Source organism: Alkalibacillus flavidus (assembly GCF_040545925.1).
GTDB classification, from domain to species: domain Bacteria; phylum Bacillota; class Bacilli; order Bacillales; family Alkalibacillaceae; genus Alkalibacillus; species Alkalibacillus flavidus.
Genome location: NZ_JBEPMX010000011.1, coordinates 1 through 56,253 on the forward strand (window position 1 = coordinate 1; position 56,253 = coordinate 56,253).

A 56,253-nucleotide genomic window follows, 5' to 3' on the forward strand; every position below is an offset into this window, starting at 1 on the left:
CATGTATTAGGCACGCCGCCAGCGTTCGTCCTGAGCCAGGATCAAACTCTCCATAAAGTGTTTGATTTGGCTTATTGTTTCTTTTCGTCTCCGCTCTCTCCTCATTTCATAAAAATAAGAAGAAAACCGAATTGACGACAGGCTATTTTGTTTAGTTTTCAAGGTTCGAAATCATTTGTCGTTTTTGCGCGACAAGAATTAATATAGCATAACTCAAAAATGACTGTCAACAACTTAATTTAAAATTGTTTTCTCTTTGTTTAAGAGTCGATGTGATGTCTTGTCTTTCGACGACAAAAATAAATATACCACATGGATTATTCGACATCAATAGGTTTTTTAAATTTATTTTACATCGAATAAATTTTTATGCGGAATGTACTTCAAACAGTCTTTTTGTCCGGCAAACCGTTTATAAATATTAAACAATAACCGGTAACGTTCTTTAATGGCTTGTTGGACGTGTGAGTCTAAATCATGGTAGTTAAAATCATATAATAATTCGTCCATTTCTCGCTTCAATAAATACTCGAGCTCTTTTTGCTCAGCACCATTCACTAAAAACCCTAACATTCACTCACATCCATTCTTCTAATCAGTCAACTTCATTTTACCCGCAATGATTGGGAATATGTATAATCACCATTCTAAAACTATGCTCGATATCATATATATATTTCAGAATTCCTTATTTCGTTGACTCACCAAAGCTGAACTTCCATCACTAAATTCCACACTAAAGGGTGATAGTTATGATCAAGACGATTAATTGGACAAGCTGGAAAAAATGGGTCGCTGCCCTAATCATGCTTGCCATTACTTTTATGAGTTGGCACTATACGGCAAATCACACATTAAGCTTCAGCCATACACGCGACACTATTCCGTCTAGTGCCATCACCAACAGTCAACAAGAAGAAAAAGAGATTGCCCTAACGTTCAATGTATCATGGGGTGATGATGTAATTATCGATATTTTAAATGTCTTGCAAGAGGAGAAGGTGCAAGCTACATTCTTTATTAACGGTGAGTGGGCACTTAGGCAAGACGATTTAGCACAACTCATTGTCGATGAGCAACATGAAGTTGGATTGCTTGGTCATGCCCTTGATCAATACCACGACCAACCTGATAAGACCATTATCGAAGATCTTGAGAAAGGGGAAATGGTGATAAATAACTTAGACTATGAACCATTGCGTTTTGTCAGACCACCGGAACATGAATATCATCAACATGTGAATGACGTCGTGCAATCAGAGGGGTTTCAAATGATCTTTTGGCGTGTTTTTGCTCACGTTCAAGCTGACAGCGAAGTAGATACTGTTGTCGACCAACTCCATTCAGACGTTGACCCAGGAGATATTTTATTATTTTTTGCCCAAGATAATCTCACACAAACACCTGACATTTTAAAACAATTTATTCGAGACAAAAAAAGAGAGGGGTACGACTTTTTGACAGTCACAGAACTCTTATCGCCTGCTGACGTCAAATGGACCCCTCTCAATTGATTATGTTGTTTTTGCTTCTTTTTTATCTTCTGGATTCGTAAAGCCAACGATACGATGGAGCTTTAATAATTGGTACGTATTACATGCTAATAACGGGACAACCATTAACACGATCCAGTCGGTGTCACCTGTACGAAGCGACGGAATCCACTCGAGTGTCGTCACCACAATCATAAAAAACAAAGCCGGTAAGAAAGCGCGTGGATGCGTTTCTTTTGCTTTAATTTTCGCAATAGCATAAGCAAAAATCGCTAATAGTATCGGCGCAACAAGGTAAGGCCAAAATCCGTCAGGCCCTGCATCTTGATGATAACGTAAATAGACGAGCTCAAATAACGTAAAGAAAATCATGATCACTTGAGCATGTTTCCAAAAGTAACCGAAAAAACCTTTACCGAATTGGTGTAATGTTAAGTATGCGAAAAAACCCATTTGCGCAATAACACTATAAACTAGCCCATAACCTGTATACCAAAGAACCACACCTAAAAGCTCCCAAGCGTTAAACGGGTCTAAGTAAGGTTCATAAGCTTGCGTGAAAACAAAAAAGCTTGTCACAACAGTAGCGAGCGCTCCGATTGCTAATAATGTTATGAAAAATTTAAACCATACGCGAATTGTCACGATTGTTCCTCCTATTACAATATATCCAGTCCATACGCCATTTTACCATGCTTTGGCTAATTTTGCTTTCTTAAAATATGTATATTTTTTCACATCATTCTCATATTAAAACTACAACTTACGCAGCTAGAGGTGCATCGATGATGAAAAAACTAATGATAAGCCTAGTCATGATCCTTTTTATCATGGCGGGATGCAATCAAACCAGTAGCGACCAATCCTCACCTGATTATGAAGCAACGAAAAAAATGGTGACCGACATTTTAAAAACGGACGATGGTAAGAAAGCACTTCAAGAAGCATTAAAGGATGAAGCGTTAAAACAAGAGATCGTCATGCAAACGGATACAGTTAACAAAGCGGTTGAAACGATGTTTTCAGGCGATAAAGGAAAAAAGTTTTGGACAGAATTATTCAATGACCCGTCATTTGTGCAAACATACGCTAAAGCCACTCGCGAAAAAGATGAACAATTGATTAAAGGTTTGATGTCTGACTCGAGTTATCAAGATAAAATGATTTCGCTTTTCCAAAACGAAGAAGCGAGACAACTCATATTACAAATTTTAAAGAGCCAAGACTTTAAAGGTCATTTAGAAAAAACAATTCAAGAAACGATCAATAGTCCTGTATTCAAAGCGAAAATAACCGAGTCATTAATCAAAGCAGCCGAAGAAATGGAAAGCCAACAAGGTGGCTCGTTCAATGAAGGACAGGTTAATCAACAAAACAGTGGCGAAAGTAGTAATGAGGGCGAATCTGGCGGAAGTGGCGAATCTGGCGATGGCGGATGATCATAAAAAAATAAGAGGTGCAGGCAATCGCCTACACCTCTTATTTTTTTTACGCACGCTTCGTCACTTGGTTTGCAATCGATAAGAAAATCTTACCTGTCGGGTGATCTTCTTGATAAACCCCAGGTGCAAACATATCTTCTTCATCGTACGGCTGTTGTAACGGTAATCGGCCGAGCACATCTGTGTTCAACACTTCTGCTAATTTGTCGCCGCCACCTTCGCCGAAGACGTATTCTTTTTGACCTGTTAATTGGCTTTCGAAATACGCCATGTTTTCCACAATACCGATTAATTCATGGTCTGCTTTTAGAGCCATTTGCCCAGCACGTGCTGCGACGAATGCTGCTGTTGGGTGTGGTGTTGAGACGATTAGCTGTTTAGACGATGGCAGTAACTCTTGAACGTCAAGTGCAACGTCACCTGTTCCTGGTGGTAAGTCCAATAGTAGGTAATCTAAATCGCCCCACTCTACTTCTTTAAAGAAGCTCGTTAACATCTTACCTAGCATAGGACCACGCCAAATGATCGGTGAGTTGTCTTCAACAAAGAAGCCCATTGAAATCAGTTGAACACCGAAACGTTCAACTGGGATGATTTTTTCACCACGAACTTGTGGACGGTTTTCAACACCCATCATATCTGGAACGCTGAAACCGTAAATGTCTGCATCAACAATTCCGACTTTATAACCTAGGCGTTGTAATGCGATCGCTAAGTTGACGGTAACCGTTGATTTACCGACACCACCTTTACCACTTGCAACTGAGATAAACGTCGTTCCTGTTTGGCCGATAAGATTTGCTTCTTGCTCTTCATTCGCTTCAGCCATATAAGCATCGCGTTTTTCTTCTGGTAATTCCGTGAAACGCAGACCAACTGTTGAAGCGCCTTCTTTCTTCAACATACCGACGATTTCTTGTTGTAATTGCAATTGTTCACCTGAGTTCGGATCAGCTAATGCTACCTTCACACTCACGTGACCTTTGTCCTCTTTAATCTTCACGCTCTCGATGGCATCGGTCTCCTCGAACGTTTTATGTATATGGGGATCCTGTATCGGTTTTAATAACTCTATGACACGTTCTTCTGTAATCACGTCTGACACCTTCCTTTTAATTGTGGTCAAATTTATGCCAAAGCTAGTATAACATAATTTAGGGCGACACTCAGTTATTTCGATTAATCGATTTTACGAGGCTTCGTTTGCTGCAACGTACTCGATAATTCCTTCATATATAGAAGACGCTAAACGGCGTTGATAATCCTTTGTCGTTAATAACGCTCGTTCCTCACTGTTAGACAAAAACCCCATCTCCACTAATGCGCCCGTCGTTTCGGCATGTTTCAAAATATACACCCGATCAATCGCTAATGCTTGACGTGGCGTTTCGACCGAGTCCCTTAAACGTTCTTGAATCGCTTCAGCTAACTGTTTATTATCGTCACCCTCTGGATAATAAAACGTCTGCGCGCCTTGCCAGCTTTCATTCGTCACGGAATTTAAATGAACACTAACGACCAGATCCGCTTCAACATCTTTAATCATTTTCACGCGCTCACGAATATCATGCGCCTTGCGTTTAGAGTAACCCTTCATATCGTCTGGCGCTAAATCATAATCCCCTTCGCGCGTTAAATGCACCATGGCACCCGCTTCTTGTAAATAATCGCGTAACAATAAAGCTGTATTTAACGTGACCATCTTTTCTTTGTCATCGCTATAATCTGCCCCGCCATCAACCCCACCATGACCCGGATCAATCACGATCACTTGTCCAGCTAGAGGGGTAACCGTACTAGCCGCTTCCCCTTCATCGTAAAACACAATAAAGCCATATATAAGAACAGCTAAGCAAATTAATAAACTACTGCTTAACACGACTCGTTTTATCATAAAACAAACCTCCTCACCTCACTATACGGGCGAGAAGGCTTGTTTATGATTAATCATGAGCATGTTCCTGTCTTAACGAATACCAATCAGCCATGCGATCAGCATCCGCTTCATTCACTTCACGCAATATGACGTGACGCCCTGCAAAATGATTGAGTAATGATGCTTTTACCGTTGCTAAACCGTGCTTTCGATGAAGTATTGATTGGCGCTTCTCGAATGCCTGTACACGATTATGTTTCATCATGACCGTATCTTTACTAAACTCACGATACGTTAACGTTAAATGCTGGTCATCCATCGCATAACCTGCTGTTTGACGTCTTAACCACGCGAGGCCGAGCGCCAACACGATTAACACAACCGGAACATACCAAACAAACGGAAGCCATATGAGGATAGCTATTAACGCAATGACAGGGAAAAACACGGTACGGAAACCGTAATAATAAATCGTCCGTTTCGGCACACGTTCAAAAGCTGTCGGAAAAGCTTGATACTCTGGCAACATCTTTTGTAAAAAGGTTGCGACTTCATCCTGTTTGATAATCGGGAATAAAAAGGTGCGCGCGTTCACATTTTCCCCTTCTAACCCACCGCCTGCTATCTCAACATATAATGTCCCAAAGCCAAACGGTTGGCGAATCGGTGTCTCTTTGAACCCAATCGCCTGAATTCGTTTAAGCGGCACAGTCATTTGCTTTTTCTCTAACAAGCCACGTGTCATGAATAATTCCGTATCATAGCGCGTGATTTGGAATCGACCATACTTAATAATCGTACCTAAAATACCTAACACCCATAATAGGATAAACATGACTAACGCTAAGAAAATCAACACTTCAACTGCTGATGACACCATCCAAGTCATTGCTTGGTCATAAGCCGCTTCAGGAATAAATCGTTCTAATTCGGAAAATCCGACAGCTAACAACCCGAGAATGACACCGACACTACCAGACGTCGATCCTGCGATAATGAGTCGCCCCAGCGTAATTTGTTCTTGCGGGTAATCTGGTTCTTCTGCTTCATCATCCGACGATTCCACATGAGCCCGCGACTTCAACTCATCCCGAATAGCCTGTCCTTCTGCAAACGTCACCGCACTGAGCGATGCTTCTGTCTCAGTACCACTTCCGGCCGTCTCGATCTTTACTTTTGTTAATTTTAGCATACGATGAATGACGCCTTGAGTTAGATCAATTGACTGAATACGGTGTTTTGAGATATAACGATGCTTTCGGATGAACACCCCTTGTTCAATCCGAAGTTCATCGTCATAAATGTAATACCGAAAACGCGCCCACTCCACAATGCTAATCCCAATTAAGAGCACAATTAACACAAATAAGCCAAGTGCAACATAAATAAACATATCTTGGCCGAATGCAGCAATAACACCAGCACTAATGACATAGATTAAGTTTTTCAGTATTCGAATGACGCTAAAAATCACGGCAGCTGGATGGAGACGTTTTGGTTCAGACATCATCTTCATCCACCCTCGCTAATTCAGAGATTTGATCCCGTAAAGCCGCCGCCTCTTCTTGGGGTAACGCCGGGATTTCATGAACCGTTGCGGCTGTTGAAACTGTTAAATTCGATAAGCCGAACCGCTTTAGAATCGGGCCTTGCTTTGTATCAACATGCTGCACACGAATCATCGGTACTAATGTGCGCGAGACGATCAAAATGCCATGTTGCACATAAATCTCTTGGTCAAACACTTCATACCGCCACCGTCGCCAACGGACAATCGGAATGACAAACACAATCACATACGAGAGCACCGCCCAAACAACTAAGGCTGTTACCGAAATCCATAACGGCCAATTAAAGAAATGACCGACAATAAAACTAGCAATCACCAGTAATAGAACAATCGCCATGACGATCGCATCCGCCATTCGCCATGCTTTAACGGCATCTTCAGCAATCCAATGCTGCGGTGGTTGTCGCATCGAGAAACCTCCTCTATTATGCTTTATTCATGAATCACGTACGTATCACCAATCATGTCGTGAATGCCTTGTTTTTCCGGGTTAAAGGCAACGACGATGTACAATAAATTCGTAAACCCTAACACTCGGTAAAAGAAACGACCCACAACCTCACGAAAGACGAGATCACTCCAACTTAACGGTTCACGGTCTTGACGAATGACTCGCAAACCGAAAATACGCTTGCCTAACGTTTGATTAAACCATTTCGTCATGAAAACAAAATAAGCATACAAAACAATTGTCGTTAAGATAGCAGCAACAGTCCAAAAACCAATCTCAACATTATCGCCACCCGTGACGATGCGATACGGCATCAAGATAACTCCATTAATCGCAAAGACGACAATTAAATCGACGACATAAGCCCAAAAGCGCATCCAAAAACCAGCATAACGAACATCTTCATGTTGAGCATGTTCATCCGCTTCATAAACGTTCGATTCATACGTTTCAGTCATCGACGTCACCTCCTATTCTGTGTATAAATACATCGCACGTGGCGAATTCGATTCACGAATCATTTCTTCTAATTGCGCAAAACGTAATTGATCGCCAAATAAATTCGCAGCCGCTCCATTTACAAACGAGCTGAATCCTGCGTTCGCATTTAACTCCACAACTCGTGCGTTCTGCAGATCCTGATCTTCTTTCAATTGGGCAATGGCATCATCTAATGACCCTAACGAATCTACCAATCCGTTTTCAGCTGCCTGTGAGCCTGTATAAACGCGACCGTCACCAAGCTCACGGACGGTTGACTCGTCCATATCTCGACCTTCAACAATGACGTCAACGAAATCGTTATACATATCGTCGACCATCGTTTGTAAAATCTCTTCCTCATCTTCTGTCATCGGACGATAAGATGACATGATATCTTTATATTCACCGCTTGTAATTGTATTGAACTCCACACCTAAATCGTCGGCTAATTGAGCAAAATTAATCGACTCCATAATAACGCCAATCGAACCTGTTAATGTGGCAGGGTGAGCAAAAATCTTATCAGCTGGCGCAGAAATGTAATATCCCCCTGATGCTGCCGTATTGCCCATCGAAACATAGACAGTTTTATCGGCTTCTCGAATCTCAACTATACGGTCATGAATTTGCGCACTTTCGACAACACCACCACCTGGCGTGTTGACATTCAAGACGAGCGCTTTATATTGGTCACTTTCTTTAACATGGTCAAGCATTCCCAATAATTGGTCATGATTATATGTACCAGCACTTAATACGCCACCTGTGACACCTGACTGAATGACTCCTTCAACATTAATCACCGCGACGCTTTCATTCAAACTACCTTCTTCGACGACTTCTTCAGAATACTCGCTATCCGTTTGGAACATCTCAGTAAAATCAGTCGTCGCAACGGTTGTCGTAATTTGTGCGACGGTTGATAAGACGAGAAGCCCAACCGCTATAGCTAATGCAATCCAACGCTTTTGATTCATAGCTTATTCCTCCTTAAATTGATTCAATTTCGACAATAACGGTTTCATTATATCATGCTTGATGATTTTTCCAACATGGTTATGTTGAAATAATTGATAAATATAAAAAAAGCGGGGTTATATAAAAACCCCGCTTCTCACTAGCTATGCTGCAGCAATGCCTTGTCGATCTTGTGGACGTCGTGTTTGGACGTACCACACAAGTGCAATCATCACGACACCGGCAATATCGATATACGGATTCGGCGTAATTAGCATTAAACCAGCTGTAATTAATAGTAGTCGTTCCCAAACACGACTATCACGTTGGAAATAACCCATCACTGAACTACTCACACCCATCATACCAATTAACGCTGTCACGACAGCTAATATTAGCGCAAACACCGAATGATCGCCTGCTTGAACTAATATCGGATTGTACACAAAGATGTACGGTATAATGAATGCGGCTATCGCCAGTTTAACGGCGGTTAACCCACTCTTAAACGGATTCGATTTGGCTATACCTGACCCGGCGTATGCCGCTAAGCATACAGGCGGTGTAATATCAGCCACAATACCGAAATAGAAAACAAATAAATGGGCTGCTAACACCTCGACACCAAACCCATTAATTAAGGCTGGTGCAGCAATCGTCGCAGTTACGACGTAGTTCGCTGTTGTCGGTAAGCCCATACCTAAAATGATACACGCAAGCATTGTGAATATTAAAGCAAGCAATTGAATATCATTCGATAATGTAATGATGGCTGCTGCCACTTTACCACCTAAGCCAGTCATACCGACGACACCTGCGATAATACCAGCCGTACCAACTGCCGCAATAACAGGTAACGCTGTGCGAGCACCTTGTTCTAACACAAAGAAGATCTTCTTAATCGACATGCGTGTTTCTTTACTAATCATACTAACGACAAAGGCTGTTAGAATACCGATCAAGGCCGCACGTTGCGGTGTATAACCGATAAACAACGTCGTTACAATCGTGATTAACGGCAGTAGCATGTACCCTTTTATCTTTAGCAAGTTCCAAGCACTCGGTAAACTTTCTTTAGGCGCTCCAAAAATACCTGCTTTTTTCGCTTCATAATGTGCCCCCATAAAGATACCCGAAAAATAAAGCATCGCTGGGATGAGAGCGGCAAGCATAATCGTGCCATAATCTGTCCCCGTATATTCAATCATAATGAAGGCCGCTGCCCCCATAATTGGCGGCATGAGCTGACCACCTGTAGAAGCTGATGCTTCGGCTGCTGCCGCAAATTCTGGCCGGAACTTCGCCTTTTTCATCATCGGAATTGTAAACGACCCTGATGACACCGTATTGGCAATGGAACTACCTGATACCATACCTTGAAGCGCACTGGCCGATACAGCTGCTTTGGCCGTACCACCTGTGAAACGACCGGTCAAAGCAAAGGCTAAATCGTTAAAGAATTGCCCAATCCCAGAATGAACTAAAATCACACCAAATAATAGGAATAAGAAAATAAAACGCGAGGACACTTGTACTGGAATACCGAATACCGCATTTTCTCGGTACCACAAGTCAGTCATCACTTTCTCAAACGAAAAGCCTGTATGAGACAATACTTGTGTCGGGATTAAATTACCGTATAACGCATACAGTATGACCGCTCCTGCGACGATCACGATTGGCAGTCCTACCGCACGTCTTGTTGCTTCAAGTAACAGAAGCACACCAATAACCGATACGATAACATCTAACGTCTCATAACCATGTATTCGCGCATCTAAAATCTTATCGAAAAAAATAATCTTATAGTAACCAACAAAAATAGCTGTGAACGCCAAGATGACGTCATACCACGGAACACCACGGTCATGTAGTCCCTTTTTTGCCGGGTAGAGTAAATAAATGATACCGAGCGCTGTTCCGACGTGGACGGCACCTTGAATTTGTGATTGAAGCGTTCCATAATAACCTGTGTATAAATGGAAAAACGTCAAATAGAGTGCTAGAAACGTAACAATCCAAGCCCATTTTCCGATATTACTTCTCACATTGCTTTCGCGATCATATTCTCTCAGTAATTCTTGTTCATCAACGTGATCACCGTGTTGTTGGGTGTCTGTTGATGCTTCCTCATTTACATCGTTGTTCTTGTTGTTCGATCTTTTAGACACACCCTTCACCACCTTCAACATATATGGGTAGGTACAAAAAGGACCGGCACACTGTGTCGGTCCTTTTCATACTCATCCATTGACCTACTATCTTATTTAAGGTCAGATAATGATTCAACGCCTGTTTCTTCACGCGTAATAATCTGCATCACTTCTGGATAAATATGACCAATGAATGCAAAATTATCAACGGCTGCATCTTCGAATTCACCTTCACCGTTAAACGCATCTTGCGCTGGGATGTGAACGGTCATACCTAAGTCTAGTTCGTCACGCCCAATTGAAGCTAAGTTCTCTACAGATGCACCTGTTTCAGTTGATGTCACACTTACACCATCAATATTGTTATTCCATACTGTTGCCATTTCACCGCCTAGTGGATAGTAAGTACCACCAGAGCTACCAGTACCCATAACAATCTCGTCAGCACGATCTTCAGGAGTTGCTGAAACCTCTGCCACATCTCCTTCAATCTCTAAACCTTGCTCTTCATAATACTCAGCAGCACCAGGGTGTACAGGTAACCCTTCAGAACCACTTAGTGCATTTTCTAATGTCATATGATCAGATTGAGCGTGTGTATTTTCATCAGCATTTTCAATCGATACACGCGCCAGATCATACGCTAATTCATTATCAATCGTATTCGTATTCGCAACTAGTACAGCATAAGCTGTAACCGTTTGCACGTCCTCTTCTAAGAAATCATAAGAATCTGAAGAAATCGTATACGGAAGATAACCTAATTCATCTTGTGCGTACTGCACTTCATCTTCTGTTAAACTGATTAACTTCGCATCACCTGTGTTCGCTTGCAAGTCATTAACACTACCAGCAGGCAACCCTAACAAACCAAATGATGCATCAATATTTCCGTCTTGAAGACCATCACGAGCATTTCCGAAACCTTCTTCATACTTGTCATAATCGCCGTCTTCAATACCGGCACCTTCTAAAATAACTGTCGCAGCAGCTTGTGTACCACTACCAGCAGGTCCGATCGCAATACGCGACTCGCCTCCATCTCCTGAGCCACAAGCAGCTAATACCATCGTGGCAATAAAACCAATTGCAATTAATCCAACAATCGATTTTCTCATGTGAATCTCCCCCTAAATTAAATTGATTTATATAACTAGACTCCTTACACGATAAATCTATTATAGTAAGAAACCTAGACGTCACACAATTGTAAATTTTAATCCCTTACATAGTTTAACTCAAACTAACTTAAAATGGCAAATTTTAAAACTTTTATGTCCGATAATACTATACCATGTTTATTGACTCTTTGCATCTATTAAGCTATAGTTATGTTAGACAAGGGGAGTAGCGACCGTATTTAACGGTTGATGAATCGTCAATCTCGGTAATGTGATTATTACCCGGTTCATCATATAATACGCAAGACCTTGGCCTCGTATGATGGCCAAGGTCTTTTTTATGTTCTTTTTTACCATTCTTAAAGAGGAGAGACAGACATTATGATATGGATTAGTTTTATCATTGCGGCTATCGTCGTCGTGTATGCCGCAATCAAATTAAATGAATACGGTGATCAAATTAGCAGGCAAACGGCCATGAGTGGCGCCATGGTTGGTGGTTTACTCATTGCTGGTGCAACCTCATTACCCGAATTAACGACAAGCGTAACTGCGGTTTATGTCGATAATGTTGATATTGCTGTCGGGAATATGGTTGGGAGTAATGTTTTTAACGTGTTAATTTTAGCTGCTGTTGATTTGTATTACCGAAAACAACAAGCATTTAACCAACTTGAATCACGCCAACACATCCCGTCGATCCTATTCGGCATTGCGTTAACCGTCACGATTATTATCGCTATGCTAGTCGACAACAGCATTACTCTATTCAATATCGGGATCGAAATGTTCATTCTCGTCGGCTTATATATTTTAAGTGTGAAATTATTTGAAGAAGAAGAGCCTGATGAAGACGTGATCGTTGATGAAAAACGGATGTCGACTCGTAAAGTGATTCAGTTCTTTATAATGTCAGCGGTCACGGTTCTAATTGCCGGAAGTGTTTTATCAATTACAGGGGATTTAATTGCTGAGCAAACAGGCATCAATTCGAGTTTCGTCGGCAGTGTGTTAATTGCCGCTTCAACGTCTCTACCAGAGCTTGTCGCAGTGATTGCCGCGTACAAACTCGCCAACTATGCGATTGCAGCCGGGTCTATTCTTGGCAGCAATTTATTCAATCTATTATTACTTGCCTTTACCGATGCGTTTTATCAAACGGGACCTATTTTACAAGGGGTGAGTACCTCAATTATTACAACAGCGACATTAAGTTTAGGTATGATGATTATCCTACTGTTTATCTTAATGCGCCAAGCGAAAACGTCTATGATTCGCTACACATTACCAGCGATTCTAATCGTGATCATTTACCTTGGTGTCTCGTATATGACCTTTTAAATAAAAAACGAGCTTGGGACAAAACCTAATTCAGTAAAGTAAAACCCGGACGATTTAATTATAAAAAATAAATCGTCCGGGTTTTCTGCTTGAATGACGCTCCATCAAAACACTTCGCTTGGTTCTACGTGACATAAGCTCAACATCGGCTCTTCTGGCGCAATCGCCATGTTTCCTTTACCGGGGCACGGCTCGAGCCAGGCAACATCATCGAGTAAGCTACTCTGCAACTTGCACCGAGGAAGCAAGCTTCGAAGCGCTGCTAGAAGACGCAGGTGCATCCCTCAGCCCCAAAAGCGGGGCTTGCGGGGTCTCGAGACGCGTGCTGTTCCCGCAGGCGTCTACGTGTTTTGATTCCGCTTCATTAGTGCTAAACTATTATGATGTCCAAACACTCGTCTTTTTTACAATTGAATCTACTTCTGACCCAGTCCCGTTTTATTTATGTTGATTTAATGAGTGACTTCATCGTGCCTGTTCGTTCAAATTGCGTATGCCATGACAATGCTTTTTCTAACATATGAGGCGTTTGTCCACCGCGTGAAGCCGCTTCGTTAAAATATTCATATAAAGCATCGCGGTAAGACGGATGAGCACAGTTTTCAATAATTCGCTCGACACGTTGACGAGGAGCGAGCCCGCGCAAGTCCGCATAGCCTTGCTCTGTCACAAGTATATCAACATCATGTTCCGTATGATCCACATGCGATACCATCGGGACGACACTTGAAATATCGCCATTTTTCGCAATCGACTTCGTGACAAAGATCGACAAACGCGCATTACGTGCAAAGTCGCCTGACCCACCAATACCATTCATCATCTTCGTTCCGAGCACATGCGTTGAATTGACGTTTCCGTAAATATCCATTTCAAGCGCTGTATTAATCGAAATCAAACCTAATCGACGAATGATTTCTGGATGATTCGATAACTCTTGTGTACGAAGAATTAATTGATCTTTATAATCGTCAAAATGATCGTATACTTGCTTCATTTTGTCTTCTGACAGTGTAATGGAACAACATGACGCCTTGTTGACTTTTCCTGCGTCAATCAAATCAAACACCGCGTCTTGTAGGACTTCAGAATATACGTCTAAATTTTCAAAGTCTGATTCTAACAACCCGTGGAAAACGGCATTAGCGACCGACCCAATCCCTGATTGCAATGGCGCTAATTCCTTCGTCAATCGACCTTGTTCCACCTCAGATTCTAAGAAACGAATGAGATGACTCGCCATTTGTTTCGTTTCATCATCTGGCGGGACGATCGGTGACGGTGAGTCAGGTTGATTCGTCATCACAATGCCGACGATTTTATTTGGATCAACCGGAATTCCTCTCGTTCCGATTCGATCATCTGGCTTTGTTAATGGAATCGGCTCGCGACTCCCTTGCTTATCTAATGAATAGATATCATGCATACCTTCAAACGCCTCTGGTTGTGCAGTATTAATTTCCACAATGACCTGAGATGCGCTTTCGACAAAGCTTAATGAATTGCCGACTGACGTTGTCGGTATAATCATGCCATCATTAGTCACTTTAATCGCTTCAATAATGGCTACATCGATCGCTTCCATCGTTTGATTCCGCAACATTTCCGCTGTATGCGATAAATGTTGGTCGACAAAATGAAAATCACCTTGGTTAATTTTCTTGCGCATGACTGAATCCGCTTGAAACGGTAAACGTTTGCGAATAATACCCGCTTCAGCCATCATTTGGTCTAAGTCAGACCCAAGCGATGCCCCTGTAAAAATATCTACCTTAAACGATTCTGTCTCACTCCGCTTAACGAGCGCTTGCGGCACAGCTTTCGCATCGCCCGCTCGCGTAAATCCACTCAAACCGAGTGTCATACCATCTTTAATCCATGCCGCTGCTTCTTCAGCTGACACGATTCGATTTTTTAATTCTTGTTGTTCTATTCTTTCGATTCCTTGTGTCATCAAACAACGCCGCCTTTCGTTACGACTTTTGCTTACACTCATACTATACCACACCCCGTATTGTTTTAACGGCTATTTCAATGACAATTGTAAGAACAAAACAAACTGAGCAGTCTTTCATTCATTTAGTTCACACGTTATATAACCTAAAATTACCAGCTTAAAACCTACTCTTTTTCTGAACACTAATAGCGAAAGGAGAGAATACTATGCGCGTTTTAAACACATTCATGATGCTTTTGTTCTTCATGTCATTCGTCATTCTAACTCCTGTATCAGCCCAATCACCAGAAGAAAAAGTGGCTGAGTTAACGAATGCCGAAAGACAAGATCAAGGAAGAAGTCCGTTAACGTATAGTACAGAATTGTCGAAAGTCGCTGAAGAAAAGGCGAAAGATATGTACAACAATAACTACTTCTCCCACACGTCCCCAACATACGGATCGCCATTTGATATGATGAAGGAATACGGAATCAACTATCGTACAGCCGGAGAAAATATTGCGAAAGGCCAACCGTCCGCATCAGCCGTCGTCCAAGATTGGATGAACAGCACCGGTCATAGACGGAATATGTTAAGTCCAGACTTTAATCGGATTGGTGTTGGCTATTATGAAGGGCATTGGGTGCAAATGTTTATTTATTCAGAAACAGCACAGGATCCAAGCCCGCCAGCACCGAAAGAAGATAACTATGATCCAAGTCCCGAGCGCTCTTCATGGCAATACTATACCGTGAAACAAGGCGACACAGCTTGGGAAATCGCCATGGACAACTGGATTAGTCTCAAACAGCTAGAAATTTTAAACCCAAACCTTGATAACTTAGGTCGTTTACAAGTTGGACAGGAGATGCGAATTAGCGGCAATCAATATGAGGTCAAACGAGGCGACACAGCGTCAAGCATTGCCCAAAAACACGGCATGAAACTGTGGGAGTTACGAGAACTAAATCCACAAGATGATAATTTAAACACCCTTTATATCGGCCAAGGGCTTTATGTTAGATAAAAAGAGCCTGGGACAAAACCTAATTCAGTAAAGTAAAACCCGGACGATTTAATTATTAAAAATAGATCGTCCGGGTTTTCTGCTTGAATGACGCTCCATCAAAACACTTCGCTTGGTTCTACGTGACATAAGCTCAACATCGGCTCTGCTGGCGCAATCGCCGTGTTTCCTTTACCGGGGCACGGCTCGAGCCAGGCAACCTCATCGAATATGCTTCCTTGCAACTTGCACCGAGAAAGCAAGCTTCGAAGCGCTGCTAGAAGACGCAGGTGCATCCCTCAGCCCAAAAGCGGGGCTTGCGGTGTCTCGAGACGCGTGCTGTTCCCGCAGGCGTCTACGTGTTTTGATTCCGCTTCATCATTGCTTACCTGTTATGATATCCAAACATTCGCCTTTTGCACAATTTAATACCCTTCTGTCCCAACCTCTTTTTAGGTCATACTATTTTTAATTTTAGTGGGGATCATGGTAACAGAAGGAGTTAAGTCAATTGGTTTACTGGTTTGATCTATACATTCTTCCCAGTATTCTAAATGCTTCTGATCCACCCAATGATTCGAACCCCCAACATACTGGCCACCACTTCCTTGAATCGAATACCAATATAGATATTCTTGATCACCATCATTCTCTCTGAAAATCGTTTCAACATACATTTGCTCATCTTCTAACGTTAACAACACGCTTTCCATATGTTCGTTTAAAAAGTTCAACCATTCATCAACTTGCTTAGACTTACCATCCTTAACTTTAAATTTTGTTAACTCGACAAACATCATTCGACTCCTTTTAGCTATTTAAATCAACCACAATTCCCTTGGGTTTAACTCATAATATCCCTTATCCCGCGTCATAAACTGGTGCATAATAAACTCTCTTCGAATGGTGGCAAAATCATCGTGAAATTGTTTAATGTGTTTGTTAATTTTTGGCTCAGGATACGACTGACCTGCTTCTAAACCTTTAATAATATGTTCTAATATAATTAATCGCTTTTTCAGTTGAGCAGGCATTGATTTAATTCGGCCATCAGACTCAATAAAATTATTTAACACTTTATGCTTTTTTTCATCTGTTACTTGCAATTCTTCACTCATACCATCATCCCCCAATCGTGTAATCGCTCCTGCTAATAAGTCTAATTTCCGCTCATTTAGCGCATAATAAATCGTATTTTTGTCACGTCGTTGGTAAACAATACCAATTTATTTCAACTTCGCAATATGATGTGAAATCGTCGGTGGCGTTAACCCCAACTTCCCTGCAATAGCTTGTCCATGTAGAGCTCCGCCTTCTTTTAGTAATCCAATAATTCTTAAACGCGTTTGATCGCCAACTGTTTTATGGAAATGGACTAATTTATCTAATCGCATCAACTCAACTCCTATATTAGACATTCATCTAATTAGATGGAATTTACAAGCACTAATTTTAAATTTACTACCGAAACAATCTTATCTCCATAAAAAATACCCTTTTTGCTTCTGAAAGCAAAAAGGGTATAAACCTTGATATATAAATCTTTTTAACGCTTTGAGAACTGTGGTGAACGACGAGCGCCACGAAGACCGTATTTTTTACGTTCTTTCTCGCGTGCGTCACGCGTTAGAAGTCCAGCGCGTTTTAGCGATGGGCGGTATTCAGGGTCAGCTTCTAATAGAGCGCGAGCAACGCCTAAGCGGATCGCACCAGCTTGACCTGAGAATCCACCACCATCAACGTTGACATAAATGTCATAGTTTCCTGTGTTTTCTGTAACGTCTAATGGTTGGTTAATCACACGACGTAGAGTTTCGTGTGGGAAGTATTGTTCTGCATCGATTTTATTCACAACGACTTTACCATTACCTGGTACTAGTCGTACACGTGCTACTGAGCTTTTACGACGGCCAGTGCCGTTATATTGTACTTGTGCCAATTCAATTACCCTCCTTAATTATCCACGAAGCTCGTAAACTTCTGGTTTTTGTGCATGATGTCTATGGTTAGCGTCACGATAAACGTGTAGCTTTTGGCCCATTTTACGACCTAATTTGTTCTTAGGTAGCATGCCTTTGATCGCTTGTTCAAGCATTTGTACTGGATAATTATTACGCATTTCTTCTGCGCTACGTTCTTTCAAACCACCTGGGTAGTTTGAGTGACGGTAATATTTCTTGTCTGTTAACTTCTTACCTGTTAACTGAATTTTATCTGCATTAATGATGATGACATTGTCACCTGTATCAACGTGTGGTGTGTAGCTTGGCTTATGTTTGCCACGTAGAAGTGTTGCAACTTCTGTCGATAGACGACCTAAAGTTTGGCCTTCTGCGTCAACTACGTACCATTTACGCTCAACGTTTTGTTCGTTTGCCATAAATGTTTGGCGCATGACGATTCCCTCCTGTTATTTCCGTTTCATTACGTTTATCTCATCACGAATAGTTTCCGGGGCTATTACGTGGATATGATAAAATGCCATAGAATATATTATAATATCTGTGGGTAGAATGTCAAGATAAATAAACGTTTTTATTTATCTTAAACTTATATATTCAGTTAATATAATCATTATTATCTTGTTAGGTTTTGCGCAGCTATAACGGTGTTTCTTAATAGTATCGCAATCGTGACAGGGCCGACACCGCCTGGCACAGGAGTGATTGCACTCGCTTGTTGATAGCATGTTTCATAATCACAATCGCCCACATTACCTTTATTATACCCAGCATCGAGGACAATCGCGCCAGGTTTTAACCATTCCCCTTGAACAAAATTCGGTTTTCCAACAGCCGCTACAACGATATCTGCTTGTTGAACGATATCACCGAGCCGTTCTGTTTTAGAATGGCTGACTGTCACAGTCGCATGACGATTGAGAAGCATCATAGAAACAGGTTTACCTAAAATCGGACTGCGCCCTATAACAACCGCATGTTTACCTTCAACATCAATATCATAATAATCTAACATTTTCATAATAGCCGCTGGTGTACAGCATGGATAAGCATTTAATTGAAATGCTGTTGATCCAAATCCCTGACTAGTCACGCCGTCAACATCTTTCGATAACGTAATTGTATCAAATGCTAAGCGTTCGTCGATATGACTAGGCACAGGGTGTTGTAGCAAAATACCATGGACCGAATTATCTTCGTTTAATCGTTGGATTGTTTGTATCAAGTCCGTTGTCGACGTTTCGGTTGGTAGTAAAACCTGTTCAGATACTATTCCTATTCGTTCACACGCGTTTGCTTTCATCCTAACATATGTATGAGACGATAGATCATCACCGACTAATACGGTAACCAGTTTCGGTATCACACCTTGATTCCGTAATGTTGCAACATCACCTTCTAATTTAGCTTTGATCGCCTTCGATACTTCTTGTCCATTCATTAGTAATGGTTCGTTCATATTAAATCCTCCTGAACATATAAGAGAAAAATTCCTCCTGCCCAGACGACCGGCTTAATTAACATGCAGCTCCCTTATGGTCATTTCCAATTCAGTCGTCAGTCACCACATGTATTAATGTAATTAGTTATAACTTTTGTAACGCTTTATTTGCAATGTCTTTACGGTAAAAGACATGTTCTGAATCTAAATATTTTATTTGTTCGTAGACATGTCGCTGCGCCTGTTCGATGGTCGCTCCGCTCGCTCCAATCAGTAGCAATCGACCACCATTAGTAACCCACTTACCATCTCGTTTTTTCGTGCCAGCATGGAAAGTGAATAGATCTGATTGTAAATTGCTTAAGCCTTGCAGTGGCATTCCCTTCTCATAAGATGCAGGATAGCCTAAAGCTGCAAGAACGACACCAACAACAGCTTCATCTGACCAAGACAACATGACAGGTCGATCATCCAGTACGCAATCGATAACGTCAACTAAATCTGTTTGTAAACGCGGTAAGACAACTTGTGCTTCAGGATCACCAAATCGAGCATTAAATTCTATGACTTTCGGTCCTTCTGATGTGGCAATTAAACCAGCATATAATATGCCAGTAAATGAACGGTTTTCGGCGATGAGTGCTTTTGCTACTGGCTTTAATATCGTTTGAACGGATTGATGATAAGTTTGTTCGTTAATTTGAGGAACTGGTGAATACGCTCCCATTCCTCCTGTATTAGGACCCTCGTCGTGATCGAAGGCTCGCTTATGGTCTTGGGAAACGACCATCGGGTAAACGTTTTCCCCATTTACGAAAGCCATTAATGAAAATTCTTCTCCCTCTAAGTAATCCTCTATGACCACACGATGATTAGTTTCTTCGTCTTGTTCACCTGACAACATCGCATCGACTGCTTGATGCGCCTCTAACAATGTCGTTGCAACGGTGACACCTTTACCTGAAGCTAACCCGTCTGCTTTAATAACAATTGGGGCGCCTTGATTTGATATATATCGTTTAGCCGCTTCTGCATTTGTAAAGGTTTGATACTTCGCGTTCGGAATCTGATAATCATGCATTAATCGCTTTGCGAAATCTTTACTGCCTTCAATTAATGCAGCTTCTTGTGTCGGTCCAAAAATCCGAAGTCCTGCTTGCTGAAAACGATTAACGATACCATCCATCAATGGCGCTTCAGGTCCAACAATTGTTAAATCAATCGCTTGCTGAAAAGCCAGTTTAATTAATTGATCGTGATCGTTTTCTGCAATTGGTTCAATGTGAGCGACATCACGCATGCCATCATTACCAGGTGCTACAATAATTTGACCTACGCGCTCACTTTGGCTCAAACTACACGCTATAGCATGTTCACGACCTCCGCGACCGATGATTAACACATTCATCAAAACACCTCTTTCTCAACAGCATTAATGATTAACTACACGTATGAACTCCTGTGTAATGTATTGGGTTAATGTTTAAAGTGGCGTACACCAGTGAAAACCATCGCTATACCGTATTCATTACATTTTTTGATCGAATCACCATCCCGTTTAGACCCACCTGGTTGAATAATCGCTGTGATACCAGCTTGATACGCCGCTTCAACGGTATCATCCATCGGGAAAAACGCATCAGATGCCATCACAGCTTCGTTTGCCTTAGCACCCGCTTGATCAATCGCTATTTTAGCCGCTCCGACACGATTCATTTGTCCAGCACCAACCCCAATCGTTTGTTGATTAGTCGCCAATAATATCGCGTTCGATTTCACATGCTTCATCACTTTCCATGCAAAAGCCATGTTCGTCCATTCCTCTTCAGTTGGGTCACGTTCTGTTACGACGTCGAATTGTATATCCTTCTCAAGGTATCGATCTTCATCTTGGATTAACAGACCTCCCGCAACAGAACGCAACGCCAACTCAGGTACACCTTGTTCCGTTGACACTTCAAGTAGACGAATATTTTTCTTTTGCGTGAGTATGTCTAAAGCTTCATCTGTGAAACTCGTTGCTATAATAATTTCTAAAAATATTTGACTTAAGTCTTCCGCAACGGTTGCATCGACTTCACGGTTTAATGCGACAATACCTCCAAAAATCGATATAGGATCAGCATCGTAAGCGCGATTAAACGAAGCCTCCAACGTATCACCAGTTCCCACACCACAAGGGTTCGTATGTTTGACGACGACAGTAGTAGGTTCTGAAAACTCTTTTACGACTGTTAAAGCGACGTCTGCATCTTGAATATTATTATAGGATAATGCTTTACCATGTAACTGTGTTGCATTAACAAGCGACGCGTTACTAGCAAATGGATCAGCATAAAACGCAGCTTGTTGATGGGGATTTTCACCATAACGAAGTGTTTGCTGTCGATCCAAAGTAAAAGTCTTGGATTCAGGATAAGATTCACCCGTTTGTTTCGTTAAATAATCAGCAACAAGCGCATCATATTGCGCTGTGTGACGATAAACTTTAGCTGCTAATTCACGGTTTAGGTCATGTAACTCCTGAGAGGAGGTCAACGCATCAATAACATGCATATAATCGTTCGGATCAACTACAACCGTCACATCCTCATGGTTTTTTGCCGCCGCTCGAAGCATCGCCGGCCCACCTATATCGATGTTCTCAATCGCTTCATGATATGTTACTTGCTCTTTAGAGATAGTCTCTTTAAACGGATATAGATTAACTACAAGAAGATCAATTGTTTGAATAGCCAATTCATCTAATGCGTTCATATGATCAGATTGATCACGTTTCGCTAGTAATCCCGCGTGAACATTCGGGTGTAAGGTTTTGACCCGTCCGTCTAAAATCTCAGGAAACTCGGTGACCTCTGATATACTTGTTACCTCGATCCCCGCTTCTTCTAATACACGCTTCGTTCCTCCTGTCGATACAATGTCAAATTGTTGGTCAACTAATTGTTTTACAAAATCAACAATTCCTGTTTTATCTGAAACACTAATTAACGCTGTTTTTTTCAATTAACTCATCCTCTCGTATCACATGCTTTAATGTTTGGGGATATAATATATGTTCTACTTCACGTAACTTCATTTGTAATATGTTATATGTATCAAATTCAGCAATACTGATTGATTGTTGTGCAATCATCGGACCTGTATCTACACCTTCATCAATATAGTGCACCGTCACTCCTGTGTGACTAACGCCTGCCGCTAAAGCTTGCTCAATAGCATCTTTCCCCGGAAACTGCGGAAGTAATGAAGGATGAACATTGATAATGCGATTGCGGAATGGTTCAAGTAACGTTGGTCCAACTATTCGCATATATCCTGCTAATGCAATCCAATCAACATCATAAGCACGCAATTTAGCCAATATGTCTTGTTCATAATCTACTTTGTTATGAAATTGATTCGGTAACACAGTGTATGATGGAATGCTCAAAGATTTAGCACGTTCTAGTGCAAAGGCATCAGCGCGATTAGTGATTAATGCCACAACTTCGTAAGGTGAATCACTTGCTTGTGCTGCGTTTGCAATAGCTTCAAAATTCGAACCGCTACCCGAGGCCAAAACAGCCACCTTTTTCATGCTGATTCCTCCCCAACAAGTGATATCTCGCCCGTTTGGTTCACCTCTCCGATAGCATACCCCTCTTCACCAATACTCGATAATGCTAATAACGTAGCTTCCACCTCATCTTGACTGACAGCAACAACCATTCCAATGCCCATATTAAAGATATCGTACATGTCTCGTCGCGGAAAATCTCGATAACGTTCAATTAACGAAAAGATGTCAGGCTTTGGGAATGTCATGACATCGATGGTTGCGCCTAAATCACCAGGAAGCATACGCGGGATATTTTCATAAAAACCACCGCCTGTAATATGCGCAATGCCTTTTAGATTAACCTGTTCTTTCAGAGCTAATATTGACTTAACATAAATTTTCGTCGGCGTTAGTAGTACATCTTTTAATGACTCAGTTAATGGTGAATAAGTCGTATTCAGGTTAAGGTTCTCGTTTTCTAAGATTTTACGCACAAGTGAAAAACCATTACTATGAATCCCGTTTGACGGTAGTCCGATTAACACATCCTTATCTTCAATTGTCTCACCTGTTATCAATTCATCCTTTTCGGCCACACCAACAACAAACCCTGCAATATCATACTCATCCACATCATAAATACCAGGCATTTCTGCTGTTTCACCGCCAATCAATGCACAACCTGCTTCTTCACACCCATCAGCAATGCCTTTGACAATTTGTTCGATTTGATCCGGATCTGCTTGACCTAACGCTAAATAATCTAAACAATACAGCGGTTCAGCTCCTTGGGCAACAACATCATTAACACACATTGCTACAGCATCAATGCCAATGGTATCATGTTGATGTGCCATAAAAGCGATTTTTAGTTTCGTGCCAACGCCGTCTGTTCCAGAGACTAAAACAGGTGCTTTGTAATCTAGCGCTGATAAATCAAACAATCCACCAAAACCACCTAAGGATCCAAAAACACCTTTACGTTTCGTTCGATGGACATGAGACGTCATACGATTGACCGCTTCATACCCTTCTTCTAAATGGACACCTGCTTGACGATAAGCTTCTGACATAATAGATCCGCTCCTTAACTTGTCGAGTGTTCCACAGATTGCTCTTTCTCATGTGGTAACACAGAATGATCATAAATTTCAGTCGGATAATTCCCTGTAAAACAGGCTAAACAATGACCTTGATTCTTGCTTTCGTCGTCGCGATCAATCACATTCACCATCGCCTCTGACGTTAAATAACAGAGCGAATCTGCACCAATTTTCTCTCTAGTTTCTTCAACAGAATAATTCGCTGCAATCAATTCGGAAGATGTTGATGTATCAATACCATAAAAACACGGATGTTTTATAGGTGGAGCAGTGATACGCACATGGACTTCCTTTGCTCCTGCTTCTTTTAACATAGAGACAATTCGACGTGATGTCGTACCGCGCACAATCGAGTCGTCAACGATTACAACCCGCATTCCTTCAACAACTTTACGAACAGGCGACAACTTCATTCTCACACCTCGTTCACGCAACTCCTGAGACGGTTGAATAAACGTACGTCCAACATAACGATTTTTGATTAATCCGAGCTCATATGGTATTTGTGATGCTTCCGCAAAGCCAATTGCAGCTGAAATGCTTGAGTCTGGGACACCTGTTACGACATCGGCCTCAACGGGATCAGTCTCAGCTAGCTTTTTCCCTAATTGTTTTCGCGTCCGATGAATATTGTCTCCGTCAACTTGACTATCAGGACGAGCAAAATAGACATATTCCATCGTACAAATTGCTCGGTCATTTGGTTCACTAAAATAACTCGAATTCACACCGTTCTCATCGATCACTAAGTACTCACCAGGCTGAATATCACGAACATAATCAGCGCCAACGACATCGAAAGCACATGTTTCAGAAGCAATCACATAAGAATCGCCAACCTTACCGAGTGATAACGGACGCATGCCTCGTGGATCTAACGCTGCAATCAATTGATTATCATGTAACATGACAATCGCAAAAGCCCCCTCAAGTTGTTTTAAAGAGGCTTTAATTCGTTTGTGAGAAGGTTGTTTGCCACCTTTTCGAATAAGATGAGCGATCACTTCAGTATCTGATGTCGTTTGAAAAATACTCCCTTCATCTTCTAAAGCAGAACGAAGTCTTGAAGCGTTTACTAAATTACCATTATGAGCGACTGACAGTGTATTCGTTTGTGACTGAAATAATAACGGCTGGATATTTTCATACGATTTATCCCCCGTCGTAGAATATCGAACATGGCCTATCGCCTTTTGACCTGGCAAATGAGCTAATTTACTTTCATCAAAAACTTCTGTCACAAGCCCGTGCCCTTTAGATTGTTCTAACTTATCCCCATCCGATACGACAATTCCAGCACCTTCTTGGCCTCGGTGTTGTAAACTGTGCAAGCCGTAATAAGTCATATGAGCCGCTTGTACATGATTATAAACACCGAACACACCACATTCTTCGTTTAACCCTTTGATGTCACTAGACATGGAATCACCCCTTTCCATAAATTCGTTAGTGCATGAACATTTTGTTGAATTACTATTTGACCGTTCCAATCAAGTGTCAATTCACCATCACCTGTCACATGCCCAATATGCATCGCATCACCAACTAATTCTTCAAATAGCGATCGATTGTCATTTGAAACAGTGACAATAAATCGTGACTGCGTCTCACTGAATAGCTCTAACAAATGTTCACCCGTCAAGCTAATACTCAATCCATAAGACGTTTCCATAATCTTCTCTGCTAAAGCAACAGCTAAGCCACCTTCAGACACATCATGAGCTGAAGATATGACACCCTTTCGTATCGCGTTTAGAAGTTGCTCTTGTCGCTGGTATTCTGTATCTAAATCAATTTGCGGTGCTCGCCCTTCGTAATTACCGATCAACCATTTTTGAACTTCACTCCCCCCCAATTCGAGTTCTGTCTCACCAATGACGTATACTAGATCGCCAGCATTTTTCGCACGTTGTTCTGTAATATGATTAACATCATGAATTAAACCAACCATCCCAACAACAGGCGTTGGGTATACGCTCGTTCCATTCGTTTCATTATATAGCGAGACATTTCCACTAATCACAGGCGTTTTGAGTTGCTTAGCTGCTTCAGCCATACCATCTGTTGCTTGTTCCATCATCCAAAAAATCGTCTCATTTTCAGGGTTACCAAAATTTAAACAGTCGGTTAACGCTAAAGGTTCGGCTCCAGAACAAACGATATTACGCGCCGCTTCTGCCACTGCAATTTCACCACCAGTTTTCGGATCTAATTGTAAATAACGTGAATTACAGTCTGTCGTCATTGCCAATGCTTTGTCAGTCCCTTTAAGACGAATGACTGCCGCATCAGATCCAGGTGCAACAACAGTATTCGTTTGTACCATATAATCATATTGATCATAGACCCATTCCTTACTCGCAATCGTAGGTGCCCTTAAGAGGTCTTGTAGCAAAACATTTGGATCATCGATATCAGGTACGTTAAATGTATTTATTTGATTCGTTCGAAATGCTTCGGGTTCTCGGGAAGGTAAATGATAAACAGGTGCATCTTCTGTAAGTGCATCAACGGGTATATCGGCAACCATCTCACCTTGAAAGGTTAAACGAAGTCGCTTATCATCTGTAACGGTGCCAATTGATACTGCTTCAATACCATATGGCGATACTAAATCCTGAATTTCTTGTTCACGGCCTTGCTCTACAATAACAAGCATCCGTTCTTGCGATTCAGATAGCATCATCTCATAAGGTGTCATATCGGGTTCACGTTGCGGGACATCATCCAAGTTCATCTTAATGCCTGTTCCAGCCTTACTCGCCATTTCACTTGCCGATGATGTTAGTCCAGCAGCACCCATATCTTGAATTCCGATTAAGGCATCTGATTGAATTAATTCTAAGCAAGCTTCGATTAGCAATTTCTCCATAAATGGGTCGCCGACTTGTACAGCTGGACGATCTTCACTCGATTCATCAGTCAAAGATTCAGATGCAAATGTCGCACCATGAATACCGTCACAACCTGTTTTTGAGCCAATATACATCACTGTATTGCCAACACCTTTTGCTTGACCGACTTGAATATCATGGTGATGAATAAGGCCGACACACATCGCATTAACAAGCGGATTACCTTGGTAGCAATCGTCAAATTGAATCTCGCCACCAACTGTCGGCACCCCAACACAATTACCATAACCTGCAATACCAGCTATGACTTCCTCAAACAAATACGTCGTCCGCGGTTGATTTAATTCACCAAAGCGAAGTGAATTAAGTAATGCAACAGGACGTGCTCCCATCGAAAACACATCGCGCAAAATACCACCGACTCCTGTTGCTGCACCTTGATAAGGCGAAATCGCTGAAGGGTGATTATGACTTTCAATTTTGAAGACGGCTGCTAGCCCATCACCAATATCAACAACTCCCGCTCCTTCACCTGGTCCTTGTAATACGCGCTCACTTGATGTCGGAAATTTTTTAAGCAGTGGTTGTGATTTCTTATAACTACAATGCTCACTCCACATAACTGAAAAGATTCCTGTTTCAGTATAATTCGGCGTACGTTCTAGCATTGTTTCAATTAAAGTAAATTCATAATCAGTTAGACCCATAGCTTGATATAATTGGTTCGCTTTAATAGATTCTGCATGGGGTTCAAGAAGTAGTGGCATGACGTTCCCTCCAATTGGCTAACATTGACTGAAATAATTTAAAACCATCGTCACTTCCAAGTAAGGTATCAATTGCACGTTCTGGATGTGGCATCATCCCTAGAACATTACCCCGCTCATTAACGATGCCAGCTATATCTGCTGATGACCCATTTGGATTATTGGCATAACGAAACACAATTTGGTCATTCGACGCGAGCTTTTCCAGTGTGTGAGCGTCACACTCATAATTACCATCAGCATGTGCAATGGGGACTTGAATTGTTTCCCCTTGTTGATAGCTAGTCGTAAACAGTGTCTCATTATGTTCAACAATCAATTCTACTGGGCGACAAATAAACTTCAAGTCTCGATTACGCTTCATGGCACCTGGCAATAACCCCGCTTCAAGTAAGACTTGGAATCCATTACAAATTCCTAAAACAGGCTTCCCTTCTGATGCAAACGCACTCACTGCTCTCATGACATTTGAAAAACGAGCAATCGCTCCTGAACGTAAATAGTCACCGTAAGAGAAGCCACCCGGTAACAATACAGCATCATAGCCGTCTAAATTCGTTTCCGTATGAAAGACGTAATCAACTTCTTCATCAAGTCCTGTTTCAATTGCGTGAAATAAGTCACGATCACAATTCGACCCCGGAAATACAACCACAGCAAACTTCATGTTGTGATGACCTCCTCCATGTCATACCGATAGTCTTCAATGACAGGATTAGATAGCAACTTATTACACATAAACGTGACTTGTTCATCGATTGAATGATCAGCTTTAGGCTCGATGTGGAATTCCATGTACTTACCTACACGAATATCACCAACGTTATCTACCCCCATCGTATGAAGTGCCCCCTCTATCGCTTTACCTTGTGGGTCTAACACACCTGATTTCAATGTAATGTATACTTTCACTTTGACCATGATTACCACACCTTTTCGATTAAATTCCCTTTTCAACTGCACCTTTTAAGCGCGATAAAATCGTCTGGTACGCTTCACCGATAGAACCAGTTCCTTCTCGAAATACATCCTTATCAAGCTTCTCGTTTGTATCCAGATCCCACAATCGACATGTATCTGGCGAAATTTCATCCGATACCACGAGCATACCCTCTGGGTTAATACCGAATTCTAACTTAAAATCAACAAGTTTCAGGTTACATATATTAAAATGTTTTATTAGTAGATGATTTACATCCAGTGCAAGTCGCTTCATTGTTAACAAACGTTCTTCTGACACTAACTCAAGCAACCGAATATGATCATCATTAATAAGTGGATCACCAAGCGCATCATCTTTATAATACGTCTCAACAATTGTCTGTTTTAATGGTTCGCCTTCATCTAAACCTAATCGCTTGGCTAGACTACCTGCCGCGACATTACGAACAACGACTTCAAGCGGTATAATTGTTGTTTTTTGTACGAGTTGCTCTGTTTCAGATAACCGCCTAATGAAGTGGTTTGGAATATTTTCCATGGATAACTGCTGAAATAATAAGGACGAAATATCATTATTGAGTTGCGCTTTCCCTAGTAATTGTTCCTGTTTCTCGCCATTAAACGCTGTTAATACATCTTTATACTGCACCCAAAGCATGTTGGGGTGATCAACTGTATATAATTGTTTGGCTTTGCCTTCATACAACAACGCATGTTTTTCCAAACTGAAACCTCCTTTAAATTCAATCCAGGCCTAGACGGTCAAAGATCATATCAACGTTCTTTAAATGATAGGTCGCATCAAAACATGATTCTAATGTAGCTTCGTCAACAGTACTCGTGATCTCATCAGTTCCACGAATTAAATCAGGGAATGATGTTCCTTCTTCCCAAGCGCGCATGGCTAAGGGCTGCACAAGATCATAAGCGCGTTCACGCGAAAAACCTTGGTCAATGAGGGTTAAGAGTACACGTTGTGAATAGATTAAACCGTATGTTCGACCCATATTGGCCTGCATATTATCTGCGAACACCGTTAAATTATCGACAGTGCTTGCAAATCGATTCAACATATAATTAAGCGCAATCGTCGCATCAGGCAAAATGACACGTTCTGCAGATGAATGAGAGATATCTCGTTCATGCCAAAGTGACACATTTTCATACGCTGTCATCATATAACCACGGATAACGCGCGCCATACCAGACATATTTTCTGAGCCAATCGGATTACGTTTATGCGGCATAGCCGATGACCCTTTTTGGCCTTTTGCAAAAAACTCCTCTACTTCACGTGTCTCACTTTTTTGTAACCCACGTATTTCGGTAGCCATCTTCTCAATCGATGTCGCGATTAACGCTAATGTTGACATATAGTCAGCGTGACGATCCCGTTGTAATGTTTGAGTCGAAATCGGTGACGGCGTTAAACCAAGCTTTTCACACACGTATTGTTCAACATACGGATCGATATTAGCATAGGTTCCAACAGCGCCCGATAATTTACCGACTTCGATACCTTTTGCGGCCACTTCAAAGCGTTCTATATTTCGTTTTAACTCTTCATACCAAAGTGCAAGTTTTAACCCAAATGTCGTCGGCTCCGCATGAACACCATGAGTCCGTCCCATCATAATCGTATACTTATGATCTTCAGCTTTTCGTTTGATGACATCTAAAAACTTATGTAAATCATTGCGAATTACATCATTAGCTTGCTTAATCGTGTAAGACAAAGCCGTGTCTACTACATCTGTTGATGTTAAGCCATAATGGATCCATTTCTTTTCGTCACCTAATGTTTCTGAAACCGCACGTGTAAACGCAACGACATCGTGACGTGTCTCTTGTTCAATCTCTTGAATGCGATTCAGATCAAAGGTCGCTTGCTCACGTATTGTCGCAACATCCTTTTTAGGAATATAACCCAGCTCTGCCCACGCCTCACAAGCTAATATTTCAACTTCTAGCCATGCTTTAAATCGGTTTTCCTCTGTCCATATTTGTCCCATTTCTTCACGTGTATAACGTTCGATCATGCTGTTCCCTCCAAATATTACTTTCATCTATAGTTTTTAAAATATCTTCAACTTCATTTCCAATAAAATTAATATGCCCCATTTTACGACCCGTTTTCGCTTTATCTTTCCCGTAATAATGCAACTTCGCTTGAGGCAAGTTTGTGATAACTGAGTCCACTTTATTAACATGTTCACCTAAAATATTCGTCATCACCACTGGTGTCTTTAAATCAATATTATCTAATGCCCAGCCGCAAATCGCACGTACATGCTGCTCAAATTGTGAAGTCGTACACGCATCAAGTGTGTAATGCCCAGAATTATGAGGTCTCGGTGCCACTTCATTCACATAAATGGTATTATCTCTTCCTAAAAAGAGTTCAACACCTAGAGCACCAATCGAACCAAGCGTTTCAGCCACATTAATCGCAACATTTCGAGCATGCGTTTCAACTGAATCTTCAACACGTGCTGGTACAATTGATTGATGTAAGATATGGTTGACGTGAATATTCTCAGATAAAGGATATGTCATCACGTCTCCATTTGTACCTCGTACAACTATAACCGACAGCTCCTGTTTGAAATACACCATTTCTTCTAAAATACAAGGACCTTGTCTAAGTAAGGACATAGCAGCTTCAACATCGTCCTCGTTATAAATCACTATTTGTCCTTTGCCATCATAACCAAACTGACGTGTTTTCAAAATGGCAGGATATCCTATTATGGCAATGGCAGTTGGTAAGTCACTGCTTGTGTTTACAGATTGATAACGCGCAACCTGAGAACCACTACTTTCAATGGCTTGTTTTTCAAAAACGCGATCCTGCGTCGTTTCAATCAACTGACTACCTTGTGGCAAATAGGCATAACCTTCTAAATAGTTTAAAACGTGACTATCTACATTTTCGAATTCATATGTGATGACATCAGCCACTTCTTTTAGCTGTTTCGCTGCTTCTAAATCCGAATAAGGCGCGACAATAATATTATCAGCTACTTGTGCTGTAGGCGAATCAATATTAGGATCTAAAACTGCAACACGAAATCCCATAGCTTTCGCCGCTAAAGCCATCATCCGTCCTAGTTGGCCACCACCAATAATTCCAACTGTCGAATGCGGTTTAATTATAAACGCCATGTTTTAAACTCCTTTTGACTCGCTTCGACTTTATCTTGCATAGTTTGACGGTACTGTTGCAATCGTTGATACAGGTCCAAATCAAATGGTGCTAATTGTTTAGCAGCTAACAACCCAGCATTTTTAGCACCGGCTTCACCAATAGCAACTGTTGCAACAGGGACTCCACCAGGCATTTGAACTATTGATAAGAGTGAATCGAATCCACTTAAGCTCTTTGATTCAACAGGTACACCAATGACTGGTAAGACTGTTTTGGCCGCGATCATACCTGGTAAATGAGCAGCACCTCCTGCTCCGGCAACAATGACTTTTATTCCCCGATCGTATGCTTTTTCAGCGTATGTAAACATTTTATCAGGGGTTCGATGCGCTGAGATCACTTCTTTTTCATAAGGAATTTGTAATTCTTCTAACACAGCACATGTTTGTTTCATCGTTTCCCAATCCGATGTACTTCCCATCACGACACCAACAACAGGTTGCATTAAGAGACCTCCTTTAAAATAAAATGCAGATTGCTCTCCACTATAAGGAAAGCAATCTGCACACTTCATCTAACCGATACACTACTCCCATATATCATGGTCAAATTATCAGATTACTCCCTCATAGTCCAGCTTGTTTACGGCAACCGGGTAGAAACTTTTGGGCCATATTCCCAATATTATATGAGGGTATATCATTGTCGTATTTCAATTTCTACTCAAATTATAACATGAAAATCTAAACTATCAATCAAAACTTTAACAAAAACCGAAAAATATTCTCAACATTAAGCTTAATGTTCGTTTTTTAATAAGTGACTTGCCACAAAAATAACCCGTGACTAGGCGCTGTCATCCCGACTTTTTGCCTGTCTAAAGTGGCAAATGCTTCATCAATACAGGACGACGCCTTTTTATTTAACCCTATTTCAACTAAGGTCCCGACAATAATTCGCACCATGTGGGTTAGAAAGCCATCACCTTTTACTTCGAACATGATACGACCATTCTCTTCCCAAATCTCAATCGCATTCACCGTTCGTGTTTTATCCCCAGTGACATTGGACTTAGATGCAGAAAACGGTGTGAAATCATGAGTCCCGATAATTTTTTCAGCTGCTGATCTCATCAAATCGAGATCAATTGGTTTAATGACATGCCATTCGTACTGCCGATTAAATAAATCATAATGACGTTGATTTAGCACGGCGTAACGGTAAACTTTCCCTCGAGCACTCTTCCGTGCATGAAAATGTTCATCAACTTTCTCAACTCGTTGCACTTGCACATCTGATGGTAATAAGGTTTGTAGTGCTTGGTGCCAAGCCGAACAATCCAAGGTTAAAGGCGTATTAAAATGAATGACTTGATCTAACGCATGCACTCCTGAGTCCGTTCTACCAGATGAATAAATCCGAATATCATCACGATGTATTTTCTTTAAGGCTTGTTCAATAACCAATTGCACCGTTCGTTCACTTGTCTGCACCTGATAACCAGCAAAATGTGTGCCGTCATAAGCGATATGTACTTTAATTCGTTCCACATTGACTCCCCTTTACCTTATCATCAGATAAATTGATATCGTTGCCGTCGTCATCAGGCATACGACGATATAATCCATTGTCCTAAAAACGATTTGCCGATAAGATGTACGATGGTCAGCCCCTTGGTAACCTCGCGCCTCCATCGCCATAGCTAGAGCTTCAGCCCGTTTAAAGGCACTGATAAACAACGGAATTAAAAGCGGTAATAAAGCTTTAAGTCGGTCTCGAAGTCGTCCTTGCGTATAATCAAGACCTCTAGCTGCTTGCGCCTTTGCGATCTTATCCATCTCTTCTGTCATGGTTGGTATTAACCTTAATGAGATCGCCATCATAATCGCCAATTCATTGACGGGTAGCCCCAACCTAGTCAACGGTGTTAAAAACCACCTCATCGCATCTGTGACCGCTAACGGCGGTGTCGTTAACGTAAGAAGAGTTGCCATGACAATCATAAGAAGCAAACGACTCGCAATCTCGCCACCTTGGATAAAACCTTGGTCATAAATAACGAACCCAAACACATCAAATAAGGCTTCACCATCACGTTGGAATAACACATGAAAGATAAAGGTAAAGGCCACGAGCCACCAAACTGGCTTTAATCCTTTGATTAAATAGGTTACTGGGATTGTTGATAATAAAACACAACCCAATACGAACCCGTATAATAAGCTATAAATCAACAAGCGATCGATAACGAACATCGTGATCACAAACAAAATAAGCGAGATGATTTTCGTCCGTGGATCTAATCTATGTATGAATGATTCTCTCGGAATATACTGGCCTAAAATAAATGATTGCGTCACTTGTTAGCACCAGCCTTTATCCGCTTGATTAAAGCCTGGCTAACTGTATCGACCGTCGCTTCATCTTCATTCCAGTTGACACCTAAAGTTTGTTGCATGTAATCAACGAATTTAATCGATTCAGGAGCAGCTAAACCAATCGCTTCTAACTGATCTCGTTTTTCTATTAAATGTTTCGGTGAGGTCACACTGTCGATACAACCGTCATTTAATACCACAAGCTGATCAGCATTCGCCATGGCATCTTCCATATTGTGAGTCACTAAAACGACCGTTTTACCCTTTTCTTCATTGAGATACCGAAATAATTGCAGCAGCTGTTTTTTACCCACTGGATCCAGCCCTGCTGTCGGCTCATCTAAGACAAGTACTTCTGAATCTAAAATTAACACACTTGCTAAGGCGACCCGCTTCATTTGCCCACCACTTAATGTAAAAGGAGACCGTTCTAAAAATGATTCATCAAGGCCAACATCCTGCAAAACTTGAGGCAATTTTGCTTCAACTTGTCCGAGATCTAACCCAAAATTCTTCGGACCAAATAACAACTCTTGTTTGACGGTTTCCTCAAATAATTGATGCTCTGGATATTGAAATACAAGACCAACTCGCCTTCGCAATTCTTTTAATGGTTTAGATTTAGCACCTGGTAATCTAGTGTCACCAACCGTGACAGTACCTGATGTTGGTTGTAATAATCCATTTAACTGTTGTAGCAAGGTCGACTTTCCAGAGCCTGTTCGACCGACAATAGCTGTGAAAAACTCTGATGGAATCGTAAAGGAAAGTCCTTGTAAGGCAACATGCTCGAGTGGCGTATTCGGTTGATAAATATAGTCTACGTCTTCAAATACAATCTCCATAATTCATCCACCAGTTCTTCATAATGTAAGGGTTCTTGCGTTATATCAATCGACTGTCTAGTTAATTGCTGATAGACTTTAGTGACAAATGGTGGTTCAAGACCTACCTCATGTAATTGGTCACCTTTCTCTAGTAACTCTCTTGGCTTTCCATCAAACCAAACGGTTCCTTCATCCAGTGTGATCACACGGTCAGCTAAAGCAGCTTCATTCAAGTCATGCGTGACCATAATAACCGTGACACCAAGTTGTTCTTGAAGTTCTTGAATGAGTGATAGCACTTGTTTTTTCCCGATCGGGTCCAACATTGATGTGGCTTCGTCTAACACAATCACTTCTGGCTGCATGGCTAATACACTCGCTAAAGCCACACGTTGCTTCTGACCACCTGATAAGCGTGAAGGTTCGTGATCCTTATAAATTGTCATGTCGACCTGTTCAAGACTCTGATCAATCCGTTTAATCATCGTTTCACGTGGTACAGCTAAGTTTTCTAACCCAAAGGCCACATCATCAGCAACGGTAGTTCCGACAAATTGGTTTTCAGGATTTTGAAAAACCATCCCAATATAATGACGGGCTTGGTGTTTGGATTCATCAGTTAAGACAGTTTGATTCACACGCACAACGCCACTTGTTGCTAAACATAATCCATTAAGCAATTTGGCTAATGTTGACTTCCCTGAACCATTACGTCCAACAATCGCGACCCATTCACCGTGTTCGATGGTGAGATTAATATTTTCAAGTACATGACTTGCTTCGTTTTGATAACGAAACGAAACTTGCTCCAGCTCAATCAATCCAAGCACTCCTTAGGTTTACTTTCTGTCATTATAGCATAAAAAAAGGGTTCAGTTCTCACGTATATGAGATCTGAACACCCCTAATTACTAATCATTCAATTAGTCAACTAATTCAATAATCACTGTTTTCGCTCCATCACCTTTACGTTCACCTAGTTTAAGGATACGAGTGTATCCACCTTGGCGCTCTTCGAAACGTGGAGCAATATCAGAGAATAATTTTTGTAGTGCGTCTGTACCTTCTTCATCTGCTTCAACTTTACGCAAGAATGAAGCTGCTTGTCGACGAGCATGAAGGTCGCCACGCTTACCTAGCGTAATCATTTTTTCAACGACTGGGCGTAGCTCTTTAGCTTTTGATTCTGTCGTTTCAATGCGCTCATGAACGATCAAATCAGTCGCTAAGTTACGTAGTAAAGCCATACGCTGTTCAGTCGTACGACCTAATTTCGCTTTTGCCATCCTTAAAGACCTCCTTTGCATAGGGATTCACTGTGATACATCTATTAATCGTCTTTACGTAAGCCTAAGTTAAGGGCCTCTAGCTTATGCTTCACTTCATCTAGAGATTTACGTCCTAAGTTACGAACTTTCATCATATCTTCTTCAGATTTCTGTGTTAGTTCTTGTACGGTATTAATACCAGCACGTTTTAAGCAATTGTAAGAACGGACGGATAGATCCAACTCTTCAATTGTCATTTCTAACACTTTCTCTTTTTGGTCTTCTTCTTTCTCGACCATAATATCTGCGCTCTGTGCTTCATCTGTTAACCCGACGAAAACATTTAAGTGTTCAGTAAACACTTTCGCGCCTAAAGATACCGCTTCTTCAGGACGAATGCTTCCATCTGTCCAGACATCAAGCGTCAGCTTATCATAATTCGTGACTTGACCAACGCGCGTGTTCTCAACTTGATACGTTACACGTTCAACTGGTGTGAAGATTGAATCCATTGCGATGACACCGATTGGTTGATCATCTTTTTTATTTTCTTCTGCTGGACGATATCCACGGCCTTTTTCAGCATTAATCTTCATGCTTAACTTACCGTTACCCGTGATTGTCGCAATTTTTAGCTCAGGATTTAACACTTCAACATCGCTATCGTGCTGAATATCTGCAGCTGTAACGTCACCTTCACCACTTACATCAATTTCTAATGTTTTCGCATCGTCAGAATAAATCTTCAAAGCTAGTTTTTTCAGATTTAAAATGATCGTTGTCACATCTTCCATGACGTAATCAAGTGTGGTGAACTCGTGTAACGCTCCTTCGATTTGAACAGATGTAACAGCTGCTCCTGGAAGGGAGGATAATAAGATACGACGCAAGGAGTTACCCATTGTTGTACCATATCCACGCTCTAATGGTTCAATTACGAATTTACCGAACTTAGCGTCGTTGCTAACTTCGACCGTTTCCACTTTTGGTTTTTCAATTTCAATCATTCACAAAACCCTCCTTCAAAACGTCGAAAAAACGATGACTCATCCATCGTTATTCCCAAAACGGGCGGGGTCCACGTATAATACGCGGATCAATCCCTTATAACCGTGCTATACTTTTAAAGCTATCATATCCCATTATAGACGGGCTGACAAATTATATACGCCAGATTAGACACGACGACGTTTTGGTGGGCGGCAACCATTGTGAGGTACTGGTGTCACATCAACAATTGCAGTGATCTCTAATCCTGCAGCTTGTAGTGAACGAATCGCTGCTTCACGACCAGCACCAGGGCCTTTAACGGCCACTTCAATAGTTTTCATGCCGTGTTCTTGAGCTGATTTCGCCGCTACTTCTGAAGCCATCTGCGCTGCGAAAGGCGTTGACTTACGAGAACCTTTGAAACCTAATGCGCCAGCACTACTCCAAGCAATGGCATTACCATTTGCATCGGTGATTGTCACAATCGTGTTGTTAAATGTCGAACGAATGTGAGCCACACCGGATTCTATATTCTTTTTCACACGACGCTTACGACGTGTTTGGTTTTTATTAGTCTTACGAGCCATGACGAGCATACCTCCTTTTTAATCATTTATTTTCTCTTGTTCGCTACTGTACGACGTGGACCTTTACGTGTGCGAGAGTTGTTCTTCGTCTTCTGACCACGAGTTGGTAAACCACGACGATGACGGAGTCCACGATAAGAACCAATTTCAATTAAACGTTTGATGTTAAGTGACTCTTCACGACGAAGATCACCTTCAACTGTATAATTGTCCATTGCTTTACGGATATTCGCTAGTTCTTCTTCAGTTAAATCACGTACACGTGTTGTTTCACTAACACCTGCTTCAGCAAGTACTTCGCTAGCTGTTGTATGACTAACGCCATAAATGTATGTCAATGAAATAACGACGCGCTTTTCACGTGGAATATCTACACCTGCAATACGAGCCATGAGTGCATTGCACCTCCTTTTGTTTTAGCCTTGTTTTTGTTTGTGTTTAGGATTTTCGCAAATTACCATTACTTTACCCTTACGGCGGATAACTTTACACTTTTCACAAATCGGCTTGACTGATGGTCTTACCTTCATTTTTCCTACCTCCTCTTAGATCGGAGTCTATACGTTATTTATAACGATACGTGATACGACCTCTTGATAAATCATAAGGTGACATCTCTACCGTAACTTTGTCACCAGGTAAAATACGAATGAAGTGCATACGAATTTTACCGGAAACGTGGGCAAGGATTTCGTGTCCATTTTCTAGTTCTACTTTAAACATCGCATTCGGCAATGTTTCTTGGACCGTTCCTTCCATTTCAATTACATCGTCTTTCGCCATCGAGAGAATCTCCCTTCTTCCAACTTGTCATCTGTTCGTTGACAAATTTTGATATTGCGAAGCGAAGTTTTCCGTTAGTCACTCGACCTGTTTCTTCTAAGCTGCGGTTTACTTCCGGAGAAACATAATCGAACAATTCGACATGATGAAGGTTCTTTCGTTTAGGTCGATCGAACTTGCGCTTTTCACCATCTGCTAGCTTAACAAACTTTTGGTCATCAAAGCCAATAATAACTGCAAATTGACTCGATTCCCTTCCTTGTTTAATCCTCACTAACTGTCCTAACTTCGGACATCGCGAATCTCCATCGTTCAACCGTCATCACCTTCACTTAAGCTTGAGTTAATATTTCATAACCATCATCTGTTACCGCGATCGTATGCTCAAAGTGAGCACAATTCGCATGGTCGGCTGTAACAACCGTCCATTCATCATCTAATGTTCGAACATACCGCTCACCCTGGTTGACCATAGGTTCAATAGCCAAAACCATGCCTTTTTTCAACCTTGGTCCTTTATTAGCAGGGCCGAAGTTTGAAATGTGAGGGTCTTCGTGAATATTTTGACCAATACCATGGCCGCCATACTCTTGAACGATCGTGTAACCGAACGGCTCAACATAACTTTGAATCGCATGCGATATATCTGTTAAACGATTACCGGGTTTCACTTGTTCTAAACCTTTAAATAACGATTCTTCTGTTACATCCAGTAAATGTTGTGTTTCGTCGCTGATTTCGCCTACTGCATATGTCCAAGCAGAGTCGCCGTGATAGCCTTGATATTCAGCACCGATATCGATACTAATAATATCCCCATCGACTAACTGACGATCACTCGGAATACCGTGGACGAGTTCTTCATTAACAGACACACACACATTACCACGAAAACCGTTGTATCCTTTGAATGAAGGAATTGCATCATGATCTCGAATAAACGCTTCAGCTATTTGATCAAGCTGTTTAGTCGTCACACCTGGTTTAATATGTTTCGCTAATTCATTGTGCGTTAGCGCGACAATTTTACCAGCGTGTCGCATGATTTCAATTTCACGTGGTGTTTTACGAATAATCATTTAGCTAAGCCTCCGATAATGTCATCGACCTGTTCAAACACATGATCAATATGTTGATCGCCATTGACATCTACAAGATAACCTTTATCGTTGTAGAAATCTAATAATGGTTTTGTTTGTTCCATATTAACACTTAAACGATTCTTAACTGTTTCAGGTTGATCGTCTTCACGTTGCATTAACGTAGCACCATCGATGTCACATTTTCCGTCTTCTTTCGGTGGATTGAATTCCACGTGATACGTAGCACCACATTCAGGACAAATGCGACGGCCCGTTAAACGTTCGACGAGTTTTTCTTCTGGTACTTTTACATGTAAGACGTAATCCAAACTCGTTTCTAACTCAGTGAGTAAGTTTTCAAGCGCTTCTGCTTGAGCGACTGTTCGTGGAAAACCGTCTAATAAAAAGCCTTCTTTACAATCTGGTTTGCTAAGTCGTTCTTTCACAATACCAACTGTCACTTCATCAGGGACTAAATCGCCTGCATCCATGTAAGACTTAGCTTCTTTTCCTAATGGTGTTCCTTCTTTGATCGCAGATCGGAACATATCTCCAGTTGAGATATGAGGGATGTCATACTTTTCTACGATTTTTTCTGCTTGAGTGCCTTTACCAGCACCGGGCAGTCCCATCAAAATAAGATTCATATCTTTCCCCTCGCTCTCATTAAATCCAATCCATCAGAGCGACTATTTAATGAAGCCGCGATAATGGCGTTTCACTAATTGGCTTTCTAATTGTTTCATCGTATTTAACGCAACACCAACAACGATAAGTAGGCTGGTACCACCAATTTGGACAGCTGCTGGTAAGTCCGCAATACTACCTAACATGATCGGGAAGATCGCAACGACCGCTAAGAATAATGCACCAACGAACGTTAAACGATACATCACACGTGTTAAGTATGTTTCGGTATTCTTACCTGGGCGAATCCCTGGCACATAACCGCCTTGCTTCTGTAAGTTGTCAGCCATTTGTTCAGGGTTAACTTGAACAAATGTGTAGAAATACGTGAATGCAATAATTAAACCAAAGTATAGAACCATACCAACCGGCTCTGTATAATCAAATACCCAAGCCATTGTCTGTGCAAATTCGTTTCCTTCAAAGAATTGGGCTATCGTCCGAGGTGCCATAATAAACGCAATGGCAAAGATGATCGGAATAACACCTGCTGCGTTCACTTTTAATGGTAAGTGAGTCGACTGCCCTCCGACTGGAGAACGATTAACGGTTCTTTTCGCATATTGAATCGGAATTTTACGTAGCGCTTGTTGAATGAAGATAACACCGACAATAACTGCGATGACAACAAGGCCGATAATTCCTATAACAGCTAAATTAATAAATAATTGATCACCAGCACCATTGATGTATTGTTCATATAGCTGGTTAACACCGTTTGGTATTCCGGCCACAATACCTGCAAAGATTAAAATGGAAATTCCGTTACCGACACCAAATTCAGTGATTTGTTCACCAAGCCACATTAAGAATGTCGTACCACCAGTTAACACGACCGCAATTGTAAAGTAAGTGATGAAACTCGGATTACTAATTAACGATCCGTCTGTCATCTGGTTAAAACCAAACGACATTCCAATACCTTGGAGAAATGCTAAAATCACTGTGAAATAACGTGTGAACTGCGCGAGTTTACGACGTCCCATTTCACCTTGTTTGCGCCATTCTGTAAACTTTGGCACAACGTCCATCTGTAACAACTGCATAATAATTGCTGCTGTAATGTATGGGAAGATACCCATAGCAAAAATTGAGAACTGACTTAAGGCGCCCCCTCCGAATGTATCAATAAACCCAAAGGAATTCGTTTCATTCATCATTGTAAGAGCATCACTATCAGTGAACGGGACTGGAATAAACGTCCCGATTCTAAATACAATTAAAATGGCAAGCGTGAAAAGGATTTTTTGTCTAATGTCGGCCACGCGAAACAAATTGGAAAATGTGCGGAACATTAAATCACCTCAGTTTGACCGCCTGCCGCTTCAATTGCTTCTTTCGCTGAAGCAGAGAACTTATCAGCTTTTACAGTCAATTTTTTATCTAGGCTACCGTCGCCTAGGATCTTAACGCCTGCTTTAACTTTGCTGATAGCACCAGTTTCTAATAGAAGTTCTGGCGTCACTTCCGTTCCTTCATCGAAACGATTAAGAGTATCTAAGTTTACAATCGTATATTCTTTACGGTTTACATTCGTAAAACCACGCTTCGGAAGGCGTTGGTAAATTGGCATTTGACCACCTTCGAAACCTGGACCGATGTTGCCGCCTGAACGTGCTTTTTGACCTTTATGGCCACGGCCTGATGTTTTGCCGTTACCAGTAGCCATACCACGACCTACACGATTACGTTTTTTACGAGAGCCTGCAGCTCCTTTTAACTCATGAAGTTTCATTCGTCGAGCACCTCCTCTTTACGTTAATCGTTACTTACGCTTCTTTAACCTCAACTAAGTGGGATACTTTGTTGATCATGCCACGAATGGCTTCTGTATCATCATGAACGACTGATTGTCTAATCTTATTAAGACCGAGTGCTTTTACCGTGTCGCGCTGGTCTTGCTTACGGCCGATAACACTACGTGTGAGGGTAATTTCTAATTTGTTAGCCATGTTTATCCCTCCTTATCCTTTCAGTTCCTCAACAGATTTGCCACGAAGTTTCGCAACGTCCTCTGCTGTCTTAAGCTCACTTAAGCCTTGGATTGTTGCACGTACCATGTTGATTGGTGTATTAGATCCTAGTGATTTTGATAGGATGTCATGAACACCAGCTAATTCTAACACCGCACGTACTGGGCCACCTGCGATAACTCCTGTACCTTCAGTAGCCGGTTTTAGTAAGATGTTTCCTGAACCAAATTGACCGTGAATTTGGTGAGGAATTGTTGTGTTAACAATTGGTACACGTACTAAGTTACGTTTACCTTCTTCGATCGCTTTACGAATAGCTTCAGGTACTTCGTTTGCTTTACCAGTACCGAAACCGACGTGACCATTTTTGTCACCGACAACAACAAGTGCTGTGAAGCGGAAACGGCGACCACCCTTCACAACTTTTGCGACACGATTTACCGTAACGACACGCTCTTCAATATCAAGCTTGCTTGGATCGATTTGTGTATGCATGCCTTTTCCCTCCTTTATATCTTAATTAAAATTCAAGTCCTGCTTCACGCGCAGCGTCAGCTAGTGCTGCTACTCGGCCATGGTATAAGTAACCACCACGATCGAATACAACGGATTGATAGCCTTTGTCTGTTGCACGCTTTGCAACTAATTCACCAACTTGTTTCGCAGCTTCGACGTTACCAGTCGCATCACCGTTGAATTCTTTATCAACTGTTGAAGCACTTGCAACTGTTACACCAGCGAAATCATCAATAAGTTGTGCGTAGATGTGTTTATTTGAACGGTAAACATTTAAGCGCGGACGCTCAGATGTTCCGACTAATTCGCGACGAACACGGGTATGACGCTTCTTACGAGCAGCGTTCTTATCTTGCTTCGTAATCATCTAGGTCACTCCTTTCTGTCTCTTAACGGATATTATTTAGCAGTCTTACCTTCTTTAGTGCGTACATGTTCATTTTCGTAACGAAGGCCTTTACCTTTATAAGGTTCAGGTGTACGAATAGAACGAATGTTTGCTGCTGCAGCACCGACTTTCTCTTTATCGATACCTTTAATGACAATACGTGTATTAGATGGGCACTCAATGTCGACACCGTCGATCGGGTCGATTTCAACTGGGTGAGAGTAACCAGCGTTTACGACAAGTTTGTCACCTTGCATTTGCGCACGGTAACCAACACCATGTACTTCTAAAGCTTTTTCGAAGCCTTTATGAACACCTTCGATCATGTTCGCGATATTACTACGCGTTGTACCATGAATCGCACGGTGTTTTTGTTTTTCACTTGGGCGAACAACTGTTAGCTCTTGACCATCAATCGTTACGTCCATTTCTCCATGAATTGTGCGTGATAGTTCGCCTTTAGGACCTTTAACAGTCACGACATTACCATCAACGCTAACCTCAACATCACTTGGGATTTCAATTGGTTTTAAACCTACACGTGACATTCATTACACCTCCTGACTGTTCATTAATGATTACCAAACGTAAGCTAGCACTTCGCCGCCTACTGCTTGTTGACGAGCTTCTTTATCCGTTAAAACACCGTTGGAAGTTGAAACAACAGCAATACCTAGTCCGTTAAGAACGCGTGGAACCTCGTCTGATTTCACGTAAACACGTAGACCTGGCTTACTGATTTTCTTAATTCCTGTAATAACACGCTCGTTATCAGTACCGTATTTTAGGAATAGACGTAGAACGCCTTGTTTATTATCTTCAATGAATTCGTAGTCACGAATGAAACCTTCACGCTTAAGGATATCAACGATTTCTTTCTTCAGATTAGAAGCCGGTACTTCTAATTGATCGTGACGGACCATGTTGGCATTACGAATTCGTGTTAATAGATCTGCAATTGGATCTGTCATTGCCATTTCTGATTACCTCCTTCCCGACTCTGGGCTTACCAACTAGCTTTTTTCACGCCTGGAATTTGACCTTCATACGCTAATTCACGGAAACAAATTCGGCATAGTTTAAATTTGCGAATAACTGAATGTGGGCGGCCACAACGTTCGCAACGTGTATATTCACGTACTTTGAATTTTTGGTTACGTTGTTGCTTAGCGACCATTGATTTCTTAGCCACAATTTTCCCTCCTTTGAGTGAGTGTTACTGTCTGAAAGGCATTCCGAACTGTGTTAATAATTCACGAGCTTCTTCGTCCGTATCAGCAGTTGTTACAATTACGATATCCATACCGCGTACTTTGTTCACTTTATCGTAATCAATTTCCGGGAAAATTAATTGTTCTTTAACACCTAGTGTGTAGTTACCGCGTCCATCAAACGCTTTGCTTGAAATACCACGGAAGTCACGTACACGTGGAAGTGATACAGCAATAAGCTTTTGAAGGAATTCGTACATACGCTCACCACGTAGTGTTACTTTAGCTCCGATTGGGTTACCTTGACGAAGGCGGAAACCAGCAATTGATTTCTTCGCTTTCGTAACCAATGGCTTTTGACCGGAAATTAACTCTAATTCTTCAACTGCGTTATCTAACGCTTTTGAGTTTTGAACAGCGTCGCCAACACCCATGTTGATCACGATCTTTTCAACTTTTGGTGCTTGCATCACTGAATCATATTCAAATTTATTCATTAGACCAGGTACAATTTCTTCTTGGTACTGTTTTTTAATTGCGTTCATCAAGTAGACCTCCTTTCCTCACAAAACTATTTATCTAAAGGTTCACCAGATTTTTTAGCGATGCGAACTTTCTTGCCGTCACGGACTTCATGACCAACGCGTGTTGGTTCGTTCGTGTTCGGATCAACAGGCATCACGTTAGAAACATGAATTGGTGCTTCCTGATTTAAAATTCCGCCTTGTGGATTTTCTTGAGACGGCTGCGTGTGTTTTTTCATGTAGTTCACGCCTTCTACCACAACACGTTCCTTCTTAGGAAATGATTCTAAAATAGTGCCTTCTTTTCCTTTATCCTTACCGGAAATGACTTTGACTTTATCGCCTTTTTTTACATGCATGAATCGTGCACCTCCTTAACAAGGCTCTTTTTTCTCTTTTATAAAACTTCTGGCGCTAGAGACACGATCTTCATAAATTTGTTTTCACGTAGTTCACGTGCAACAGGTCCGAAGATACGAGTTCCGCGTGGGCTTTTATCGTCACGTACGATAACTGCTGCGTTTTCGTCAAAACGGATGAATGAACCGTCTTTACGACGTACACCTCTTCTTGAACGTACAATTACAGCTCTTACAACTTCACCTTTTTTAACAACGCCGCCTGGTGTTGCTTGTTTTACTGTGCAGACAACGACGTCTCCGATGTTCGCTGTTTTACGTCCTGAACCACCTAGTACTTTGATCGTTTGTACTTCGCGGGCACCAGAGTTGTCAGCAACTTTTAAACGACTTTCTTCTTGGATCATACAATTGCTACCTCCCTTCGGAAATACTCCGAGCGAACTTTATTAAATAACAACAGCTTCTTCTACGACATCTACTAAACGGAAACGTTTGCTAGATGATAATGGACGTGTTTCCATAATGCGGACTACGTCATTTTTCTTAGCTACGTTGTTTTCGTCATGTGCTTTAAATTTCTTTGAATATTTAACACGCTTGCCGTATAGTGGGTGGAACTTATACGTTTCAACTAATACCGTGATTGTTTTGTCCATTTTGTCAGAAACAACACGGCCACTATAGACTTTACGAGAATTACGATCAGCCATTGAGGTAACCTCCTCTCAATTTATCGATTATTAACGCCGATTTCTCTTTCACGAATAACTGTTTTCATACGTGCAATAGACTTGCGTACTTCACGGATACGTACAGTGTTTTCTAACTGTCCCGTAGCAAGTTGGAAACGTAAGTTAAACAATTCTTCTTTAAGTGATTTGATCTTTTGTTCGATTTCGGCAGTGGTTAGTTCTCTAATTTCGTTAGCCTTCATTGCTATCACCACCAATTTCTTCACGTTTTACGAACTTCGTTTTAACTGGAAGTTTGTGAGATGCAAGACGTAGTGCTTCACGAGCAACCTCTTCACTTACACCTGCTACTTCAAACATAATTTTTCCTGGTTTCACGACAGCGACCCAGCTTTCTGGAGCACCTTTACCGGAACCCATACGTACTTCTAATGGTTTCGCTGTTTTTGGCTTATCTGGGAAGATCTTGATCCAGACTTTACCGCCACGTTTCATATAACGAGTCATTGCAATACGAGCTGCCTCAATTTGACGACTTGTAATCCACTCACCTTCAAGAGCTTGTAAGCCGTATTCACCAAATGCAACTTCTGTACCGCCTTTAGCTTTACCGTTTAGCTTTGCGCGGTGCTGTTTACGATATTTTACGCGTTTAGGCATTAACATATTGCTTATCCCCCTTCCTTATTCATCAGTTTTAGTTGGAAGGACTTCTCCACGATAGATCCACACTTTAACACCTAACTTACCGTAAGTTGTGTCAGCTTCTGCAGTACCATAGTCGATGTCTGCACGAAGTGTGTGAAGTGGTACAGTTCCTTCGCTATATTGTTCGATTCGAGCCATATCCGCTCCGCCTAGACGACCAGAAACTTGTGTTTTAACACCTTTAGCTCCTGAGCGCATTGCGCGTTGGATAGCTTGTTTTTGTACACGACGGAAAGAAACACGGTTCTCTAATTGACGTGCAATATTGTCAGCAACTAATGTTGCGTCAAGTTCAGGTTTCTTAACCTCAACGATATTGATATGAACACGTTTACCAGTTAATTGGTTAAGTTCATTACGTAGGTTTTCTACTTCTGAACCACCTTTACCAATAACCATACCTGGCTTAGCCGTGTGAACAGAAATGTTGACGCGGTTAGCAGCGCGTTCGATATCAACCTGAGATACACTTGAGTCTTTCAAGCGCTCTGAAATATATTCACGAATTTTGATGTCTTCATGTAAAAGATCTGCGTATTCTTGTTCAGCGTACCATTTTGACTCCCAGTCGCGAATGATACCAACACGAAGACCTTTCGGGTTAATTTTTTGGCCCACTATTTATCCCTCCTTCTTTTCTGATACCACAACTGTGATGTGGCTTGTGCGCTTATTAATAGCAGTCGCGCGGCCTTGCGCACGTGGGCGGAAACGTTTAAGCGTAACGCCTTCATCAACATATGCTTCAGAAACAACTAAGTTATCTACATCTAATTCATAGTTGTGCTCTGCGTTAGCGATAGCAGAGTTTAGAACTTTTTCAATGTCTGGTGATGCTGCACGGTTTGTGTGCTTAAGTGTTGCGATAGCTTCGCCTACATCTTTTCCTCGAATTAAATCGATAACTAAACGAGCCTTACGAGGAGCGATACGAACCGTTTTAGCTACAGCTTTAGCTTGTTGCATCATGCAAACCTCCTCTCATCTAGCGTTTTGTTTTCTTATCGTCACCAGCGTGACCTTTGAACGTACGTGTTGGTGCAAATTCACCTAATTTATGACCGACCATATCTTCAGTCACATAAACCGGAACATGTTTGCGACCGTCATAAACAGCGAATGTATGTCCTACGAATTGTGGGAAAATGGTAGAACGACGAGACCAAGTCTTAATAACTTGTTTATCGTTTGATTCGTTTAACTTTTCGACTTTTTTCATCAGATGATCGTCTGCGAAAGGTCCTTTTTTCAAACTACGACCCATTAATAAGCCTCCCTTCATGTTTAAGCAACATGTTGCTTAGCACGATTATTTCTTCTTACGACGACGGACAATGTATTTGTCAGAGTCTTTATTACGTTTACGCGTTTTGTAACCAAGTGTCGGTTTGCCCCATGGTGATACAGGAGATGGCATACCGATTGGTGCGCGTCCTTCACCACCACCGTGTGGGTGATCACTAGGGTTCATAACAGAACCGCGTACTGTAGGGCGAACGCCTTTCCAACGACTGCGTCCAGCTTTACCTACTTTGATAAGTTCATGTTCGTTGTTACCAACTTGACCGATAGTCGCACGGCAAGTGCCTAGGATACGGCGTGTTTCACCAGACGCTAAACGAACAAGTACATACTTTTCTTCACGTCCAAGTACTTGTGCTTGTGCACCTGCTGAACGTACTAATTGTCCACCGTGACCTGGTTTAAGCTCAACGTTATGAATGATTGTACCGACTGGAATATTTTTTAGAGGTAGCGCATTACCTGTTTTGATATCTGCGTCCTCACCTGATTGAATTTCTTGATCTACTTTAAGACCTCTTGGTGCTAGAATGTAGCGTTTTTCACCATCAGCATAATGGATCAGTGCGATATTAGCTGAACGGTTCGGATCGTATTCGACTGTAGCAACGCGACCTGGTATACCATCTTTGTTACGTTTGAAATCGATGATACGATACTTACGCTTATGTCCACCACCTTGATGACGAGTGGAAATTCTTCCTTGGTTGTTACGACCTGCTTTGTTTTTAAGCGGTGCAAGTAAGGATTTTTCCGGTGTGGAAGCCGTGATCTCTTCATTTGTTAAAGTTGTCATGAAGCGGCGTCCGTTTGTGGTTGGTTTATACTTTTTAATCGCCATCGTTGTTTCCCTCCTTTAATCGTTATATTTTATACTGTTTCAAAGAAGTCTAGTTCTTCACTGTCTTCAGTGAGCTGAACGATCGCTTTTTTACGGTCTGGACGATAGCCACCGTAACGACCCATTCTTCTAAACTTACCTTTTAGATTAAGTGTATTAACTTTTTCAACTTTCACGTTGAAAATTTCTTCTACTGCTTTTTTGATTTCAGTTTTGTTGGCTGTTTTCAATACTTCAAATGTGTATTTTTTCTCAGCCATCAAATCTGCAGAGTGTTCTGTAATGATTGGGCGCTTAATGATATCTCTTGCCTCTTTCATTATGAAAGCACCTCCCCTGCTTGATCAGCTGCTTGTTTTGTAATGAGCAGCGCGTCATGCTTCATTAAATCTAAAACATTGATCTCATCTACTGATAACACGTCCACTCCTTGGAGGTTGTTAGCAGAACGAGCAACGTTTTCGTCTTCGCTTGCTGTTACGATTAGAGCTTTACCTTCAACATTAAGGTTTTCTAATAACGAAACAACTTCTTTTGTTTTCGGTGTTTCGATGTTCAATTCATCTAACACATAAATATCGTCTGATTTCACTTTTGTTGCTAATGCAGATAAAAGTGCTAAACGACGTACTTTCTTTGGTAGCTTGTAGCTATAACTGCGTGGTGTTGGACCAAATGCAGTTCCGCCACCTACCCATTGTGGAGAACGGATTGAACCATGACGTGCACGGCCAGTTCCTTTTTGGCGCCACGGCTTACGGCCACCGCCACTCACTTCTGAACGACCTTTTACTTTATGAGTACCTTGACGCATGTTTGCTTGTTGCATCACGACTGCGTCATGTAATACGACTTCATTCGGCTCAATACCAAATACGCTTTCTACAAGTTCAGCATCGCCTACTTGAGAACCCGCTTGGTTATATAGTGCTACTTTAGGCATGACATTTCCTCCCTTCGTTAGTTATTGTTACGCCTTAACCGCACTTGAAATTTTTACGTAAGACTTTTTCGCGCCTGGGACGTTACCTTTAATGAGGATTAAGTTGTTTTCAGCGTCAACCTTAACCACTTCTAGGTTTTGGATTGTGACTGTGTCGCCACCCATTTGTCCAGGGCCTTTCATTCCTTTGAATACACGTCCTGTATCCATTACACCAATTGAACCTGGTGAACGGTGGAAATGAGAACCGTGTGTTTCTGGTCCACGACCTTGATTATGGCGCTTGATTGCACCTTGGAAACCTTTACCTTTTGAAGTACCTGTGACATCAACCATTTGTCCAGCTTCAAACATGTTAACGTTTAATACTTGACCAACTTCATAATCGTCAAGATTAACGTCACGGATTTCACTAACGAAGCGCTTAGGTTCAGCTTCTGCTTTCTCAGCATGACCTTTTTCCGCTTTGTTCACACGATTAGGTTTTTCATTAGCGAAACCAACTTGAATCGCTTCATAACCATCGTTTTCAACGGTTTTCTTCTGAAGAACCGTGTTACCTTCAGCTTGAACGACTGTTACCGGTAGCTGTTCACCGTTTTCAGAGAAAACTTGCGTCATACCGATCTTACGTCCTAAGATTCCTTGCGTCATCCGTTACACCTCCTAGAAAATTTATAGTTTAATTTCAATATCTACGCCAGATGGTAAATCTAAACGCATTAATGAATCCACTGTTTGTGGTGTTGGGCTCAGAATATCAATCAAACGTTTGTGTGTACGCATTTCGAATTGCTCACGAGCGTCTTTATACTTATGTGTACCACGTAAGATTGTGTAAACAGAGCGTTCTGTCGGCAATGGGATCGGACCGGAAACCTCTGCTCCAGCACGCTTTGCCGTGTCTACGATTTTCTCAGCTGACTGATCTAAAATCTTGTGATCATACGCTTTTAATCTGATACGAATCTTTTCGTTTGCCATTACTTTCCCTCCTTTGTCGCCTATCTTTTCAACAGACATTCTCCGTGGAAATTCTCCCCACACCTTGCCATGGCAAAGGGGCCGGGTGTGTCGGCAACCTTCCACTTCATCGCCTTGTTTGACTGCAACATTATTAATTATAGTAAAATCTCTTTACTATTTCAAGGATTTATATAACTTTTTTCACGTCACAGCCACTCAAATCATTATACAAAGCACAGCAGGTGATTTCAAGGTATAGAGTAATATTCAGAATAATTGCATTGCAGCGTTATCTTGTTGATCATTAAATGATTGACTTAAAGATCATTAACCTCACCCTAAATTGTATCTCTACCCTAACAATTATTGTAGAGCCCATTAAAAAACTACCGGGCGCACCCGGTAGTTTTCATTAATATATAATCGTTACGCTGTTATTACTTAACGATAGTAGAAACAACGCCCGCACCTACTGTACGGCCACCTTCACGGATTGAGAATTTAGTACCTTCTTCAATCGCGATTGGTGAAATAAGTTCAACGTCCATTTCAACGTTGTCGCCAGGCATAACCATTTCTACGCCTTCTGGTAGTTGGATAACGCCAGTTACGTCCGTTGTACGGAAGTAGAACTGTGGGCGGTAGTTAGAGAAGAATGGTGTGTGACGACCACCTTCGTCTTTTGATAGTACGTAAACTTCTGCTTTGAAGTTAGTGTGTGGTGTGATTGAACCAGGCTTAGCTAGTACTTGGCCACGGCTGATATCTTCACGGCTAACACCACGTAGTAGTGCACCAATGTTGTCACCAGCTTCAGCGTAGTCTAGAAGCTTACGGAACATTTCAACACCAGTTACTGTTGTCTTGCGAGATTCTTCTGCCATACCGATGATCTCAACATCGTCACCAACAGATACTTGACCACGCTCAACACGACCTGTTGCAACTGTACCACGGCCAGTGATTGAGAATACGTCCTCAACTGGCATCATGAATGGCTTGTCAGTGTCACGGTCTGGGTCTGGAATGTAGCTGTCTACAGCTTCCATTAGTTCGATGATAGCATTTTCGTACTGCTCTTCACCTTCGATTGCCATTAGTGCTGAACCTTTGATTACTGGAATGTCATCACCAGGGAAGTCATATTCGCCTAGTAGGTCACGTACTTCCATTTCAACTAGTTCTAGTAGTTCTTCGTCGTCTACCATGTCGCACTTGTTAAGGAATACAACAATTGCTGGTACACCAACCTGACGAGAAAGTAGGATGTGCTCACGAGTTTGTGGCATTGGGCCGTCAGCTGCAGATACAACTAGGATCGCACCGTCCATTTGTGCTGCACCTGTGATCATGTTTTTAACATAGTCAGCGTGACCTGGGCAGTCAACGTGTGCATAGTGACGGTTTGCAGTTTCGTACTCAACGTGAGCTGTTGAAATTGTAATTCCACGCTCTTGCTCTTCAGGAGCACCGTCGATTTGGTCATAAGCCATAACGTCACCTGAACCAGATTGTTTGTTAAGTACTGTCGTGATTGCTGCTGTTAAAGTAGTTTTACCATGGTCAACGTGTCCAATTGTCCCAATATTCACGTGGGATTTGGAGCGGTCAAATTTTTCTTTTGCCATTATATATTTCCTCCTTAAAATAATTAATTATTAATTTATATTGTGTGGTTATCTTCCGAGAGTGTCTCTCGAAAGATAACAACCTACAATACCTTTTATAAGAGATTTTTAAATAAAAATCAATTATTGTCCACCATTTTTCTTAATAATTTCCTCAGAAATTGATTTTGGTACTTCTTCATAGTGGCTGAAGTGCATTGTGTACGTTCCACGACCTTGCGTGTTTGAACGTAGTGACGTTGCATAACCGAACATCTCTGAAAGTGGAACGAATGCATCAACTACAGATGCCGGTCCACGTGTACCCATGCCTTCGACACGGCCACGACGAGATGTCACATCACCCATAATATCGCCCATGTATTCTTCAGGAACAACGATTTCTACTTTCATCATTGGTTCAAGAAGAACAGGCTGACATTGTTTTTTAGCTTCTTTAAGAGCCATTGATGCTGCAACTTTGAACGCTGTTTCGTTCGAGTCAACATCGTGGTAAGAACCATCGAATAGTGTTGCTTTTACATCAATTAATGGATAACCAGCTAAAACACCGTTTTCCATTGTTTCTTGAATTCCTTGATCAACTGATGGAATGTATTCCTTAGGAACAACACCACCAACGATTTTATCGTGGAATTCATAACCGCCACCTTCTTCATTTGGTTCGAACTTAACCCAAACGTGACCATATTGTCCACGACCACCAGACTGACGTACGAACTTACCTTCAACTTCTGCAGAAGCACGGAATGTTTCACGGTAAGCAACTTGTGGCGAACCGATATTTGCTTCTACTTTGAATTCAAGTTTTAAGCGGTCAACGATAACGTCTAGGTGAAGTTCACCCATACCGTGGATGATCGTTTGACCTGTCTCTTCGTTCGTTTCTGTTTGGAATGTTGGATCTTCTTCTGCTAGTTTAGCTAAAGCAACACCCATTTTGTCTTGGTCAGCTTTTGATTTCGGTTCGATTGCTACAGCAATTACTGGATCAGGGAATTCCATTGATTCAAGGATAACTAAGTTTTTCTCGTCACTTAGTGTATCCCCTGTCGCTGTATCTTTCAAACCGACACCGCCTGCGATATCACCAGCGTATACTTCTGGTACCTCTTCACGGTGGTTCGCGTGCATTTGTAGAATACGACCTACACGCTCACGTTTGTCTTTCGTAGCGTTCTTAACGTAAGAACCACTCTTAAGTGTTCCTGAATAAACACGGAAGAACGTCAACTTACCAACGTAAGGGTCTGTCATAACCTTGAATGCTAGTGCAGAGAATGGCTCGTTGTCATCAGACTTACGAACAACTTCTTCTTCAGTATCTGGTTTGAAACCTTCAATTGCTGGTACGTCTAGTGGTGAAGGTAGATAATCAATAACAGCGTCTAGTAGTAGTTGAACACCTTTGTTCTTGAAGGCTGAACCTACAAGTACTGGGTAGAATTCAACATCACAAGTCCCCTGACGGATAGCGCTTTTTAGCTCTTCCGTTGTGAAATCTTCACCTTCTAGATATTTCATCATTAGATCTTCATCTAATTCAGCAACGGCTTCAACTAATGAAGCGCGATACTCATCTGCTTGATCTTTATACTCATCTGGAATATCTGTCGCATAAGCGCGTGTTCCTAAGTCATCTTCATAGAAATACGCTTGCATTGTGACTAGGTCGATAATTCCTTCGAAGTTATCTTCAGCACCGATTGGTAGCTGGATAGGGTGTGCGTTTGCACCTAAACGTTCTTTAAGCGTACCTACAGAGTATAAGTAGTCCGCACCTACTTTGTCCATTTTGTTGATGAATACAACACGTGGAACTCCGTAAGTAGTCGCTTGTCGCCAAACAGTCTCCGTTTGTGGTTCAACACCAGACTGAGCGTCTAGTAAAGCGACTGAACCGTCAAGAACACGTAATGAACGTTCAACTTCTACTGTGAAGTCCACGTGTCCTGGAGTGTCGATAATATTAATACGATGGTCATTCCATTGGGCTGTTGTTGCCGCAGACGTAATCGTGATACCACGATCTTGTTCCTGGGTCATCCAGTCCATTTGAGAAGCACCTTCGTGAGTCTCTCCCAGCTTATGAATACGTCCTGTGTAATACAAGATACGTTCAGTAGCTGTTGTTTTACCAGCATCGATGTGTGCCATAATTCCAATGTTACGATACTTGTCTAAGGAGAACTCTCTTGGCATAATAATGTCTCCTTCCTGTAATTGGATTTAAGTTAGATTGATTACCAACGATAGTGAGCGAATGCTTTGTTCGCTTCTGCCATCTTGTGCATTTCTTCACGGCGTCTAACCGAAGCACCAGTATTGTTTGATGCGTCTAGGATTTCATTCGCAAGACGTTCTTCCATCGTTTTTTCACCGCGTAGGCGTGCATAGTTAACGATGAAACGAAGGCCTAGCGCTTGACGACGTTCAGCACGTACTTCGACAGGTACTTGATAGTTGGAACCACCAACGCGTCGAGCGCGCACCTCTAGTACCGGCATAACGTTTTTCATTGCCTCTTCGAATACATCCATTGGTTTTTGACCACTACGTTCTTCTACTAAATCGAACGCAGCATATAAAATCTTTTGAGCTGTACCTTTTTTACCATCAACCATGATTTGATTGATTAAACGAGTCACTAACTTAGAGTCGTGAATCGGATCTGGGATTACATCTCTTTTTGCTACTGCACCTTTACGTGACATAAGTTATCCTCCCTTCTTTTCATTGGTTATACGTTTTATTTTTTAGCTTTAGGGCGCTTAGTACCATACTTAGAACGACCTTGTTTACGGCCTTCAACACCTGCAGTGTCTAATGCACCACGAACGATGTGATAACGTACACCTGGTAAGTCCTTAACACGTCCACCACGGATAAGAACAACGCTGTGCTCTTGTAGGTTGTGGCCGATACCAGGAATATAAGCAGTTACCTCAATTTGGTTAGATAAACGAACACGTGCATATTTACGAAGTGATGAGTTTGGTTTCTTTGGTGTCATCGTCGCAACACGTGTACAAACACCACGTTTTTGAGGTGCAGGGTTATGAGTTTGACGGTTCTTTTGAGAGTCAAAACCTTTGTTTAACGCTGGCGCGTCAGAACCTGCTCGTTTTGTCTTACGTCCTTTACGTACTAATTGGTTAATAGTAGGCATTTTGTTTCCTCCCTTCGATCTCTTTGTAATTCCACACATCCAGGTGGTTCATAAAAAGGCAAAAAAGAAACTTACATGCATCAGCATATAAAGTTACTCAATAATTGCCACAGTTGCTGCACTTACATCAATACCGCTTGCTTGACCTAATTCTTTCATCGAATCAACTTCAAGTACGGGAATTTGATAGTCATTTGCAACATTCACAATTTTATCAGTTACGTGTCGATCTGCATCAGATGCAATCACGACCTCTAGTGCTTCACCATGTTTAATGGCTTTTTGCACTTGTTTTGCTCCAATTTTTAAACGTTTTTGTGCCTTGGCTACTTTTTCATAAGACAACTTTTCATCCTCCAAAGTAACAAGGTTAAATGAAGCACCTTTGATATATTATCACTGCATGAGTAATGTGTCAACGAAAAATGTAGAAAAAACATTGTGATGTTGAGATCAAGATGCTTTCAACCTGTTAATTGTCAATATGGATAATTTGAGCACCGCCCCAAATGGCGACGATGCTCAAAATCCTTTAAATTCTTAAGATTCTGTTGTGATTTCTTCTGCTTGAATTTCTTCGACTTCTTCTACATTAGCTTCTGGGTCATTGTTAACGTGTTTAAGGTTGCGATAACGGTCTAGACCAGTACCAGCTGGCACAAGTTTACCGATAATGACGTTTTCTTTGAGACCCATTAGCTCGTCGTACTTACCTTTGATCGCTGCATCAGTTAGGACACGAGTTGTCTCCTGGAATGATGCTGCTGATAAGAACGATTCTGTTTCAAGTGACGCTTTCGTAATACCTAAGATGATTGGTCGAGCAACAGCCGGTTGACC

General features: G+C 41.6%; 74 protein-coding genes, 1 pseudogene and 2 riboswitches (1 of these 77 only partly in view). Of the genes and pseudogenes, 4 read left to right on the forward strand and 71 right to left on the reverse strand.

Features of this window, described 5'->3' with window-relative positions; all coding sequences use genetic code 11:
• Positions 1-345: 345 nt before the first annotated feature.
• A complete protein-coding gene (locus ABID56_RS10290; RefSeq protein ID WP_354220875.1) occupies positions 346-573 on the reverse strand; it encodes a hypothetical protein in 228 nt (75 codons plus the stop codon).
• A gap of 179 nt (positions 574-752) precedes the next feature.
• Between ABID56_RS10290 and ABID56_RS10295 the strand changes: the two genes are divergently transcribed.
• Positions 753-1,514: a polysaccharide deacetylase family protein gene (locus ABID56_RS10295; protein WP_354220877.1), complete on the forward strand. Its 762-nt coding sequence runs from the start codon at positions 753-755 to the stop codon at positions 1,512-1,514.
• On the opposite strand, the gene ABID56_RS10300 is transcribed toward ABID56_RS10295, so the two are convergent.
• Complete coding sequence (locus ABID56_RS10300; protein ID WP_354220879.1) at positions 1,515-2,138, reverse strand: KinB-signaling pathway activation protein; 624 nt, start codon at positions 2,136-2,138, stop codon at positions 1,515-1,517. It lies immediately after the preceding gene.
• 140 nt (positions 2,139-2,278) lie between these two features.
• Here ABID56_RS10300 and gerD point away from each other — a divergent pair, with 140 nt between their 5' ends.
• The gene (gerD, locus tag ABID56_RS10305; RefSeq protein WP_354220881.1) at positions 2,279-2,932 is read left to right on the forward strand and encodes a spore germination lipoprotein GerD; all 654 of its coding nucleotides are present in this window, start codon (positions 2,279-2,281) and stop codon (positions 2,930-2,932) included.
• A gap of 49 nt (positions 2,933-2,981) precedes the next feature.
• Here gerD and ABID56_RS10310 read toward each other — a convergent pair whose 3' ends face one another.
• From ABID56_RS10310 to ABID56_RS10345, 8 genes are all read right to left on the reverse strand, one after another.
• Complete coding sequence (locus tag ABID56_RS10310; RefSeq protein WP_354220883.1) at positions 2,982-4,031, reverse strand: Mrp/NBP35 family ATP-binding protein; 1,050 nt, start codon at positions 4,029-4,031, stop codon at positions 2,982-2,984.
• A gap of 93 nt (positions 4,032-4,124) precedes the next feature.
• Positions 4,125-4,829: an N-acetylmuramoyl-L-alanine amidase CwlD gene (cwlD, locus tag ABID56_RS10315; RefSeq protein ID WP_354220885.1), complete on the reverse strand. Its 705-nt coding sequence runs from the start codon at positions 4,827-4,829 to the stop codon at positions 4,125-4,127.
• A gap of 49 nt (positions 4,830-4,878) precedes the next feature.
• Positions 4,879-6,318 (reverse strand): PH domain-containing protein, encoded by a 1,440-nt coding sequence (locus tag ABID56_RS10320; RefSeq protein WP_354220887.1) that lies wholly within the window; start codon positions 6,316-6,318, stop codon positions 4,879-4,881.
• Positions 6,311-6,790: a PH domain-containing protein gene (locus ABID56_RS10325; protein ID WP_354220888.1), complete on the reverse strand. Its 480-nt coding sequence runs from the start codon at positions 6,788-6,790 to the stop codon at positions 6,311-6,313. Before ABID56_RS10325 ends, ABID56_RS10320 begins: the two co-directional genes overlap by 8 nt.
• Positions 6,791-6,813: 23 nt before the next feature.
• Positions 6,814-7,290, reverse strand: coding sequence for an RDD family protein (locus tag ABID56_RS10330; RefSeq protein WP_354220890.1), 477 nt, complete (start codon positions 7,288-7,290; stop codon positions 6,814-6,816).
• 12 nt (positions 7,291-7,302) lie between these two features.
• Positions 7,303-8,292, reverse strand: a complete 990-nt coding sequence (sppA, locus tag ABID56_RS10335) for a signal peptide peptidase SppA (protein WP_354220892.1) — start codon at positions 8,290-8,292, stop codon at positions 7,303-7,305.
• A gap of 144 nt (positions 8,293-8,436) precedes the next feature.
• A complete protein-coding gene (locus tag ABID56_RS10340) occupies positions 8,437-10,443 on the reverse strand; it encodes a TRAP transporter permease (protein ID WP_354220894.1) in 2,007 nt (668 codons plus the stop codon).
• Between the two features lie 92 nt (positions 10,444-10,535).
• Positions 10,536-11,543, reverse strand: a complete 1,008-nt coding sequence (locus ABID56_RS10345) for a TAXI family TRAP transporter solute-binding subunit (RefSeq protein WP_354220896.1) — start codon at positions 11,541-11,543, stop codon at positions 10,536-10,538.
• A 384-nt stretch (positions 11,544-11,927) separates the two neighbouring features.
• Between ABID56_RS10345 and ABID56_RS10350 the strand changes: the two genes are divergently transcribed.
• Entirely contained in the window at positions 11,928-12,887 is a 960-nt protein-coding gene (locus tag ABID56_RS10350) for a sodium:calcium antiporter (RefSeq protein ID WP_354220898.1), read from the forward strand.
• A gap of 104 nt (positions 12,888-12,991) precedes the next feature.
• Here the strand turns inward: ABID56_RS10350 and ABID56_RS10355 are convergent, their stop codons facing one another.
• Both ABID56_RS10355 and scpC read right to left on the reverse strand, forming a co-directional pair.
• Positions 12,992-13,168, reverse strand: a complete 177-nt coding sequence (locus tag ABID56_RS10355) for a hypothetical protein (RefSeq protein ID WP_354220900.1) — start codon at positions 13,166-13,168, stop codon at positions 12,992-12,994.
• A gap of 161 nt (positions 13,169-13,329) precedes the next feature.
• Positions 13,330-14,841: a succinyl-CoA:acetate CoA-transferase ScpC gene (scpC, locus tag ABID56_RS10360; RefSeq protein ID WP_354220902.1), complete on the reverse strand. Its 1,512-nt coding sequence runs from the start codon at positions 14,839-14,841 to the stop codon at positions 13,330-13,332.
• 266 nt (positions 14,842-15,107) lie between these two features.
• Between scpC and ABID56_RS10365 the strand changes: the two are divergent.
• A pseudogene (locus tag ABID56_RS10365) lies at positions 15,108-15,482 on the forward strand (CAP domain-containing protein); the annotation flags it as partial.
• Positions 15,483-16,282: 800 nt separating this feature from the next.
• Here ABID56_RS10365 and ABID56_RS10375 read toward each other — a convergent pair.
• The 59 genes from ABID56_RS10375 to rpoC form a co-directional block, all read right to left on the reverse strand.
• Positions 16,283-16,627, reverse strand: coding sequence for a DUF6176 family protein (locus ABID56_RS10375; RefSeq protein WP_354220904.1), 345 nt, complete (start codon positions 16,625-16,627; stop codon positions 16,283-16,285).
• 21 nt (positions 16,628-16,648) lie between these two features.
• Complete coding sequence (locus tag ABID56_RS10380) at positions 16,649-16,948, reverse strand: DUF2087 domain-containing protein (RefSeq protein WP_354220906.1); 300 nt, start codon at positions 16,946-16,948, stop codon at positions 16,649-16,651.
• A 108-nt stretch (positions 16,949-17,056) separates the two neighbouring features.
• Positions 17,057-17,224: an ArsR/SmtB family transcription factor gene (locus ABID56_RS10385; RefSeq protein WP_354220908.1), complete on the reverse strand. Its 168-nt coding sequence runs from the start codon at positions 17,222-17,224 to the stop codon at positions 17,057-17,059.
• Positions 17,225-17,376: 152 nt separating this feature from the next.
• Positions 17,377-17,769: a 30S ribosomal protein S9 gene (gene rpsI / locus ABID56_RS10390; RefSeq protein WP_167263407.1), complete on the reverse strand. Its 393-nt coding sequence runs from the start codon at positions 17,767-17,769 to the stop codon at positions 17,377-17,379.
• An 18-nt stretch (positions 17,770-17,787) separates the two neighbouring features.
• A complete protein-coding gene (gene rplM / locus ABID56_RS10395) occupies positions 17,788-18,225 on the reverse strand; it encodes a 50S ribosomal protein L13 (protein WP_354220911.1) in 438 nt (145 codons plus the stop codon).
• A gap of 182 nt (positions 18,226-18,407) precedes the next feature.
• Entirely contained in the window at positions 18,408-19,250 is an 843-nt protein-coding gene (locus ABID56_RS10400) for a bifunctional 5,10-methylenetetrahydrofolate dehydrogenase/5,10-methenyltetrahydrofolate cyclohydrolase (RefSeq protein ID WP_354220913.1), read from the reverse strand.
• Between the two features lie 32 nt (positions 19,251-19,282).
• A riboswitch (ZMP/ZTP riboswitch) is annotated at positions 19,283-19,366 on the reverse strand.
• 11 nt (positions 19,367-19,377) lie between these two features.
• Positions 19,378-20,640: a phosphoribosylamine--glycine ligase gene (purD, locus tag ABID56_RS10405; protein ID WP_354220915.1), complete on the reverse strand. Its 1,263-nt coding sequence runs from the start codon at positions 20,638-20,640 to the stop codon at positions 19,378-19,380.
• A gap of 68 nt (positions 20,641-20,708) precedes the next feature.
• Positions 20,709-22,238: a bifunctional phosphoribosylaminoimidazolecarboxamide formyltransferase/IMP cyclohydrolase gene (purH, locus tag ABID56_RS10410; RefSeq protein WP_354220917.1), complete on the reverse strand. Its 1,530-nt coding sequence runs from the start codon at positions 22,236-22,238 to the stop codon at positions 20,709-20,711.
• Positions 22,216-22,812 (reverse strand): phosphoribosylglycinamide formyltransferase, encoded by a 597-nt coding sequence (gene purN, locus ABID56_RS10415; RefSeq protein WP_354220919.1) that lies wholly within the window; start codon positions 22,810-22,812, stop codon positions 22,216-22,218. The genes purH and purN overlap by 23 nt, the downstream gene beginning before the upstream one ends.
• Complete coding sequence (gene purM / locus ABID56_RS10420; RefSeq protein WP_354220921.1) at positions 22,809-23,846, reverse strand: phosphoribosylformylglycinamidine cyclo-ligase; 1,038 nt, start codon at positions 23,844-23,846, stop codon at positions 22,809-22,811. The genes purN and purM overlap by 4 nt, the downstream gene beginning before the upstream one ends.
• 14 nt (positions 23,847-23,860) lie before the next feature.
• Positions 23,861-25,297 carry an amidophosphoribosyltransferase gene (gene purF / locus ABID56_RS10425; protein ID WP_354220923.1) on the reverse strand — a complete coding sequence of 479 codons (1,437 nt, stop codon included), beginning with the start codon at positions 25,295-25,297 and terminating at the stop codon, positions 23,861-23,863.
• Positions 25,273-27,498: a phosphoribosylformylglycinamidine synthase subunit PurL gene (purL, locus tag ABID56_RS10430; protein ID WP_354220925.1), complete on the reverse strand. Its 2,226-nt coding sequence runs from the start codon at positions 27,496-27,498 to the stop codon at positions 25,273-25,275. The genes purF and purL overlap by 25 nt, the downstream gene beginning before the upstream one ends.
• Positions 27,482-28,165, reverse strand: coding sequence for a phosphoribosylformylglycinamidine synthase subunit PurQ (purQ, locus tag ABID56_RS10435; protein ID WP_354220927.1), 684 nt, complete (start codon positions 28,163-28,165; stop codon positions 27,482-27,484). Before purQ ends, purL begins: the two co-directional genes overlap by 17 nt.
• Complete coding sequence (gene purS / locus ABID56_RS10440; RefSeq protein ID WP_354220929.1) at positions 28,162-28,419, reverse strand: phosphoribosylformylglycinamidine synthase subunit PurS; 258 nt, start codon at positions 28,417-28,419, stop codon at positions 28,162-28,164. Before purS ends, purQ begins: the two co-directional genes overlap by 4 nt.
• Before the next feature lie 19 nt (positions 28,420-28,438).
• Complete coding sequence (gene purC, locus ABID56_RS10445; RefSeq protein WP_354220931.1) at positions 28,439-29,164, reverse strand: phosphoribosylaminoimidazolesuccinocarboxamide synthase; 726 nt, start codon at positions 29,162-29,164, stop codon at positions 28,439-28,441.
• Positions 29,165-29,183: 19 nt separating this feature from the next.
• The gene (gene purB / locus ABID56_RS10450; protein WP_354220933.1) at positions 29,184-30,479 is read right to left on the reverse strand and encodes an adenylosuccinate lyase; all 1,296 of its coding nucleotides are present in this window, start codon (positions 30,477-30,479) and stop codon (positions 29,184-29,186) included.
• Entirely contained in the window at positions 30,457-31,605 is a 1,149-nt protein-coding gene (purK, locus tag ABID56_RS10455; RefSeq protein WP_354220935.1) for a 5-(carboxyamino)imidazole ribonucleotide synthase, read from the reverse strand. Before purK ends, purB begins: the two co-directional genes overlap by 23 nt.
• The gene (purE, locus tag ABID56_RS10460) at positions 31,593-32,093 is read right to left on the reverse strand and encodes a 5-(carboxyamino)imidazole ribonucleotide mutase (RefSeq protein ID WP_354220937.1); all 501 of its coding nucleotides are present in this window, start codon (positions 32,091-32,093) and stop codon (positions 31,593-31,595) included. Before purE ends, purK begins: the two co-directional genes overlap by 13 nt.
• Before the next feature lie 104 nt (positions 32,094-32,197).
• Positions 32,198-32,300, reverse strand: a riboswitch (purine riboswitch).
• A 100-nt stretch (positions 32,301-32,400) separates the two neighbouring features.
• Positions 32,401-33,138, reverse strand: a complete 738-nt coding sequence (truA, locus tag ABID56_RS10465) for a tRNA pseudouridine(38-40) synthase TruA (protein ID WP_354220939.1) — start codon at positions 33,136-33,138, stop codon at positions 32,401-32,403.
• Between the two features lie 12 nt (positions 33,139-33,150).
• Entirely contained in the window at positions 33,151-33,948 is a 798-nt protein-coding gene (locus tag ABID56_RS10470) for an energy-coupling factor transporter transmembrane component T family protein (protein ID WP_354220941.1), read from the reverse strand.
• Positions 33,945-34,811 (reverse strand): energy-coupling factor transporter ATPase, encoded by an 867-nt coding sequence (locus tag ABID56_RS10475; protein WP_354220943.1) that lies wholly within the window; start codon positions 34,809-34,811, stop codon positions 33,945-33,947. The genes ABID56_RS10470 and ABID56_RS10475 overlap by 4 nt, the downstream gene beginning before the upstream one ends.
• Positions 34,787-35,623, reverse strand: a complete 837-nt coding sequence (locus ABID56_RS10480) for an energy-coupling factor transporter ATPase (RefSeq protein WP_354220945.1) — start codon at positions 35,621-35,623, stop codon at positions 34,787-34,789. Before ABID56_RS10480 ends, ABID56_RS10475 begins: the two co-directional genes overlap by 25 nt.
• 93 nt (positions 35,624-35,716) lie before the next feature.
• The gene (rplQ, locus tag ABID56_RS10485) at positions 35,717-36,079 is read right to left on the reverse strand and encodes a 50S ribosomal protein L17 (RefSeq protein WP_354220947.1); all 363 of its coding nucleotides are present in this window, start codon (positions 36,077-36,079) and stop codon (positions 35,717-35,719) included.
• Between the two features lie 44 nt (positions 36,080-36,123).
• On the reverse strand, positions 36,124-37,068 hold the full coding sequence (locus ABID56_RS10490) for a DNA-directed RNA polymerase subunit alpha (protein WP_354220949.1): 945 nt from the start codon (positions 37,066-37,068) through the stop codon (positions 36,124-36,126).
• A gap of 168 nt (positions 37,069-37,236) precedes the next feature.
• Entirely contained in the window at positions 37,237-37,638 is a 402-nt protein-coding gene (rpsK, locus tag ABID56_RS10495; RefSeq protein ID WP_354220951.1) for a 30S ribosomal protein S11, read from the reverse strand.
• A gap of 26 nt (positions 37,639-37,664) precedes the next feature.
• Complete coding sequence (gene rpsM / locus ABID56_RS10500; protein ID WP_354220953.1) at positions 37,665-38,030, reverse strand: 30S ribosomal protein S13; 366 nt, start codon at positions 38,028-38,030, stop codon at positions 37,665-37,667.
• Positions 38,031-38,054: 24 nt separating this feature from the next.
• Positions 38,055-38,168, reverse strand: coding sequence for a 50S ribosomal protein L36 (gene rpmJ / locus ABID56_RS10505; protein WP_003156543.1), 114 nt, complete (start codon positions 38,166-38,168; stop codon positions 38,055-38,057).
• 34 nt (positions 38,169-38,202) lie between these two features.
• Positions 38,203-38,421: a translation initiation factor IF-1 gene (gene infA, locus ABID56_RS10510; RefSeq protein ID WP_167263380.1), complete on the reverse strand. Its 219-nt coding sequence runs from the start codon at positions 38,419-38,421 to the stop codon at positions 38,203-38,205.
• The gene (locus ABID56_RS10515) at positions 38,399-38,737 is read right to left on the reverse strand and encodes a KOW domain-containing RNA-binding protein (protein WP_354220956.1); all 339 of its coding nucleotides are present in this window, start codon (positions 38,735-38,737) and stop codon (positions 38,399-38,401) included. The genes infA and ABID56_RS10515 overlap by 23 nt, the downstream gene beginning before the upstream one ends.
• 16 nt (positions 38,738-38,753) lie before the next feature.
• A complete protein-coding gene (gene map, locus ABID56_RS10520; protein ID WP_354220958.1) occupies positions 38,754-39,500 on the reverse strand; it encodes a type I methionyl aminopeptidase in 747 nt (248 codons plus the stop codon).
• A complete protein-coding gene (locus tag ABID56_RS10525) occupies positions 39,497-40,150 on the reverse strand; it encodes an adenylate kinase (RefSeq protein WP_354220960.1) in 654 nt (217 codons plus the stop codon). Before ABID56_RS10525 ends, map begins: the two co-directional genes overlap by 4 nt.
• A 42-nt stretch (positions 40,151-40,192) precedes the next feature.
• Positions 40,193-41,485, reverse strand: a complete 1,293-nt coding sequence (gene secY / locus ABID56_RS10530) for a preprotein translocase subunit SecY (RefSeq protein ID WP_354220962.1) — start codon at positions 41,483-41,485, stop codon at positions 40,193-40,195.
• Positions 41,485-41,925 carry a 50S ribosomal protein L15 gene (gene rplO, locus ABID56_RS10535; protein ID WP_354220964.1) on the reverse strand — a complete coding sequence of 147 codons (441 nt, stop codon included), beginning with the start codon at positions 41,923-41,925 and terminating at the stop codon, positions 41,485-41,487. The genes secY and rplO overlap by 1 nt, the downstream gene beginning before the upstream one ends.
• 34 nt (positions 41,926-41,959) lie before the next feature.
• Positions 41,960-42,142: a 50S ribosomal protein L30 gene (rpmD, locus tag ABID56_RS10540; RefSeq protein WP_167263368.1), complete on the reverse strand. Its 183-nt coding sequence runs from the start codon at positions 42,140-42,142 to the stop codon at positions 41,960-41,962.
• A 12-nt stretch (positions 42,143-42,154) separates the two neighbouring features.
• Positions 42,155-42,658, reverse strand: a complete 504-nt coding sequence (gene rpsE / locus ABID56_RS10545; RefSeq protein WP_354220966.1) for a 30S ribosomal protein S5 — start codon at positions 42,656-42,658, stop codon at positions 42,155-42,157.
• 25 nt (positions 42,659-42,683) lie between these two features.
• The gene (gene rplR, locus ABID56_RS10550) at positions 42,684-43,046 is read right to left on the reverse strand and encodes a 50S ribosomal protein L18 (protein ID WP_354220968.1); all 363 of its coding nucleotides are present in this window, start codon (positions 43,044-43,046) and stop codon (positions 42,684-42,686) included.
• Positions 43,047-43,078: 32 nt separating this feature from the next.
• Entirely contained in the window at positions 43,079-43,615 is a 537-nt protein-coding gene (rplF, locus tag ABID56_RS10555; RefSeq protein WP_354220970.1) for a 50S ribosomal protein L6, read from the reverse strand.
• A 30-nt stretch (positions 43,616-43,645) separates the two neighbouring features.
• On the reverse strand, positions 43,646-44,044 hold the full coding sequence (rpsH, locus tag ABID56_RS10560) for a 30S ribosomal protein S8 (protein ID WP_354220974.1): 399 nt from the start codon (positions 44,042-44,044) through the stop codon (positions 43,646-43,648).
• Positions 44,045-44,073: 29 nt separating this feature from the next.
• Positions 44,074-44,259: a type Z 30S ribosomal protein S14 gene (locus ABID56_RS10565; protein ID WP_167263356.1), complete on the reverse strand. Its 186-nt coding sequence runs from the start codon at positions 44,257-44,259 to the stop codon at positions 44,074-44,076.
• Between the two features lie 24 nt (positions 44,260-44,283).
• Positions 44,284-44,823 (reverse strand): 50S ribosomal protein L5, encoded by a 540-nt coding sequence (gene rplE, locus ABID56_RS10570; protein WP_354220976.1) that lies wholly within the window; start codon positions 44,821-44,823, stop codon positions 44,284-44,286.
• Positions 44,824-44,849: 26 nt separating this feature from the next.
• On the reverse strand, positions 44,850-45,161 hold the full coding sequence (gene rplX / locus ABID56_RS10575; protein WP_354220978.1) for a 50S ribosomal protein L24: 312 nt from the start codon (positions 45,159-45,161) through the stop codon (positions 44,850-44,852).
• Positions 45,162-45,199: 38 nt separating this feature from the next.
• Positions 45,200-45,568, reverse strand: a complete 369-nt coding sequence (gene rplN, locus ABID56_RS10580; protein ID WP_354220980.1) for a 50S ribosomal protein L14 — start codon at positions 45,566-45,568, stop codon at positions 45,200-45,202.
• Between the two features lie 42 nt (positions 45,569-45,610).
• Positions 45,611-45,874, reverse strand: coding sequence for a 30S ribosomal protein S17 (gene rpsQ / locus ABID56_RS10585; protein WP_354220982.1), 264 nt, complete (start codon positions 45,872-45,874; stop codon positions 45,611-45,613).
• 20 nt (positions 45,875-45,894) lie between these two features.
• On the reverse strand, positions 45,895-46,098 hold the full coding sequence (rpmC, locus tag ABID56_RS10590) for a 50S ribosomal protein L29 (RefSeq protein ID WP_354220984.1): 204 nt from the start codon (positions 46,096-46,098) through the stop codon (positions 45,895-45,897).
• A complete protein-coding gene (rplP, locus tag ABID56_RS10595) occupies positions 46,088-46,522 on the reverse strand; it encodes a 50S ribosomal protein L16 (RefSeq protein WP_354220986.1) in 435 nt (144 codons plus the stop codon). Before rplP ends, rpmC begins: the two co-directional genes overlap by 11 nt.
• 18 nt (positions 46,523-46,540) lie before the next feature.
• Positions 46,541-47,182: a 30S ribosomal protein S3 gene (rpsC, locus tag ABID56_RS10600; protein ID WP_354220988.1), complete on the reverse strand. Its 642-nt coding sequence runs from the start codon at positions 47,180-47,182 to the stop codon at positions 46,541-46,543.
• A 3-nt stretch (positions 47,183-47,185) separates the two neighbouring features.
• Positions 47,186-47,530 carry a 50S ribosomal protein L22 gene (gene rplV, locus ABID56_RS10605; RefSeq protein WP_354220990.1) on the reverse strand — a complete coding sequence of 115 codons (345 nt, stop codon included), beginning with the start codon at positions 47,528-47,530 and terminating at the stop codon, positions 47,186-47,188.
• A gap of 19 nt (positions 47,531-47,549) precedes the next feature.
• Entirely contained in the window at positions 47,550-47,828 is a 279-nt protein-coding gene (gene rpsS, locus ABID56_RS10610; protein ID WP_167263337.1) for a 30S ribosomal protein S19, read from the reverse strand.
• 45 nt (positions 47,829-47,873) lie between these two features.
• Positions 47,874-48,707 (reverse strand): 50S ribosomal protein L2, encoded by an 834-nt coding sequence (gene rplB, locus ABID56_RS10615; protein WP_354220993.1) that lies wholly within the window; start codon positions 48,705-48,707, stop codon positions 47,874-47,876.
• Positions 48,708-48,736: 29 nt separating this feature from the next.
• Positions 48,737-49,027: a 50S ribosomal protein L23 gene (gene rplW, locus ABID56_RS10620; protein ID WP_354220995.1), complete on the reverse strand. Its 291-nt coding sequence runs from the start codon at positions 49,025-49,027 to the stop codon at positions 48,737-48,739.
• Positions 49,027-49,650, reverse strand: coding sequence for a 50S ribosomal protein L4 (rplD, locus tag ABID56_RS10625; RefSeq protein ID WP_354220997.1), 624 nt, complete (start codon positions 49,648-49,650; stop codon positions 49,027-49,029). Before rplD ends, rplW begins: the two co-directional genes overlap by 1 nt.
• A 27-nt stretch (positions 49,651-49,677) precedes the next feature.
• The gene (gene rplC, locus ABID56_RS10630) at positions 49,678-50,304 is read right to left on the reverse strand and encodes a 50S ribosomal protein L3 (RefSeq protein ID WP_354220999.1); all 627 of its coding nucleotides are present in this window, start codon (positions 50,302-50,304) and stop codon (positions 49,678-49,680) included.
• Between the two features lie 21 nt (positions 50,305-50,325).
• Complete coding sequence (rpsJ, locus tag ABID56_RS10635) at positions 50,326-50,634, reverse strand: 30S ribosomal protein S10 (RefSeq protein ID WP_354221001.1); 309 nt, start codon at positions 50,632-50,634, stop codon at positions 50,326-50,328.
• Between the two features lie 419 nt (positions 50,635-51,053).
• On the reverse strand, positions 51,054-52,244 hold the full coding sequence (gene tuf, locus ABID56_RS10640) for an elongation factor Tu (protein ID WP_354221003.1): 1,191 nt from the start codon (positions 52,242-52,244) through the stop codon (positions 51,054-51,056).
• Between the two features lie 123 nt (positions 52,245-52,367).
• Positions 52,368-54,446, reverse strand: a complete 2,079-nt coding sequence (fusA, locus tag ABID56_RS10645) for an elongation factor G (RefSeq protein ID WP_354221005.1) — start codon at positions 54,444-54,446, stop codon at positions 52,368-52,370.
• Between the two features lie 41 nt (positions 54,447-54,487).
• Entirely contained in the window at positions 54,488-54,958 is a 471-nt protein-coding gene (gene rpsG / locus ABID56_RS10650) for a 30S ribosomal protein S7 (protein WP_354221007.1), read from the reverse strand.
• A gap of 35 nt (positions 54,959-54,993) precedes the next feature.
• A complete protein-coding gene (gene rpsL / locus ABID56_RS10655) occupies positions 54,994-55,413 on the reverse strand; it encodes a 30S ribosomal protein S12 (protein ID WP_354221009.1) in 420 nt (139 codons plus the stop codon).
• A 93-nt stretch (positions 55,414-55,506) separates the two neighbouring features.
• Positions 55,507-55,758 carry a ribosomal L7Ae/L30e/S12e/Gadd45 family protein gene (locus ABID56_RS10660; RefSeq protein ID WP_354221011.1) on the reverse strand — a complete coding sequence of 84 codons (252 nt, stop codon included), beginning with the start codon at positions 55,756-55,758 and terminating at the stop codon, positions 55,507-55,509.
• Positions 55,759-55,953: 195 nt separating this feature from the next.
• Positions 55,954-56,253, reverse strand: partial view of a DNA-directed RNA polymerase subunit beta' gene (gene rpoC, locus ABID56_RS10665; RefSeq protein WP_354221013.1) — the 3' portion only. The gene runs 3,327 nt beyond the window's last position; only the last 300 of its 3,627 coding nucleotides appear in the window; its start codon lies beyond the right edge, outside the window; the stop codon is at positions 55,954-55,956.

Excerpts from the sequence above, each read along its gene's own strand:
- rplD (WP_354220997.1), bottom strand. The coding sequence starts at position 49,650 with ATGCCTAAAGTAGCACTATATAACCAAGCGGGTTCTCAAGTAGGCGAT.
- ABID56_RS10290 (WP_354220875.1), bottom strand. The coding sequence starts at position 573 with ATGTTAGGGTTTTTAGTGAATGGTGCTGAGCAAAAAGAGCTCGAGTAT.
- rpsQ (WP_354220982.1), bottom strand. The coding sequence starts at position 45,874 with ATGGCTGATCGTAATTCTCGTAAAGTCTATAGTGGCCGTGTTGTTTCT.
- rplB (WP_354220993.1), bottom strand. The coding sequence starts at position 48,707 with ATGGCGATTAAAAAGTATAAACCAACCACAAACGGACGCCGCTTCATG.
- tuf (WP_354221003.1), bottom strand. The coding sequence starts at position 52,244 with ATGGCAAAAGAAAAATTTGACCGCTCCAAATCCCACGTGAATATTGGG.
- sppA (WP_354220892.1), bottom strand. The coding sequence starts at position 8,292 with ATGAATCAAAAGCGTTGGATTGCATTAGCTATAGCGGTTGGGCTTCTC.
- rplX (WP_354220978.1), bottom strand. The coding sequence starts at position 45,161 with ATGCATGTAAAAAAAGGCGATAAAGTCAAAGTCATTTCCGGTAAGGAT.
- rplM (WP_354220911.1), bottom strand. The coding sequence starts at position 18,225 with ATGCGCCAAACATTTATGGCAAACGAACAAAACGTTGAGCGTAAATGG.
- rplQ (WP_354220947.1), bottom strand. The coding sequence starts at position 36,079 with ATGGCAAAAGCGAAATTAGGTCGTACGACTGAACAGCGTATGGCTTTA.
- rpsE (WP_354220966.1), bottom strand. The coding sequence starts at position 42,658 with ATGCATACACAAATCGATCCAAGCAAGCTTGATATTGAAGAGCGTGTC.
- ABID56_RS10345 (WP_354220896.1), bottom strand. The coding sequence starts at position 11,543 with ATGAGAAAATCGATTGTTGGATTAATTGCAATTGGTTTTATTGCCACG.
- rplW (WP_354220995.1), bottom strand. The coding sequence starts at position 49,027 with ATGAAAGAGGCAAGAGATATCATTAAGCGCCCAATCATTACAGAACAC.
- rpsJ (WP_354221001.1), bottom strand. The coding sequence starts at position 50,634 with ATGGCAAACGAAAAGATTCGTATCAGATTAAAAGCGTATGATCACAAG.
- ABID56_RS10355 (WP_354220900.1), bottom strand. The coding sequence starts at position 13,168 with ATGCACCTGCGTCTTCTAGCAGCGCTTCGAAGCTTGCTTCCTCGGTGC.
- cwlD (WP_354220885.1), bottom strand. The coding sequence starts at position 4,829 with ATGATAAAACGAGTCGTGTTAAGCAGTAGTTTATTAATTTGCTTAGCT.
- rpsL (WP_354221009.1), bottom strand. The coding sequence starts at position 55,413 with ATGCCTACTATTAACCAATTAGTACGTAAAGGACGTAAGACAAAACGA.
- ABID56_RS10325 (WP_354220888.1), bottom strand. The coding sequence starts at position 6,790 with ATGCGACAACCACCGCAGCATTGGATTGCTGAAGATGCCGTTAAAGCA.
- fusA (WP_354221005.1), bottom strand. The coding sequence starts at position 54,446 with ATGCCAAGAGAGTTCTCCTTAGACAAGTATCGTAACATTGGAATTATG.
- rpsG (WP_354221007.1), bottom strand. The coding sequence starts at position 54,958 with ATGTCACGTAAAGGTGCAGTAGCAAAAAGAGATGTAATCCCAGATCCG.
- purN (WP_354220919.1), bottom strand. The coding sequence starts at position 22,812 with ATGAAAAAGGTGGCTGTTTTGGCCTCGGGTAGCGGTTCGAATTTTGAA.
- purL (WP_354220925.1), bottom strand. The coding sequence starts at position 27,498 with ATGCCACTACTTCTTGAACCCCATGCAGAATCTATTAAAGCGAACCAA.
- ABID56_RS10350 (WP_354220898.1), top strand. The coding sequence starts at position 11,928 with ATGATATGGATTAGTTTTATCATTGCGGCTATCGTCGTCGTGTATGCC.
- ABID56_RS10475 (WP_354220943.1), bottom strand. The coding sequence starts at position 34,811 with ATGGAGATTGTATTTGAAGACGTAGACTATATTTATCAACCGAATACG.
- ABID56_RS10295 (WP_354220877.1), top strand. The coding sequence starts at position 753 with ATGATCAAGACGATTAATTGGACAAGCTGGAAAAAATGGGTCGCTGCC.
- rpmJ (WP_003156543.1), bottom strand. The coding sequence starts at position 38,168 with ATGAAGGTAAGACCATCAGTCAAGCCGATTTGTGAAAAGTGTAAAGTT.
- ABID56_RS10400 (WP_354220913.1), bottom strand. The coding sequence starts at position 19,250 with ATGAACGAACCATTACTAATGAATGGACAAGAAGTATCGAAGGCGATC.
- rplN (WP_354220980.1), bottom strand. The coding sequence starts at position 45,568 with ATGATCCAAGAAGAAAGTCGTTTAAAAGTTGCTGACAACTCTGGTGCC.
- rplP (WP_354220986.1), bottom strand. The coding sequence starts at position 46,522 with ATGTTAATGCCTAAACGCGTAAAATATCGTAAACAGCACCGCGCAAAG.
- rplO (WP_354220964.1), bottom strand. The coding sequence starts at position 41,925 with ATGAAACTTCATGAGTTAAAAGGAGCTGCAGGCTCTCGTAAAAAACGT.
- rplC (WP_354220999.1), bottom strand. The coding sequence starts at position 50,304 with ATGACGCAAGGAATCTTAGGACGTAAGATCGGTATGACGCAAGTTTTC.
- rpsS (WP_167263337.1), bottom strand. The coding sequence starts at position 47,828 with ATGGGTCGTAGTTTGAAAAAAGGACCTTTCGCAGACGATCATCTGATG.
- rplR (WP_354220968.1), bottom strand. The coding sequence starts at position 43,046 with ATGATTACGAAGCAAGATAAGAACGCTGCTCGTAAGAAGCGTCATACC.
- purM (WP_354220921.1), bottom strand. The coding sequence starts at position 23,846 with ATGTCAGAAGCTTATCGTCAAGCAGGTGTCCATTTAGAAGAAGGGTAT.
- purF (WP_354220923.1), bottom strand. The coding sequence starts at position 25,297 with ATGTCTAGTGACATCAAAGGGTTAAACGAAGAATGTGGTGTGTTCGGT.
- purE (WP_354220937.1), bottom strand. The coding sequence starts at position 32,093 with ATGCAACCTGTTGTTGGTGTCGTGATGGGAAGTACATCGGATTGGGAA.
- purS (WP_354220929.1), bottom strand. The coding sequence starts at position 28,419 with ATGGTCAAAGTGAAAGTATACATTACATTGAAATCAGGTGTGTTAGAC.
- rpsH (WP_354220974.1), bottom strand. The coding sequence starts at position 44,044 with ATGGCAATGACAGATCCAATTGCAGATCTATTAACACGAATTCGTAAT.
- purD (WP_354220915.1), bottom strand. The coding sequence starts at position 20,640 with ATGAATGTGTTAATCATCGGTCGCGGAGGTCGTGAACATGCTATAGCG.
- purB (WP_354220933.1), bottom strand. The coding sequence starts at position 30,479 with ATGATCGAACGTTATACACGTGAAGAAATGGGACAAATATGGACAGAG.
- ABID56_RS10330 (WP_354220890.1), bottom strand. The coding sequence starts at position 7,290 with ATGACTGAAACGTATGAATCGAACGTTTATGAAGCGGATGAACATGCT.
- rplF (WP_354220970.1), bottom strand. The coding sequence starts at position 43,615 with ATGTCACGTGTAGGTTTAAAACCAATTGAAATCCCAAGTGATGTTGAG.
- gerD (WP_354220881.1), top strand. The coding sequence starts at position 2,279 with ATGATGAAAAAACTAATGATAAGCCTAGTCATGATCCTTTTTATCATG.
- scpC (WP_354220902.1), bottom strand. The coding sequence starts at position 14,841 with ATGACACAAGGAATCGAAAGAATAGAACAACAAGAATTAAAAAATCGA.
- infA (WP_167263380.1), bottom strand. The coding sequence starts at position 38,421 with ATGGCGAAAGACGATGTAATTGAAATGGAAGGAACGGTCCAAGAAACA.
- map (WP_354220958.1), bottom strand. The coding sequence starts at position 39,500 with ATGATTATTCGTAAAACACCACGTGAAATTGAAATCATGCGACACGCT.
- ABID56_RS10380 (WP_354220906.1), bottom strand. The coding sequence starts at position 16,948 with ATGAGTGAAGAATTGCAAGTAACAGATGAAAAAAAGCATAAAGTGTTA.
- rpmC (WP_354220984.1), bottom strand. The coding sequence starts at position 46,098 with ATGAAGGCTAACGAAATTAGAGAACTAACCACTGCCGAAATCGAACAA.
- ABID56_RS10385 (WP_354220908.1), bottom strand. The coding sequence starts at position 17,224 with ATGCGATTAGATAAATTAGTCCATTTCCATAAAACAGTTGGCGATCAA.
- purQ (WP_354220927.1), bottom strand. The coding sequence starts at position 28,165 with ATGAAGTTTGCTGTGGTTGTATTTCCGGGGTCGAATTGTGATCGTGAC.
- purK (WP_354220935.1), bottom strand. The coding sequence starts at position 31,605 with ATGGCGTTTATAATTAAACCGCATTCGACAGTTGGAATTATTGGTGGT.
- rpsM (WP_354220953.1), bottom strand. The coding sequence starts at position 38,030 with ATGGCTCGTATTGCAGGTGTAGATATTCCACGTGAAAAGCGCGTCGTT.
- ABID56_RS10375 (WP_354220904.1), bottom strand. The coding sequence starts at position 16,627 with ATGTTTGTCGAGTTAACAAAATTTAAAGTTAAGGATGGTAAGTCTAAG.
- rpmD (WP_167263368.1), bottom strand. The coding sequence starts at position 42,142 with ATGGCTAACAAATTAGAAATTACCCTCACACGTAGTGTTATCGGCCGT.
- rplE (WP_354220976.1), bottom strand. The coding sequence starts at position 44,823 with ATGAACGCAATTAAAAAACAGTACCAAGAAGAAATTGTACCTGGTCTA.
- ABID56_RS10320 (WP_354220887.1), bottom strand. The coding sequence starts at position 6,318 with ATGTCTGAACCAAAACGTCTCCATCCAGCTGCCGTGATTTTTAGCGTC.
- ABID56_RS10490 (WP_354220949.1), bottom strand. The coding sequence starts at position 37,068 with ATGATTGAAATTGAAAAACCAAAAGTGGAAACGGTCGAAGTTAGCAAC.
- rplV (WP_354220990.1), bottom strand. The coding sequence starts at position 47,530 with ATGCAACAAGCTAAAGCTGTAGCTAAAACGGTTCGTATCGCTCCTCGT.
- rpsK (WP_354220951.1), bottom strand. The coding sequence starts at position 37,638 with ATGGCTCGTAAGACTAATAAAAACCAAACACGTCGTAAGCGTCGTGTG.
- secY (WP_354220962.1), bottom strand. The coding sequence starts at position 41,485 with ATGTTCCGCACATTTTCCAATTTGTTTCGCGTGGCCGACATTAGACAA.
- ABID56_RS10525 (WP_354220960.1), bottom strand. The coding sequence starts at position 40,150 with ATGAATCTTATTTTGATGGGACTGCCCGGTGCTGGTAAAGGCACTCAA.